Origin of the sequence: Luteimicrobium sp. DT211 (assembly GCF_049844995.1) — a bacterium.
GTDB lineage: Bacteria > Actinomycetota > Actinomycetes > Actinomycetales > Cellulomonadaceae > Luteimicrobium.
The window spans coordinates 1-56844 of the sequence record NZ_JBNCMC010000011.1; the positions used below are offsets into that span (position 1 = coordinate 1).

Below are 56844 nucleotides of genomic sequence, written 5' to 3' on the forward strand. Positions count from 1 at the left end.
TCCATGCCCGGCGACCGGATCAACCCTGTCGCCGTCGAGGCGATGCTCGAGGAGGGCATCGACATCCGCGACGAGCGACCCAAGATCCTGACCACCGATGCCGTCAAGGCGTCCGACGTCGTGATCACGATGGGCTGCGGGGACGCCTGCCCGATCTTCCCCGGCAAGCGTTACGAGGACTGGGAGCTGGACGACCCGGCCGGCCAGGGCATCGAGGCCGTGCGCCCCATCCGGGACGAGATCCGCTCCCGGATCCTGACCCTGCTGGCCGAGCTCGGCGTCACGCCCGTCACCACCGCGTCCTGACCTTCCTTCAGGCACGGCTGGCGGAAGGCCTGGACCGCGCCGGTCCAGGCCGTACGCCGTCAGGTGTGTCAGGCGTCCGCGGGGTCACCGGACCTCCCGTGCGCGACGCCCGTCGCGAAGCCGACGCCGACCGGCGCGCCGAGGCCGAGCTGGACCAGCTGCGGCTCCGCCGGCGTCGTGCTGCAGCACGACCCGCCCTCGGTCCCGAGGGCCAGGTCGCTCGAGCACACCCCGGTCGCGGGCAGGTCGAGCTCGACCTGCTCTGCCGCGGCCCGGTCGCCGGCCAGGGACGCCGCGATCGAACGCACCTGCTCGTACCCGGTCGCGAGCAGGAAGGTCGGCGCGCGGCCGTAGGACTTCATCCCGACCAGGTAGAACCCGTCGTCCGGGTGAGACAGCACGGCCTCGCCGTGCGGCGGCACTGTGCCGCACGAGTGCTGGTTCGGGTCGATCAGCGGCGCGAGGGCGCTCGGCGCCTCGACCACCGGGTCGAGGTCGAGGCGCAGCTCGCGCAGCATCTCCAGGTCGGGGCGGAACCCGGTCGCGTTCACGATCGCGTGGACCTCGACGTCGAACACGTCCTCGCGCGTGGTCCCGAGCACGCGCACGGACTCGGCGCCCGGCACGAGCCGCTCGATCGTCGTCCAGGTCACCAGGGTGAGGCGCCCGGCGTCGACGGCCGACTCGAGGCGCGTCCCGAGGAGGCCGCGCGCCGGGAGCTCGTCGTCCGTCCCGCCGCCGAACAGGCGCCGGGCGGAGCCGCCGCGGATCGCCCACGTGATCCGCGTGCTCGGCTCGGCCTCGGCCAGCTCGACGAGGCTGAGCAGCGTGTTCGCCGCGGAGTGCCCCATCCCGACGACGAGCGTGTGGCGGCCGGCGAAGCGCGCGCGGTCGCTGCCCAGGACGTCGGGCAGGGCGCCGGTCACGAACATGGCCGAGTCCGCCTCGCCCGCCGCAGCCAGGCCGGAAGCGCCCAGCGGGTTCGACGTGCCGAAGGTCCCCGACGCGTCGATCACCGCGCGGGCGCGCACGTCCGCGACCCGGCCAGCGGCGTCGCGGGTCCGCACCACGTAGCCACGGCGCTCGCGGCCGAGCGACCGGGTCTTGTCGGCGCCGTCGCGCGCCACGGCGAGCGCGCGTGTGCTGAGCCGCAGCCGCGGCGCGAGCGCCGGCGTCGCGGCGAGCGGCTCGAGGTACTTCTCGATCAGGTCGGCCCCGGTCGGCAGGGCGTCGGGGTCGGGCGCCGCCCAGCCGGTGGGCTCCAGAAGGCGCCGGGCCGCGTCGTCGACGTCGTAGCGCCACGGTGAGAACAGCCGCACGTGGCCCCACGACGCCACAGCCGCGCCCACCCGGTCGCCCGCCTCCAGGATCAGCGGTTCCAGCCCCCGCTCCAGCAGGCGCGCTGCGGCCGCCAGTCCGACGGGCCCGCCGCCGATCACCACTACCGGAAGCTCGGACCTCGTGACCTCGCCCATCGCGGTTCCTCTCGCCGTCCCATCGAAGGAGTACACATCCATCGAACGATGTCGATGGATCATGCGAGTCAATGTATCGACAGATCTCGATGGGTGGCAAGATGGAGAGCATGGCTCAGGTCGACCTCACGTTCCCAGCGCCCACCGCACCCGCCGTCCGCGTCGGTTGCGACTGCGCACCGGGGTCCGACGGCGTCGGCCCGGAGGCGGCCCGCGCGGTCGCGCAGACGTTCAAGGCGCTCGGCGATCCGACGCGACTCCACCTGCTGGCGATCGTCGGCGCCCACCACGGGGGTGAGGCGTGCGTCTGCGACCTCACCGGGCCTGTCGGCCTCGCGCAGGCGACGGTCAGTCACCACCTGAAGATCCTGGTCGACGCCGGGTTCCTCACCCGCGAGCAGAGGGGCCGCTGGGCGTACTACGCGCTCGTTCCGGGCGCGCTCGCCCACGTCGCCGAGCAGCTCGCGCAGGTGGTCCCGGCCGAGGTCCCCGGCGATCGGCTGGGCGCCGCCCCGGCCTGACCGGACCGGGTCAGCCGACCCGTTCCGGCGTGCCGAGGAACTCCGCGACGATCGGGCCGAGCTGGTCGAACTCGATCAGGAAGCCGTCGTGGCCGTGGTCGGAGTGGATGACGTGCAACGGCTCGGCGTCCGGGATGCCGCGCTGGATCCGCGCGGACTCGGCGGGCAGGAACAGTCGGTCCGAGTCGACCGCCACGACGAGCGCCCGGGCCGTGACCTGACCGAGCGCGGTCTCGACGCCTCCGCGGTCCCGGCCCAGGTCGTGCGTGAGCATCGACTCGGTGAGCCGGACGTAGGTGCCGGCGTCGAACCGGCGGGCGAGCTTGTCGCCGTGGTGGTCGAGGTACGACTGCACGGCGTAGCGGCCGCCGTGGAGCGGGTCCTCGCCGCCCTGCGGCACGCGCCCGAAGCGCTCGTTGAGCTCGGGCGCGCTGCGGTACGTCGTGTGGGCGATCGACCGGGCGATCGACAGCCCGACGTGCGGGCCGTCGCCGTCCTCGGCGTCGTAGTAGTCGCCGCCGCGGAACTTGGGGTCCGCGCGGATCGCGAGCAGCTGGCTGTGTGCCCAGGCGATCTGGTCGGCGGACGACTGCGCCGTCGACGCGATCACGGTGACGGCGTCGACGCCGATGCCCGCCTCGGGTCCCATGAGCGCCCACTCGAGCACGCGCAGCCCGCCCATCGACGCGCCCAGGACGAGGGCCCACGAGCCGATCCCCAGCTCGCGGGTGAGGTCGATCTCGGCCGTGACCTGGTCGCGCACCGTGACGACGGGGAAGCGGGAGCCCCAGGGCCGGCCGTCGGGCGCGTTCGACGCCGGTCCGGTCGAGCCCTGGCAGCCGCCGAGCACGTTGGGTGCGACGACGAACCAGCGGTCGGTGTCGATCGGGCGGCCGGGGCCCACCATCTCCGACCACCAGCCGGCGGTGGGGTGCCCGTCACCGGCCTCGCCCACGACGTGCGAGTCGGCCGTGAGGGCGTGCAGCACGAGGACCGCGTTGTCGCCGGCCTCGTTGAGCTCGCCCCACGTCTCGTAGGCGAGCGTGACGGGCAGGCGCCCGCCCCCCTCCAGGTCCAGCGTCGCCAGGTCGGCGAACTGCCGCCGTCCGACCGGGTCCCCCACGCGCCACGCGCTGGTCACCGGGACCGCGCCGCGCGAGGCGCGCCGGGACGCGGCCGACCGGCCGCGCGCCACGGGTGCGCGCGCGGGATCGAGGGGAGTCAGGTCGGGGGAGGTCACTGCCGTCCAGCCTACGGCCGGACAGTCGGAGGGGGTGCGGGCGTCCACGGATCGAACCCCGGCCTCAGGCCTGCGCGTCCGACGACGCGTTCGCGCCCAGCGCGTCCTTGGCGGCGGTGAACCCGAGCTCGAGGTCCGCGACGATGTCCTCGACGTTCTCGATCCCGACGGCGAGCCGCACCAGCCCGGGCGTGACCCCCGAGAGCGCCTGCTCCTCGGGCGTGAGCTGGCTGTGCGTCGTCGACGCCGGGTGGATCACGAGGGAGCGGACGTCGCCGATGTTCGCGACGTTCGAGTGGAGCTGCAGCGCGGAGACGAACGCCTTGCCGGCGTCGGCACCGCCGTCGAGCTCGAACGCGAGCACCGCGCCCGGACCCTTCGGCGCGTACTTCTGCGCGTTGGCGTGCCAGGGCGAGGACTCGAGCCCGGCGTAGTGAACCCGGACGACGTCGTCGCGGCGCTCGAGCCACTCGGCGACCGTCTGTGCGTTCGCGACGTGCCGCTCGATGCGGAGCGACAGCGTCTCGATGCCCTGCTCGATGAGGAAGGCGTTGAAGGGTGAGATCGCGGTGCCGAGGTCGCGCAGGAGCTGGACGCGCGCCTTGAGGACGAAGGACAGGTTCACGCCGAAGATGCCGCCCACGCCGAGGTCCCGCGCGTAGACGAGGCCGTTGTACGACGGGTCGGGGGTGTTGTAGTTCGGAAAGCGCTCGGGATGCTGGGCGAAGTCGAACGAGCCGCCGTCGACGATCACGCCGCCCACGGCGGTCCCGTGCCCGCCCAGGTACTTCGTGGCCGAGTGCACGACGACGTCCGCGCCCCACTCGAGCGGGCGGATCAGGTACGGCGTGGCGACGGTGTTGTCGACGATCAAGGGGACGCCGGCCTCGTGCGCGACGCCCGCGACGCCCGCGATGTCGAGCACGTCGGTCTTCGGGTTGGGGATCGTCTCGCCGAAGAACAGCTTGGTGTTGGGCCGGACGGCGTCGCGCCACTGCTGCAGGTCGTGCGGGTCCTCGACGAACGTCGTCTCGATGCCCAGCTTGGCGAGCGTGTAGTGGAGCAGGTTGTACGTACCGCCGTACAGGCTCGAGCTGGCGACGACGTGGTCGCCCGCCTCGGCGACGTTGAGGATCGCGAGCGTCTCCGCGGCCTGACCGGACGCGACGAGCAGCGCGCCGACGCCACCCTCGAGGTCGGCGATGCGGTTCTCGACGACCTCCTGCGTGGGGTTGTTGATGCGCGTGTAGATGGGCCCGAGCTCCTGCAGCGCGAAGCGCGCGGCCGCCGTCTCGGCGGACGGGAAGACGTACGACGTCGTCTGGAAGATCGGCAGCGCGCGGGCGCCCGTCGTGGGGTCGGGCTGCTGGCCGGCGTGGATCTGGCGGGTCTCGAAGGACCACTGGGGGGTCTCGGGCGTGGCGGTCATGTCTGCTCCTGCCGGGGTGGGGTGGACGGTGCGGCGGGTGGATGTGGCGATCCGTCGGGGCGATGGCCCTGAGTGCCCCCGTGTGCGGAGCGTCCGGTGGGCGGGACTGCGGAGCGAGGTCCGCGTCGGCCCTGGGCGACGAACGGGTGCTGGAACGGATCACCGGCGCAGCCGGCGAGCGGCTACGTGCGATGCGTTCTCAGCGACACATTCGGCGGGACATGGTGGCGACGCTACGGCGCCGTCTCGCGCCCGTCCACCCCGTCTTGCAGAGTGAGACCACGATGTGAGACGACTGGGGCGTCGCTCGCGCGTGACCGGCCCGCCCGTGCGCGCCGACCCGCCGGGCGACACGCCGCGCACCCTGGGTGGACGCGTGGCGGGCTGCGCCGGGCCGCCGGCGACACGTACCCTCGCCGGGTGGTCGTCGTCACTCCTGCCCCCGCGCCGGGGCTGGACGACCCGCCACGCACGCCCCCGCCGCCGCCCCCGCTCCCGCCGCGCCGGCCCGTCGTGCCGCGCCGCCTCTTCGTCCCGCGCGTGGCCGAGCCGCCACCCCCGCCGGGCAGCGTGACCCTCCCGCCCGTCATGCGCCGGATCGCCGGACTGACGACGACGGAGACGACCGACACGATCGAGGCCAGGGCGGCCGGGGCCACGACCGAGCTCACCACCACGGTGCTGGTGCTCGAGCGGGTCGAGGCCGTGCACGTCGAGGCCGTGGCGCTCGCGGGCGCCGTCTCGCTCACCCCCGCGGCCGGGACCGCAGGCACGGCGCTGCTCCCACCCCCGCCCCCGCCCGCACCGCCAGAGCCGCCGCGCGTCGTCGGACCTGAGGCTCGCCCGCCGGCGCCGCGCGAGCCCGCGCGACCGCACCGCCACCCGCGCCTGCGGCTCGCCCTCCTGCTCGTGCTCGCGACGATCGTGGGCGCCGGCGTCCTCGTCCTGTCCCGTGGCGACGCCGTCACCCCCGCGCCTGCACCCGCTGCGGTGGCGGCGTCGAACGTCGTGTTCGACGGCGCGGACGTGCGCTGGGTGCCCGTCGGGGACCGCGCGACGGGCTACCTCGTCCGGGTGGCGACGGACCCCGCGCTGCGGCACGTCGTGTGGTCGGGGAGCGCGGCCGCGGCGGACCCGCACGTCCACGTCGGCGGCCAGGGCATCACCGAGGACCAGCAGCTCTACGTCGCCGTCACCTCGACGTGGCACGGCCTGGCCGGCTCGACCGCCGCGCCGCTCGCGGTGCACACCCCGCTCCGGCCGCCGTCGCCGGTCACCGACGTCACCACGAAGCCCGACACCGGCGGCGTCACGGTGAGCTGGGGCGCCGCCGCGCGCGCCACCGGGTACCAGGTCGTCGTGGCGAGCGACGCGGGGATGACGAAGGTCCTCCACACGTCCGCCGTCGTGCACGGCACGAAGTACCGCGTCGCCCTGCGCGACGGCGCGCGCTACTACGTGCTGCTCAGGACCGTCCGCGGGCCGGCGCACGCGAGTCAGGACGGCGACGAGCAGGTCGTGCGCGGCCCCGACAGCCGCGTCCGCGGCTTCTCGACGCCGCTCAAGGCGCTCGGTACGCCCGGTGCCCCGACGGTGCGTCCGCTGTCCGCCTCGACCGTCAAGGTGTCGTGGAAGCCGGTGAAGAACGCGACGCGGTACACCGTGACGTTCGCCGCGTCGAAGTCGTCGGCGCAGCGGACGGTCGTGCGGACCACGCACACCAGCGTGACGCTCGACGGCGTCCGGCCCAAGGCGATGCACCTGCGGCAGATCTTCTACGTCCGCGTCGTCGCCGACCGGTGGGGACTCGTGCGGCACGCGTCCAAGCCGCGCATCGCGACGGTGCTCGCCGGGAACGCGCGCACCCCGGTCGCGTTCACCACGACCGTCGCCACCTACAACCTGCTGCGCACCCAGTTCGGCGACGACGCCGGCCGGTCCTGGAAGAAGCGGTTCGCGCTGTCCGGCAAGCAGCTCCGCGGCGTCGGCATCGCGGGGCTGCAGGAGACGGCCTGGGGCAAGGTCGGCGGGACCCGTCCCGTGAGCGTCGTCGCGAAGGCCGCGCACCTCAAGGTCGCGAAGCACCCGCACAGCTCGAAGCCGTGCACCACGAAGAACCAGCCCGTGCTCTACGCGCCGGGGGAGCTCACGGTCGTGCACTGCGGGTACCAGAAGATCTCCGCCAAGGGCACGAAGGGGATCAACGCGCGCTACGCGACGTGGGTCGAGCTGAAGGACCGGCGCAGCCACCAGACGGTGCTCGTCGTCAACGCCCATCTCAGCGCCTACCTGAGCGGTCACTCGTCGGCGTCGGCCGCGGCGGAGCGCGCACGGGCGACCCAGGCCGCAGGGCTCGTGCGGCTCGTCGCGAAGTACCGGCACAGCGGCGAGCCCGTCGTGCTCACGGGCGACTACAACTCCTACCCGGGCCGCGCGTCGACCACGCCCCTCGACGTCCTCGCGGCGCACGGCTTCACGACCGCCGACCTCACCGCGCGCAGCGCCACCGACGGTGGCTACGGGTCGTTCCACGACTTCACGGGCGCGCGCTCGAACGGCAAGCCCATCGACCACGTGCTCATGAACGCGAAGGTCGTCGCGACGTCGTACCGGGTGCACGTGACGAACAGCAAGAAGGCGCCGTCGGACCACTACCAGGTGAGCGCGCGCGTCGAGGTCCACCGGTCGCGCTGATCCCGGTTGCCGGTCGTGGCTGGGGCGGGCGGTTCGGGGGTGTGGCCGCGGTCTTCGCCGTCGTCCCACCTCCGTGGGTGCCCGGTTCCCCGGGGGTCCCGCGGCGCCACGTGTCCCTCGTACTCGGCGCAGGGCGGGGTCGTTCACGTGCCGAGCAAGAAGGTCCGGGGTCGAGCAAGCGGGTGATCGCTGCTTGGTCGGCGGCGAGGGTTCTTGCTCGACGACGGCGCGGCACGGGCGCGCAGGCGAGGTGACGGCGCGGGCGTGGACCCGGGACGACGACGGCGCCGCACCCGGGTGGGTGCGGCGCCGTCGGGCCGGACGTGCGTCCGGCGAGCGCGGTCAGTGGCCGGGCAGGCCCTGCGTCTGCGCGTTGTGCTCGTAGTAGCCGGTGTCCTTGGCGCGCTGGAACGAGCGCACGACCTCGGCCTCGGCCTCGGTGCGGCCCACCCAGTGCGCGCCCTCGACGGACTTGCCGGGCTCGAGGTCCTTGTAGACCTCGAAGAAGTGCTGGATCTCGAGACGGTGGTAGTCCGACACGTCGTCGATGTCCTGGCGCCACGCGGCGCGCTGGTCGCCGGTCGGGACGCACAGGACCTTGTCGTCGCCCCCCGCCTCGTCGCGCATGCGGAACATGCCGAGCGCGCGGCAGCGGATCAGGCAGCCCGGGAACGTCGGCTCCTCGAGCAGCACGAGAGCGTCCAGCGGGTCCCCGTCCTCGCCGAGGGTGCCCTCGATGAAGCCGTAGTCGTCGGGATAGCGCGTCGACGTGAACAGCATGCGGTCGAGCCGGATGCGGCCCGTCGCGTGGTCCACCTCGTACTTGTTGCGCTGACCCTTGGGGATCTCGATCGTGACGTCGAACTCCACTGTTCTCCTCCGTGCCGTGAGAGTCGGGCTCTAGTGTGTCATGCGCACGTACGCCCAACCGGCCTGGGAGGCTTCCCGCACCCGGCCGAAACGGGTCGCAGGCGTGTGCAACGTGTCACAGGCCCGGCTCCGCGCCGGGTCGCACCGAGAGGGGACCGCATGGGACGCGCGCTTCGCGTGACGTCGATCGTCGTCGCGGCGGCGGTCGTGCTCGGCGGCGGGTACGCCGTCGCCGACGCGCACGACGTCGTGCCCGGCGTCCTCACGACATCCCCGGAGCCGACCCCGCCGGCCCCCTTCCCGACGGCGCCCGGGGCCGACGCCCTCGCCGCGCCGAAGCCCGCGGCGAGCCTGGCGCAGGACGCGCCCGCGCCGTCGTCGGCGGCCGTGGCGGCGGCGACGTCGACGCTGGTGCACGGCGGGCAGCTCGGCTCCCACGTGGGGGTCCAGGTCACCGACCGGCTGACCGGCGACGTGCTCGCGGCGTCCGGGGCGGGCAGCACCTACGTGCCGGCGTCCACCCAGAAGCTCCTCACGGGCGTCGCGGCGCTCACCGAGCTCGACCCCGCGTCGACGCTCCCGACGACGGTCGTGCAGGGCCCGGGCAGCACGATCGTGCTCGTCGGCGGCGGCGACCAGCTCCTCGCGGCGGGCAAGGGGTCCGCCTCGAAGGTGGACGGCCGTGCCGGGCTGGGCGACCTCGCCACCCAGGTGGCCGACGCGCTCGAGCTCCAGGGCCGCACCAGCGTGCGGCTGCTGCTCGACGACACCCTCTTCACCGGCCCGTCCGCGAGCCCCACCTGGGACCCCGGCTTCCTCAGCGAGGGGTACGTCGCGCGCATCACGCCGCTCGCCGTGGACGAGGGCCGGATGACCGACGACGAGTACGCGCACCGCTACGCCGACCCGGCCATGAACGCCGCCGACGTCCTCGCCGCCGCGCTCGCCAAGAAGGGCGTGAAGGTCCAGGCGGTCGCGCGCGGTGAGGCGCCCGCGCACGGCGCCGAGCTCGGACGCGTCGAGTCCGCGTCCGTGCGTGACGTCGTCGCCTACGCGCTCGAGATGTCCGACAACACGATCACCGAGGGCCTCGGCCGCCTCGTCGCCGACGCCGGGGGGCTCCCCGCGAGCTTCGACGGCGCCACGAAGGCCGTGCTCGCGTCGGTCTCGCGGCTCGGCGTCGACCTCGCGGGCGCGCGGCTCGCCGACTGCTCCGGGCTCGGCGACGGCTCCCGCCTCAGCCCGCGCCAGCTCGACGAGCTCCTCGCGGTGATCACCTCCGACGACCACCCCGAGCTCACCGGCATCGTCGGGATGCTGCCCATCTCCGGGCTGCGCGGGACGCTGTCCGACCGGTTCCTCGACGGCGACGCCCGCGGGATGGTCCGTGCCAAGACCGGCAGCCTCAACGGCGTCACCTCGCTCGCCGGGACGCTCGTGACGCACGACGGGCGCGAGCTGCTGTTCGTCGTCATGGCCGACAAGACCGGCGCCGCCGGGCAGTGGGGGCCGCGGGCCGCGCTCGACGCGTTCGTGTCGACGATCGCGTCGTGCGGCTGCTCGTAGGTCTCGCGCACACCCCGGGGGCCCAGGCGTCGTCGCTAGGGTGAGTCGATGAGCCCCGACCTGCCGCCCCGAGGCGTGAGCCTCGTCGACTGGAACGCCGCGGCCGCGGTCGCCGGCCGGCTCGCGCGTCCCGGCCCCGTCGCCGCACGCGCCGACCTCGACCTCCTCGTCGCGGGCCTGCGCGACGCGGCTGCCCGCGCCGTCGCCCCGGTCGAGGAGGTCACGGGCCTCGCGCCCGCCGACCGGGCGTCGGCGCTCAGCGACGTCTACGTCGTGGACCGCGTCCGCTGGGCGCGCGCCAACACCGAGGTCATGGACCACATGACGCGCGGCGCGCTCGACGACCTCCTCGACGACGCGCAGCCCGTCGCCGCGCTCGTCGGGGGAGCGCAGGTCGGCGCGACGCTCGCCCTCCTGTCGAGCCGCGTGCTCGGCCAGTTCGACCCGTACAGCCGACCGGGCGGCACGGGCCGGCTGCTCCTCGTCGCCCCGAACGTCCTCGGCGTCGAGCGTCAGCTCGGCGTCGACCCCGCCGACTTCCGCCTGTGGGTGTGCCTGCACGAGCAGACGCACGCGCTGCAGTTCGCGTCGTCCCCGTGGCTCGCCGAGCACCTCGCCGGCCGCGCGCGGGCGCTGATCGCGGACGTCGCGCGCTCGTCCAAGGACTTCTCCGAGGCGCGCGTCCGGGACAAGCTGAGCACGGTCGGCCGGGCCGTCCTCGCGGCCGTGCGGGGTGAGGGTCAGTCGCTGCTCACCGGCATCGTCGACGCCGACCAGAAGGAGCGCCTCGCCGACGTGACCGCCGTCATGGCCCTGCTCGAGGGCCACGCGGACGTCGCGATGGACGCGGTCGGGCCCGCGCTCGTGCCGAGCGTCGCGCACATCCGCGCCCGGTTCGAGGCCCGCCGCGACGCCGGCGGCACCCGCGCCGACCAGGTCCTGCGCCGCCTCCTCGGGATGGACGCCAAGATCGCCCAGTACCGCGACGGCGCCGCGTTCGTCCGCGCCGTCACCGAACGCGTCGGGCAGGACGGGCTCAACGCCGTCTGGACGTCGCCGGACACGCTGCCCACCGCCCGCGAGATCGCCGACCCCCGCGCCTGGGTGCGGCGCGTGCACGGCTGAGGCGGACGCATGGCAGGCCCGACGCCGTCCGAGGCTGCCGCGCGCGTGGCCCTACGCGGGGCGCTGGCCGACCTGCCGCGCGGCGCGCTCGTCCTCGTGGCCTGCTCCGGCGGCGCCGACTCGCTCGCCCTCGCCGCCACCGCCGGGTTCGTCGCGCCGCGGGCCGGTCTCCGCGCCGGCGCGGTCGTCGTCGACCACGGCCTGCAGCCCGGCTCCGACGACGTCGCCGCCTCCGCCGCCGGCGCGTGCCGCGGGCTGGGGCTCGAGCCGGTGGAGGTGCGCGGCGTCGTCGTGAGCCGAGGCGGGGGAGCCGGCGGGCCCGAGGCGGCGGCCCGCGACGCGCGGTACGAGGCGCTCGAGGCGGCGGCACGCGAGCACGGGGCCGCCGCCGTGCTGCTCGCACACACGCTCGACGACCAGGCCGAGACGGTGCTGCTCGGGCTCGCCCGCGGCTCCGGCGCCCGGTCGCTGGCCGGCATGGCGCCCGTCCGGGGCGTGCTGCGCCGGCCCTTCCTGGGCCTGCGGCGGGCCGACACGGAGGCCGTGTGCCGCGCCGTCGGGCTGGCGTGGTGGCACGACCCGACGAACGGGCCCGCGCGTCCGGGCGGGCCCGCGGGTGCGGTGCCGTTCGACGACGCCCCGGGCGCAGGGACGCCGTTGCCGCTGCGCTCACGCGTGCGCACCGAGCTGCTGCCGGAGCTCGAGCGGGTCCTCGGACCCGGTGTCCCCGCCGCGCTCGCGCGCACGGCCGCGCAGCTGCGCGACGACGCCGACGTGCTCGACGCGCTGGCCGCCGACCTCCTCGCCCGCTCCCTCGCCGACGGTGACGCCTTGTTCGCCGACGGTGACGTGGCGTCCCCGCCGGTGGTGGTCGACGTCGGACCGCTCGCGACGGCGCCCGGCGCGCTGCGGACGCGGGCGCTGCGGCTCGCGGCGACCCGCGCCGGCTCGCCCGCGGGCGCGCTGACCGCGGCGCACGTCGCGGCCCTCGACGCGCTCGTCGTCCGGTGGCACGGGCAGGGGCCCGTCCACCTGCCGGGCCCCGTCCTCGGGTCGCGCGAGTGTGGCAGGCTTGTGCTGCGCGCCGCGGGCGCCGCCCCGGACCCGCCTGTCGGGTCGCGGCCGGCGCCTGGTCCCTGACCTGCGGCCGGCACCCCCGAACACCGAGACCCTGAGGAGCTGTCGTGGACCGATCCGACGTCGCGGCCGACCTGTCGAGCGTGCTGCTGTCCGAGGAGCAGCTCCAGACCCGGCTGGACGAGCTGGCGGCCCAGATCGACGAGGACTACCGCGGGCAGGACCTCCTGCTCGTCGGGGTGCTCAAGGGCGCCGTCATGGTGATGGCGGACCTGGCGCGCCGCCTCCACCACAGCGTCGAGATGGACTGGATGGCCGTGTCGTCGTACGGCTCGGGCACCAAGTCGTCGGGCGTGGTGCGGATCCTCAAGGACCTGGACTCCGACCTCACGGGCCGCAACGTGCTCATCGTCGAGGACATCATCGACTCGGGTCTCACCCTGTCGTGGCTCAAGTCGAACCTGCGCAGCCGGGGGCCGAAGTCGGTCGAGATCGCGACCATGCTCCGCAAGCCCGAGGCGGCCAAGGTCGACGTCGACGTGCGCTACGTCGGCTTCGACATCGCGACGGAGTTCGTCGTCGGCTACGGGCTCGACTATGCCGAGAAGTACCGCAACCTGCCGTTCGTCGGCACGCTGGCCCCGCACGTGTACGGGGGGTGAGCGAACGGTGCGCGTCCCGCACCCGGCGCGTGACCGTGCCGGGCAGGTCCGGGGCGCGCGTCGCCGGCGCTCTGTGCCCTGGGCGAACAGCCCCGGGTCCACTCAGCGCGAACGTGTAGTTTCGCTGCAGACGAGTGCGAGCGGAGGGACGGGGGCACAGCCCCGGCACCTATGAACATGAAGCGAATCTTCAGCGGCCCGATCATCTGGGTGGTCGTGGCCCTGATCGTGCTCTGGGCGGCGTTCAGCGTCCTGGCGCGGCCTAAGGTCGAGCGGATCGACACGTACCAGGGCATCGAGCTGCTCAACGAGGGCAAGGTCGACAAGGCCCTGATCGTCGACGGCGACCAGCGCGTCCAGCTCGACCTCAAGTCCGACTTCGAGGCCGACGGCAAGAACTACGGCAAGAGCGTGCAGTTCTACTACGTGGAGCCGCAGGGCACGCAGATCGTGGACGACGTCGTCAAGGCCGACCCGCCCAAGGGCTACGACTCGCAGATCGCGCAGGCCTCGTTCTGGTCGTCGCTGCTCTCGCTCGTGATCCCGTTCGTGATCATCGGCCTGATCTTCTGGTTCCTGATGTCCCGCATGCAGGGCGGCGGGTCGCGCGTCATGGGCTTCGGGAAGTCCCGGGCCAAGCTCATCACCAAGGACATGCCGCAGGTCACGTTCGCCGACGTCGCGGGCGAGGACGAGGCGGTCGAGGAGCTCCAGGAGATCAAGGAGTTCCTCGCGGACCCGGCCAAGTTCCAGGCCGTGGGCGCGAAGATCCCCAAGGGCGTCCTGCTGTACGGGCCTCCCGGGACCGGTAAGACGCTGCTCGCGCGCGCCGTCGCCGGCGAGGCGGGCGTGCCCTTCTACTCGATCTCCGGCTCGGACTTCGTCGAGATGTTCGTCGGCGTCGGCGCGAGCCGCGTCCGCGACCTGTTCGACCAGGCCAAGCAGAACGCCCCCGCGATCATCTTCGTCGACGAGATCGACGCCGTGGGGCGCCACCGCGGCGCCGGCATGGGCGGCGGCCACGACGAGCGCGAGCAGACGCTGAACCAGCTCCTCGTCGAGATGGACGGCTTCGACGTCAAGACGAACGTCATCCTCATCGCCGCGACCAACCGGCCCGACATCCTCGACCCCGCGCTGCTGCGCCCGGGCCGCTTCGACCGCCAGGTCGCCGTCGAGGCTCCGGACCTCAAGGGCCGCGAGGCGATCCTCCGCGTGCACGCTCAGGGCAAGCCGATGGTCCCCGAGATCGACCTCGCCGTCGTCGCCCGGCGCACGCCCGGCTTCACGGGCGCCGACCTCGCGAACGTGCTCAACGAGGCCGCGCTGCTCACCGCCCGCTCCGGCGCCCAGCTCATCGACGACCGCGCGCTCGACGAGGCCATCGACCGCGTCGTCGCGGGGCCGCAGAAGCGCACGCGCGTGATGAACATCAAGGAGCAGAAGATCACGGCGTACCACGAGGGCGGCCACGCTCTCGTCGCGGCCGCGATGCGCTACACGGACCCGGTCACGAAGGTCACGATCCTTCCGCGTGGTCGCGCGCTCGGCTACACGATGGTCATGCCGATGGAGGACAAGTACTCCACGACGCGCAACGAGCTGCTCGACCAGCTCGCCTACGCGATGGGCGGCCGCGTCGCGGAGGAGATCGTGTTCCACGACCCGACCACGGGCGCGAGCAACGACATCGAGAAGGCGACCGCGATCGCGCGCAAGATGGTCACCGAGTACGGCATGAGCGAGCGCGTCGGCGCGATCAAGCTCGGCCAGGCCCAGGGCGAGCCGTTCCTCGGCCGCGACATGGGCCACCAGCGCGACTACTCCGAGGAGGTCGCCGGGGTCATCGACGAGGAGGTGCGCAAGCTCGTCGAGCAGGCGCACGACGAGGCGTGGTCGGTGCTCGTCGAGTACCGCGGCGTCCTCGACGACCTCGTGCTGCGCCTCCTCGACAAGGAGACCCTCAACCAGAACGAGCTCGGCGAGGTCTTCTCGCCGGTCGTCAAGAGGTCCCCGCGCGAGGTCTGGCTGTCGAGCGAGCAGCGCGCCGTGTCGCCCGACGGGCCGGTGCTGACCGACGCCGAGAAGAAGGCGCTCGGGAACGGCCACGTGATCCCCGAGGACGAGGCCGCGGGCGCCCAGCGCGAGCACCCGGCCCAGCCGGTCGGCGAGGTCCCCGAGGGCCAGCGCGTCGGCGACACCGCGGGCTTCGTGCCGCCGGCCCCGCCGACGGTGCAGCCCGGCTCGGGTGACCCGTCGCACCCCACGGAGGGCTGAGGGTGACGCACGACGGCGCGTTCGACGTCGCGCGCGCGGAGGCCGCCGTGCGCGAGCTGCTGCTCGCGGTGGGCGAGGACCCGGAGCGCGACGGTCTCCAGGACACGCCGGCGCGGGTCGCCCGCGCGTACCGCGAGATCTTCTCCGGCCTGCGCCAGGACCCCGCGGACGTGCTCGCCACGACCTTCGACATCGGCCACGAGGAGATGGTCCTCGTCAAGGACATCGAGGTGTACTCGACCTGCGAGCACCACCTCGTGCCCTTCCACGGGGTCGCGCACGTCGGGTACATCCCGCGCGACGGACGGGTCACCGGGCTGAGCAAGCTCGCCCGGCTCGTCGACGTCTACGCGAAGCGCCCCCAGGTCCAGGAGCGCCTCACGTCGCAGGTCGCCGACGCGCTCGTGACGCACCTGGAGCCGCTCGGCGCGATCGTCGTCTTCGAGTGCGAGCACCTGTGCATGTCGATGCGCGGGGTCCGCAAGCCCGGCGCGCGCACCGTCACCTCCGCGGTGCGGGGGCAGATGCGCGACGGCGCGACCCGCGCCGAGGCGATGAGCCTCATCCTGGGGCGCTAGTGCTCCACCCGGGCACCGCGCGTCTCCCGCTGCCGGCGTCGCTGACGGCGCTGGACCGCACGCTCGTGCTCGGCGTCGTCAACGTGACTCCCGACTCGTTCTCGGACGGCGGGGAGTGGTTCGAGCCCGACGCCGCGGTCGCCCACGGCCGCGAGCTCCTCGCGGACGGCGCGGACCTGCTCGACGTGGGGGGCGAGTCGACCCGTCCCGGCGCCGTGCGCGTCGACGAGGCGGAGGAGCTCCGGCGCGTCCTGCCCGTGATCGAGGCGCTGTCGGGTGCGGGCGCGACGGTGAGCGTCGACACGACCCGCGCGCGCGTCGCCGCCCGCGCGCTCGAGGCCGGGGCGCGGATCGTCAACGACGTCTCGGGCGGGCTCGCCGACCCCGACATGCCGCGCGTCGTCGCCGGCTCGGGAGCCGTCTACGTCGCGATGCACTGGCGCGGCCACGCCGACGTCATGGACGCGAACGCCCGCTACGACGACGTCGTCCGCGAGGTCCGTGACGAGCTCGCGGCGCGGCTCGACGCGCTGGTCACGGCGGGTGTCGACCCGCGCCAGGTGGTGCTCGACCCGGGCCTGGGATTCGCGAAGCCGGGCGTCGACAACTGGCCGCTCCTCGCGCACCTCGACGCGCTCCAGGAGCTGGGCCGCCCCGTCCTCGTCGGTGCGAGCCGCAAGCGGTTCCTCGGCCACCTGCTGGCCCGCCCGGGCGTGGACCCGGTGCCCCCGACGGAGCGCGACGCCGCCACCGCCGCGATCACGACGCTGTGCGCCGCGCAGGGCGCGTGGGCGGTCCGCGTCCACGACGTGGGGCCGTCCGCGGACGCGGTGCGAGTGGTCGAGCGATGGCAGGACGTGAGAGCATCCCGTGCGGCGTCCTCCGGATCACGCGGGGGAGCGCTGCCAGGGGCACAGCAGGAAGGACGACCATCGTGACGCTGCCAGGGAACGGACCCGTGCACGACGACGAGGGCGAGGTGCTCGACCAGATCCGGCTCGTCGGCCTGCGGGCCACCGGGCACCACGGGGTCTTCGAGCACGAGCGCGTCCACGGGCAGGAGTTCGTGGCGGACGTCGTCGTCCACCTGGACACCCGCGCCGCGGCCGTCGGCGACGCCCTCGCCCGCACCGTCCACTACGGCGAGCTGGCCGAGCGGGTGACGGCGGTGCTGAGCTCCTCGCCCGCCGACCTCATCGAGACGGTCGCGGAGCGCATCGCGGCGGTCGTCCTGGCGGAGCCCGCGGCCGTCGCCGTGGACGTGACCCTCCACAAGCCCCAGGCACCCATCACGGTGCCGTTCGACGACGTCGCGGTCGCCGTCCGGCGTTCGCGGACCCGCCCGCCGGTCGTGCCGGTTCCGCTCGAGCCGTTCGCCGCCGCCGTGCCGGAGGTACCTGCGGCGCCCGAGGCCGCGCTGCCGCCGGCGATCCCGCCGGGCGACGTCGCCGTGGCGGCCGCGGGCGTCGCGCCGGACGCGACGTCGGAGTCGATCGTGATCGTCCCGCCGGTCGCCCTGCCGGACGTCCCCGTCCCCGATGCCCACCCGCTCGCCGCGGGCGCGTTCGCGGCGGCCCCGTTCGAGCCGACGACGGCGGAGGCGGAGCCCGCGGGCGCCGGCGAGCAGGACGAGCCGGAGCCCGGGCCCGACGACGAGGACCATGCCGACCTCACGGTGGCCCTGCGCGACCACGACCGCATGGACGAGATCCCCGCGTCGCCCGTCGACGTCGTGCTCGCGCTCGGCTCGAACGTCGGCGACCCGCAGCAGACGCTCCGCGACGCGATCAGCGCGCTCGACGCGATCGGGGGCATCGAGGTCGTCGACGTCTCGCCGCTGGCGCGCACCGCCCCCGTGGGCGGCGTGGAGCAGGACGACTTCCTCAACGCCGTCGTCGTCGCGCGCACCGCGATGTCGGCGCGCGAGCTGCTGCACGCCTGCCAGGACATCGAGCACAGCTTCGGCCGCGTCCGCGAGGAGCGCTGGGGTCCCCGGACGCTCGACGTCGACATCGTCGTCTACGGCACGCTCACCGACGTCGCCGAGGACCTCGAGCTGCCGCACCCTCGGGCGCACGAGCGCGCGTTCGTCCTCGAGCCGTGGTCGCAGGTCCAGCCCGACGCCGTCCTGCCCGGCCTCGGCGGCGGTCCGGTCGCGCAGCTCGCGGCCACCGCGCCGGACCGTGCGGGGATCCGCTGGCTCGCGCTCGACTGGCTCGGCGACCACGAGCGCGACCACGCGCAGGCACCGGCCCCCGAGCAGCACCCCGAGTCCACCGTCGCGACCGGGACGGGACCTGCGCCCGTCGCCCCGGAGCGGCTCGCGCCGTTCCCTGAGCCGGCACCGCCCGCACCCGCAGCGCCCGCGTCGGCGGGGGCGCCCGTCGGCCTGCCCGACGCCGGTCCCGCGCCCCTCGCGGGGAACCCCGCGCCGGCGCACCCCGGCACAGGCGCGCAGCCCGTCGAGCAGCACGGGTCGCCGGCGGGTGCGCCCGCACCCGTCGTGCCCCCGCAGTCGGCGCCGCCCGCCGAGTCGTTCGACGCGCTGCTGTCCGGAGCGACGCCGGGGCAGGCGTCGCCCGCCGACGCTCCGCCGCTGCCTCTGGTCCCGGCCCGGCCCACCGACGACCAGCGCACGGACGACCGGCCGGCACCCGACGGACCCGCGGCCTTCGCCGTCGGCGGCCCCGCGCCTGCGGAACCGGAGGGTGTCGCCGACCCGCTCGCACCGTCGGCCCCCACCGTGGCCCCCACGGCGACGCCCCCGGCCGAGCTGCCCGATCCGAGCCGCGACGACACCGGGCACCGGACCGGTGACGGCCCCTCGGACGCCGCTACGGCGGCGTTCGACGACGTGCTCGCCCCGAGCCCGGAGCGCGACCGCTTCCCCCTCGGCGGGGACACGCTGGTGCGTCCCGCCGGAGACCCGTTCGTCGCGCCGTCGGCGGACCCCTTCACCGGGCCGTCGGGAACGGGGACGTCCACGTTCCCGTCCTCGCACGCGGAGGTCGGGCAGCCCGAGGCGGCCCGCTTCGCCCGCACGTCGACCGGCGTCGTAGGTCGCGTCGTCCCCCCGACGTCCGTGCCCGCGCCAGGGCCGGCCCGGGGCGGGCAGCAGCCGACCGTGTCGGGCGACCTGTGGCCCCCCGCCCCGGGCGCCGGCGAGCCGGCGACGGTGGCGCCCGCACCTGCGCCGGGCCTGCCGTCTCGCCCCCAGGCGGCCGTCCCGCCCTCGTCCACGGCGCCCCTCCCGTCCTCGGCTCACGAGCCCGCGGGCGGCCTGCTCACCGGCGTGCCGCTCTCGTTCCCGCCCGTCAGCGGCGGGACACGCGCCGTCGAGCCCGCCCACCCGCCGGTCGAGGCGCCCCGGCAGCAGGGCGCGGCGCCCGCGCACGGCGGGGCTCCCGCGACGCCCCCCGAGCCCGGGCCGCTCGCGTCCGCGCCGCTCCAGCTGCGGGCACCCGAGCTCGGGGCGCCCGCCGACGCCGCCCGCCCGGCCGCGCCGCTGTTCCCCCCGACGACCGAGGAGCCGCCGACGCGATGAGGCGCACCCCGATCCGGTGGCTCGTCGAGCTCGCGGTCGCCGCGGCGCTCGTCGGGTGGCTCGTGCTCTGGCTCCTGGAGTCGCGCGGCACGTACCTCTCGGACGTGCCCTGGGTCGTGGACGTCGCGCTGCTCCTGCTGGCAGGGGCCGTGTTCTGGGCCGGCTGGACGGTGCGGGCGTACCAGCGCGGCCGTCGTCCGGACCTGGACGCCCTGCGCGCGGCCCGCACCTACGTGCTGGGCAAGGCCGCAGCCGTCACGGGCGCGCTGCTCGTGGGGTGGTACCTGGCGCAGGTGCTCGTCGTCCTGGGCGACCTCGACGTCGACGCGCGCCGGACCCATGGTCTGGCGGCGTTGTGGGCGGTCGGCGCGTCCGCGGCGCTGTGCGTCGTCGGGGTGCTCGTGGAGCGGTTCTGCCAGCTGCCGCCGTCCGACGACGAGGGCAAGGAGCGCGAGGGCCGCACGCCGCCCGGGTCGCCGGAGATGGACGCGCGAGCCTGAGCGTGTGCGGCCGGGATGGGAGGATGGCCCCGTGACCGACGACCACGCGGACGTCCGCGCCTCAGCCGCCCCCACGGGTATCGACCCGTTCGACCCGCCGGGGCTCGAGTGGTCGCGCGTGTCCGGGAAGCTCGTCACCGCGCGTCTCCTGGTCGCGCTCAGCACGGTGGGCCTGCTCGCCGTGGCCGGTGCGGTCGTCGCGCTCTTGACCGGCGCCGCGTGGGTGTGGGCGTTCCCGGCCTTCTTCGTGCTCCTCGCGCTGTGGCTCCTGTGGCTCGTGCCGCGCCAGGTGCACGCGATCGGCTACGCCGAGCGGGCGGACGACCTCCTGATCCGCAAGGGCATCATGTTCCGCACGCTCGTCGTCGTGCCGTACGGCCGGCTGCAGTACCTGGACGTGGAGCGGGGCCCGCTCACGCGCGCGCTCGGCCTCGCGTCCCTGCAGCTCCACACCGCGTCCGCCGGCACCGACGCCAGCATCGACGGGCTGCCCGCGGAGGTCGCGGAGCGTCTGCGCGACCAGCTCGCCGCGCGCGGCGAGGCGCGGCTGGCCGGGCTGTGACCGGCGGCACGATCGGTTCTGCGCCCGCGGGCCCGCCCAGCGACGTGGGCGCCCCGCCGGCCCTCGAGTGGCGGCGGGTCCACCCGGTGACCCCGCTCGTCAAGGGCTGGCTCGTCCTCGTCGTCGTGGTGGTCGGGCTCCTGCGCTCGACGGCGGAGCAGGGCGGGGGCGACGGCGCCCGGTTCGCGCTGCGTCACCTCGCCTGGGTGGTGCTCGGCGTGGCCGTGATCGTGGTGGTCGCGGGAACCTGGTCGTGGCTCGCGTGGCGCGTGACCGCCTACGCGATCGACCCCGACGCCGTCCACATGCGCTCGGGCGTCCTCGTCAAGCAGCACCGCAAGGCCCGGCTCGACCGGATCCAGGCGATCGAGGTCCGGCAGCCTCTCGCCGCGCGGATCTTCGGGCTCGCCGAGGTCAAGGTCGAGGTGGCGGGCGGCGACGGCTCGGGCGTCTCGATCGGGTACCTCACGGAGCGGACCGCGCAGGAGCTGCGGGCGGACCTGCTCGCGCGTGCCGCGGGCGTCGGGGCGCCGTCGTCGGGCGGGGCGGGACCGGCGGTCGCCGCCGGGACGGGCGGGGCTCCCGCTCCGGCACCTCAGGCCGCCCCCGCGCTCGGCACCCCGGGCGCCGACACGTCGGCCCCGGTCGCACCGACGCCCGTCGCGCCGGCGGCGGCCGTGCACGCGCTCGAGGCGCCCGAGCAGCCGCTGTTCGAGGTGCCGTCCGGCCGGCTCGTCGCCTCGACCGCGCTGTCGGTCGAGGCGTGGGTGTTCGTGCTGCTCGTCGCCGCCGCGGCCGTCGCCGCGATCGCCGCCCGCACCCCGGCCGTCCTGTTCAGCTTCCTACCGGTCGTGATCGGCTTCGGCTCCGCGCTGTTCGGCCGCTTCAACCGGTCGTTCGCGTTCCGGGCCGCGACGTCGCCCGACGGCATCCGGCTGCGCCACGGGCTCACCGAGACCCGCGCGCAGACGATCCCGCCGGGCCGCGTCCAGGCCGTCGAGCTGGTGCAGCCGTTCCTGTGGCGGCGGCTCGGCTGGTGGCGCGTCCACGTCAACGTCGCGGGCTACGGCCGGGACGCCAACGCGAAGGCGCCGACCACGGTGCTGCTGCCGGTGGGCTCGCGCGCGGAGGCCACCACGGCGCTGTGGCTCGTGCTGCCCGACCTCGGGACGCCCGACCCGCTCGCGCTGCTCGGCGAGGCCCTCGACGGCGCCGGGCCGAGCGACGCCTTCACCGTGGCGCCGCGGCGGTCGCGCTGGCTCGACCCGGTCGGGTGGCGGCGCAACGGCTACGCCGTGACCGCGCGGGCCGTGCTCGCACGCAGCGGGCGCGTGCGCCGGCGGCTCGTCGTGGTTCCGCACGAGCGCACCCAGTCGCTCGGGCTCGAGCAGGGGCCGCTCCAGCGCCGCCTCGGGCTCGCCTCGTTCGTCCTCCACTCGACGCCCGGCTCCGTGCACCCCGAGGTGCCGCACCTCGACGCGCACGACGCGCGGGTGCTCCTCGACGAGCAGTCGGTCCGTGCCCGAGAGGCCCGCTCCCACGACCTCTCCGAGCGCTGGCTCCGGCGGCCGGAGCAGCAGGCATGACCGCGGGCGGCGCGCCGGCGCGCCTCGGGGTGGGCGTCGTCGGGGCGGGCCGCGTGGGCGCCGTGCTGGGCAGCGCGCTGCGCTCCGTCGGGCACGCCGTCGTGGGCGCGAGCGGCGTCTCGGAGGCCAGCCGCGAGCGCATCGACGTGATGCTGCCGGGCGTCCCCGTGCTCGACGTGCCCGAGGTCGTGCGCCGCGCCGAGCTGGTGCTGCTGACGGTGCCCGACGACGAGCTCGCGCCCCTCGTCCGCGGCCTGGCCGACGTGGGCGCGTGGCAGCAGGGCCAGCTCGTCGTCCACACGGCGGGGAGCCAGGGCGTGCGGGTCCTCGAGCCGGCGCGTGCGGCCGGGGCCATCCCGCTCGCCATCCACCCCGCGATGACGTTCACCGGCACGTCGCTCGACCTGTCGCGCCTCGAGGGCACGACGTTCGCGGTCACCGCGGCAGCCCCCGTGCTGCCGATCGCGCAGGCGCTCGTCGTCGAGCTGGGCGGTGAGCCCGCGGTCGTCGCCGAGGACGCCCGCCCGCTCTACCACGCGGCGCTCGCGCACGGCTCGAACCATCTCGTCGTGCTCGTGGCGCAGGCCGCGCAGGCGCTCGCCGCCGCCGGCGTCGAACGGCCGGGCCGTGCGCTCGGGCCGTTGCTCGGCGCCGCGCTCGACGGCGCCCTGCGCTACGCCGACGTCGACGGCGCCGTCGGGGTGGGGCTGAACGCGCCGGGCGCCGCGGCGATCGGCGCGCTCACCGGCCCCGTCTCGCGGGGCGACGTCGGCACCGTCCGCGCCCACCTCGAGGTCCTCGACGCGCAGGCCGCGGGCGCGCCCGACCTCCCGCCGTCGTACCGCGTGCTCGCGCGCGGCGCCACGGCCCGTGCGCTCGCCGCGGGGCGCATCGACGAACGCCAGGCGGCCGAGCTGCTCGACGCGCTCGCCGGCAGCGAGCCCGCCGCGGGCCCGCCCGACGCCCCACCCGGATCGGAGACCGACGCATGACCAGCCCGCTCGTCGTCCAGACCGTCGCCGACCTCGACGACGCCCTCGCGCCCTTCGACGCCGCCCGCGGACCGGGGGGCGGCCCCGCCCGGCCCCGCCGCGCCGTCGTCATGACGATGGGGGCGCTCCACGAGGGGCACCTGACGCTCGTCCGGCGGGCGCGCGAGGTGGTCGGCGCGTCCGGCCAGGTCGTCGTGACGGACTTCGTGAACCCGCTGCAGTTCGGCCCCGGCGAGGACTTCGACCGCTACCCGCGCGACGTCGACGGCGACGTGAGGTTGCTCACGCCCGAGGGCGTCGACGTCGTGTTCGCCCCGAGCCTGGAGGAGATGTACCCCGACGGCGACGCGCTCGTCCGCGTCAGCGCCGGGCAGCTCGGCACGATCCTCGAGGGCGCGGCCCGGCCCGGGCACTTCGACGGCATGCTCACGGTCGTCCTCAAGCTCCTCCACCTGGTCCGACCCGACGTCGCCGTCTTCGGCGAGAAGGACGCGCAGCAGCTCCTCCTGGTCCGCCGCATGGTGCGGGACCTGGACGTCCGCACCGAGATCGTCGGGGTGCCGATCGTCCGTGAGCCCGACGGCCTCGCCCGGTCCTCCCGGAACGCGTACCTCACCGACGACGAGCGCGCGCGGGCGCTCTCGCTGAGCGCGGCGCTCCGGGCGTCGGCCGCCGCAGCCGCCGCGGGGGGCACGCCGACCGAGGTCGTCACCGCCGCTGCGGGCGTCCTCAACGACGCGGAGGGCGTCGTCGTCGATTACCTCGCGCTCGTCGACCCGGTTACCGTGGAGGACCTGACGCTCGCCGGAAGCGATGCGTCGGGCCCGGCGTTGTTGCTGGTGGCGGCACGTGTCGGCTCGACCAGGTTGATCGACAACACCACGGTCCGGCTCGCCTAGCACGCGTGCGCCCCGGGTGCCCCGCCGGCACCCGGTCCACTTCTCTCCCGGAGGCAACCGCCGTGACCCGACGCCCGCACGAGCGTGCGACCACGCTCCGGCGTCCGATGATGATCGCCAAGATCCACCGGGCGACCGTGACCCAGGCGGACCTGCACTACGTGGGTTCCCTCACCGTCGACTCCGACCTGCTCGACGCCGCCGACCTCCTGCCCGGCCAGCAGGTCGACGTCGTCGACGTCGCCAACGGCCACCGGCTCACCACGTACGTGATCCCGGGCGAGCGGGGCAGCGGCGAGATGTGCATCAACGGCGCCGCCGCGCACCTCATCAAGCCCGGCGACCTCGTCATCGTCATCGCCTACGGCACCCTCGCCGACGACGAGGCCCGCACCTTCGTGCCGAACGTCGTCTTCGTGGACGAGCGCAACCGGATCGTGGAGGTCGGCGACGACCCCGGCCAGGTGCCCGGCGGGTACGGGCTCGAGCCGAGCGGGGTGCCGTTCGAGGAGGTCCAGGGCGCCGCGGGCGTCCTCGGCACCCGCTCCCAGGGCGCGCCCCTCGCCGGCGACGACGCACTGGCCGCCTGGTAGTGGCGCGCCTCCACCGGCGGCTCCGGGCGCCGGAGCCGGGCTGGACGGCGTCCGCGGACGTCGTCGTCGTCGGCAGCGGCATCGCCGGGCTCACCGCGGCGCTCGAGCTCCGCGCGCGTGTGCCGCGCGTCATCCTGGTGACCAAGGGCGCGCTGTCGTCGGGCTCGACGGTGTGGGCGCAGGGCGGCATCGCCGCGGCGCTCGACCCGGCCGACTCGCCCGCCGCCCACCTCGCCGACACGCTCGCCGCGGGTGGCGGGCTCTGCCACCCGGACGCCGTCGAGGTCCTCGTCACCGAGGGTCCGGACCGCGTCAGGGAGCTCGTCGCGCGCGGCGCCGTGTTCGACACCGACGGGGACGGCGGCATCGCCCTCGGCCGCGAGGGCGGCCACCACGCCGACCGGATCGCCCACGCGGGCGGCGACGCGACCGGCGCGGAGATCTCCCGCGCGCTCGTCGCGCAGCTCGACGCCGTCCGGAACGACCCGGGCATCGAGGTGATCGAGAACGCGCTCGTCCTCGACGTGCTCACAGCAGCTCCCGGGCCCGACGGCGTCGCCCCGGCCTGCGGGGTCACCCTCCACGTCCGCGGCGCCGGCTCGCGCGACGGGGTCGGCGCCGTCCTCGCGCCCGCCGTCGTGCTCGCGACCGGGGGCATCGGCCAGGTCTTCCGCTCGTCCACGAACCCGCCCGCCGCGACCGGCGACGGGATCGCCGCCGCCCTGCGCGCGGGCGCGAGCGTCGGCGACCTCGAGTTCGTGCAGTTCCATCCCACCGTGCTGTGGCTCGGGTCCGGCGCCAAGGGGCAGCTGCCCCTGATCTCCGAGGCCGTCCGCGGCGAGGGCGCCGTGCTGCTCGACGAGCTCGGCGCCCGGTTCATGCCCGCCGTCCACCCGATGGCGGAGCTCGCGCCGCGCGACGTCGTCGCGCACGCGATCGTCAGGCAGATGGCCGCCACCGGCTCCGACCACGTCCTGCTCGACGCGCGGGGGCTCGGACGCGACCGGGGGCCGGATTTCCTGGCTCGGCGCTTCCCGACCATCACCGCACGCCTCGTCGAGGCCGGCATCGACTGGACCGAGGAGCCGGTCCCCGTCGCGCCCGCGCAGCACTACCACTCGGGCGGGGTCGTCACCGACCTGGACGGACGCTCCGACGTGCCGGGCCTCTACGCCGTGGGCGAGGTCGCGTGCACCGGGGTCCACGGCGCCAACAGGCTCGCGTCGAACTCGCTCCTCGAGGGGCTCGTCTTCGCCGCCCGCGCCGCGCGCGACGCCGCGAGCCGCCTGGCCGCCGGCGAGCTGGTCCAGCGCGACCCCGTCGAGCGTGCCGGCGCGCCCGGCCTCGTGCCCGCCGCGGCCCGCTCGCGCGTCCAGGCGATCGCCACCGCCGGGCCCGGCGTCCTGCGTGACGAGCGCGGGCTGCTGGGTGCCCGCACCCACCTCGCCGCCGTCCTCGACGCGGCCGACGAGGGTGACGTCGTCGCCGAGCCGCAGACCGCCGAGTGGGAGACCACCAACGTGCACCAGGTCGCGTCGGCGCTCACCGAGGCGGCGCTGCGCCGGACCGAGAGCCGCGGCGGGCACTTCCGGTCCGACTTCCCGGTGACCGACCCCGCGTGGGCTCGGCGCGTCGTCGTGCGGCTGGGGGCGGACGGCGAGCTCGTCGTCTCCTGATCGCGTCTCGTGGTCCGGTTCGCGGCGAGCGGGGGGTGTGCGCACGTCTCCCGGCCGAGCGGCTACGGTGAGGCCGTGATCGACACCTCGACGCAGCCCAGCATCAGTTCGCCCGCCTTCGACGACGCCCTCGACCCCGCGTGGGTGGCCGGCGTCGTGCGGACGGCTCTGGACGAGGACCTCGGCCGCGAGCCCGGGCGCGACGTGACCACCCAGGCCACGGTCGACCCGGCAGCCACCGGCACGGCCGACCTCGTGGCGCGCGCCGCCGGCGTGGTCGCGGGGCTCGTGGTGGTCCCCGAGGTGCTCGCCCAGGTGGCCGGGCGGCTCGGGCTGCCCGCGCCCGCGGTGGCGTTCGTCGCCCGCGACGGCGAGCGGGTCGAGCGCGGTCGGGTGCTCGCGTCGATCACCGGCCCGACCCAGGTGCTGCTCGTCGCCGAGCGAACGCTCCTCAACCTGGCGAGCCGGGCCAGCGGCGTCGCGACGCACACCCGCCGGTGGGCCGACGCGCTCGAGGGCACGGGCGCGCTCGTCCTCGACACCCGCAAGACGACGCCGGGCCTGCGGGCGCTCGAGAAGTACGCGGTCCGCGCGGGCGGCGGCACCAACAAGCGCATGGGGCTGTTCGACGTGGCCATGGTCAAGGACAACCACGTCGTCGCGGCGGGGTCGGTCGCGGCCGCGGTCGCGGCGGTCCGCGAGCGGTTCCCGGACGTCGCGGTCCAGGTCGAGGCGGACACCGCGGAGCAGGCGGTCGAGGCCGTCGACGCCGGCGCCGACTTCCTGCTCCTCGACAACATGCCCACGCCGGTCCTCGCCACCACCGTGGGCGCGGTCCGCGCCCGGCAGGGGACCCCGGCGTCGGGCGTCCCGGGTGCCACCGTGCCGGCGCACGTCGAGCTCGAGGCGACCGGGAACCTGACCCTCGACCGCGCGGCCGAGGTCGCGGGCACCGGCGTCGACTACCTCTCGGTGGGCGCGCTCACGCACTCCTCGCCGATCCTCGACCTCGCGCTCGACCTGCGGGCGGGCTGAGAGCACGTCCGAAAGGTCCGCCCGGCGGGTCTCTTCAGGCGCCGCCCGTAGAATCACGGGGTGACCTCCCCCGACCCCGCGCGTCCCGCAGTGCCCACGAACCCGACCGCCGCGACCTCGCCCGAGGCCGCCGCGGACGACCTGCCCGAGCAGCTGCGCATCCGTCGCGCCAAGCGCGACCGGCTCCTCGACGAGGGCACGCAGGCCTACCCGGTCGCGGTGCCGCGCACCCACACCATCGCCCAGGTGGTTGCGGGCTACGGCCACCTCGAGGCCGGCCAGGAGACCGACGACGTCGTGGGGGTCGCCGGCCGCGTCGTGTTCCTGCGGAACACCGGCAAGCTGTGCTTCGTCACCCTGCAGGACGGCGAGGGGAACCGGCTGCAGGGCATGCTCAGCCAGGCCGTCGTCGGTGAGGAGTCGCTGGCGCGGTTCAAGGGCGACGTCGATCTCGGCGACCACCTGTTCCTGCACGGCCGCGTGATCAGCTCGCGGCGCGGCGAGCTCTCCGTCTTCGCCGACGAATGGACGATCGCCGCAAAGGCGCTCCGCCCGTTGCCGGTGCTGCACAAGGACCTGTCCGAGGAATCGCGCGTGCGGCAGCGGTACGTCGACCTGATCGCGCGCCCGGCCGCGCGGGACATGGTGCGTTTCCGTGCCGCCGTGGTGCGTTCGCTGCGTGAGAATTTTCACCGCCGCGACTTTCTCGAGATCGAGACGCCGATGCTGCAGACGGTGGCGTCGGGTGCGAGTGCCCGGCCCTTCCAGACGCACATGAACGCGTACGACATCGATCTGTTCCTGAGGATCGCGCCGGAGATCTTCTTGAAGAAGGCCGTCGTGGGCGGCGTGGAACGCGTCTTCGAGATCAACCGGAACTTCCGGAACGAGGGCGCTGACTCGACCCACTCCCCGGAGTTCGCGATGCTCGAGGCGTACGAGTCCTACGGCGACTACGACACGATGGCGGCGCTGACGCAGAACCTCGTGCAGACCGCTGCGCAGGACGCGCTCGGCACGACGACGGTCACCCTGCCGGACGGCTCCGAGTACGAGCTCGGCGGCGAGTGGACGAGCCTGACGATGTACGGGTCGCTCTCCGAGGCGCTGGGGGAGGAGGTCACGCCGGAGACGTCGGTCGAGCACCTCACGAAGCTCGCCGAGCGCCTCGAGGTGGTGCACGACCCGAAGCGAGCGAGCCACGGCAAGCTCGTCGAGGTGCTGTGGGAGCACCTCGTCGGCGACCACCTGGTGGCGCCGACGTTCGTCCGCGACTTCCCGGTCGAGACGTCCCCGCTCACGCGTGACCACCGCACGATCCGCGGTGTCGTGGAGAAGTGGGACCTGTACGTGCGCGGCTTCGAGCTCGCGACCGCCTACTCCGAGCTCGTGGACCCGGTGATCCAGCGCGAGCGGTTCGAGGCGCAGGCGCTGCTGGCCGCGTCCGGCGACGACGAGGCCATGCGGCTCGACGAGGACTTCCTGACCGCGATGGAGTACGCGATGCCGCCGTCGGGCGGGATGGGAATGGGCATCGACCGGCTCCTCATGGCGCTGACGGGCCAGGGTATTCGGGAGACGATCCTCTTCCCGTTGGTCAAGCCGGCGCAGTGAGAACGATGAGCGAACTGCCGGGTCGAAAGGTGGCGTGACGGCGATGGTCGGTGTTCTGGAGGCGGTCGTCCCGTCGATCGCGGTGGGTTTGATCTTCTGGCTCGCGATGCGTTTCGTGGTGCGCGCGGACCGGAACGAGCGGACCGCTATGGCGGCGCTCGAGGCGCAGGAGGACCGGGAACGCGCGGCGAATTCCGCAGCCCCCGGGCGCGGTGGTTCGGACCCGACGGAGAATGTCTAGCGCATTCTCCGCCGCCGCCGACGCGTGGTATGGCGTGTCTGCTTTGACGGTGCCTGTTCTCGGTGGCATCCTCGTGATGTCCTTCGATGCAGTATTCCGACAATGCAGGAATTGTGAGGTGCCCCTGTGGCTCAGAAGGTTCAGGTCCTCCTCGTCGACGATCTCGACGGTGGTGCGGCCGAGCAGACGGTGACGTTCGCGTTGGACGGGGTCTCGTACGAGATCGACCTCAACGACAAGCACGCCGCCGAGCTGCGTGAGGCGTTCGCCACGTGGATCGGCCACGCGCGCAAGGTGACCGGCCGCGCGGCGACGCGACCGGGACGCCGTCCGGCGCGCGGCGGGGGCTCGGAGGCGACCCAGGTGCGTGAGTGGGCCCGCGCCAACGGCCTCACGGTCTCCGACCGGGGCCGCATCCCGGCCGACGTCAAGGCCAAGTACGACGCGGCGCACTGAGCGACCGCACGCCGTACGACGAGGGCCCGGCACCGGTGGTGCCGGGCCCTCGTCGCGCGTGACTACGCTCGTCGCATGACCTTTCCCCCCGCCGAGCCCGCTTCCTCCGACGTCCGCCGGCTCTGGCTCGGCACGTACCCGGTCCCGGGGACGGCGTCGGGCACCGGGGAGGGCGTGTGGCGCGTGGACCTCGACGTCGCGGCGGGGCGGTTCGACGGCGCGCGGCAGGTCGTGGTGACGCCGTCGCCGTCGTTCGTGGCGCTGTCGCCGGACGAGCGGACGCTGTACGTGGTCGGGGAGGAGAGCTCGGGCACCCTGTCGGCGTTCGGTGTCGACGGTGACCGGCTGGAGCCGCTCGGCACGGTCCCGAGCGGGGGAGCTGACCCCTGCCACGTCGTGGCGGCCCCGGCGGCGGTCTGGGTCGCGAACTACTCGAGCGGCACCTTCACGACCGTCCCGCTCGACGGCTCGGGGGCCTTCGCGGGTGAGCCCACGGTGCACGCGGGCGAGGGGAGCGGCCCCGACGCCGACCGTCAGGAGGGCCCCCACGCGCACTTCGTGGTCGCGACGCCGGACGGCACAGCCGTGTGGGTCGTCGACCTCGGCGCGGACGTGGTCCGGCGCTACCGGGTGACGGGCGACGGCGCGGGCACGGCGCCGGCGGGCACGGCCGTCACGCTCCCGCCGGGGACCGGCCCGCGGCACCTCGTCTTCGGCGCGGCGGGCACCGCGGGGGAGGGCTTCGCGTTCGTCGTCGGCGAGCTCGACGACCAGGTGCACGTGCTCGCCCTGCGCACCGACGACGACGGACTGCTCGCCGCCGCGCCCGTCGCCGCGGTACCGGCGTGCGTCACCCCTGGCCCGGAGGGTGTGGGGTCGTTCCCGTCGCACGTGGCGCTGAGCTCCGACGGCTCGCGGCTGTACACCGCGGTGCGCGGCCCGGACGTCGTCTCCGTCTTCGACGTGGTCCGGGACCCGGGCGGCGTGCGGCTCGTCCACCGCGCCGACGCCCCGCTCGCCGGCGTGTGGCCGCGGCACTTCGCGGTGCTCGACGCCGCCGGCGGCGACGTGCTCGTGGTCGCCGGCCAGGACTCGTCGACGCTCGAGGCGCTGCGGGTCAGGGCCGACGGAGCCACCGAGCCGCTGGCCTTGCTGACGCTCCCGAGCCCGGCGTGCGTCGTCGAGCGGCGGATACTGGAGGGGTGACCGACCCCCGACCGCTGCACGTCGCCATGCTCAGCGTCCACACGTCCCCGCTGGACCAGCCCGGGACGGGCGACGCGGGCGGCATGAACGTGTACGTGACGGGGCTCGCCCGGGCGCTGGCGCGCGAGGGTGCGACGGTCGAGATCTTCACGCGGCGCACGTCGGGGGCCCAGCCCGACCTCGTGCGGCTCGCCGACGGCGTGTGCGTGCGGCACGTGACGGCGGGGCCGTTCGAGGGGCTCGACAAGAACGACCTGCCGGGGCAGCTCTGCGCGTTCACGGCGGGCGTGCTGCGCACGGAGGCGTGGCGCGAGGCCGGCTGGTACGACGTCGTGCACGCGCACTACTGGCTCTCGGGGCAGGCGGGCTGGCTCGCCGCGGACCGCTGGGACGTGCCGCTCGTCTCGACCATGCACACGCTGGCGCGCGTGAAGAACGCGGCGCTCGCGCCGGGCGACACCCCCGAGCCGGCGGGGCGGGGCATCGGCGAGGAACAGGTCGTGGACGCGTCCGACGCGCTCGTCGCCAGCACGGCCCAGGAGGCGCGCGAGCTGACCGCCCTGTACGGCGCGGACCCGGCGCACGTGCACGTCGTCGAGCCGGGCGTCGACCTCGAGGTCTTCCGGCCCGCGCCCGTCGCTACGGAAGGGCTGGGCCGGGCCGCCGCGGCGGCGGTCGTCGACGCCGACCGCCGGGCACGCCGCGCCGCGCTCGGGCTCCCGCCCGACCGCCCCCTGGTGCTGTTCGCCGGGCGCGTTCAGCTGCTCAAGGCGCCCGACGTGCTGGTCCGCGCGCTGGGCGTCCTGAGCGACCACGACCGGCTCGTGCCGACGCTCGTGGTGCTCGGGGGAGCGAGCGGTCGCCCGACGGCGGTGCGCGAGCTCCAGGCTCTCGCAGCGCAGCTCGGCGTCGAGGACCGGCTCGTCGTCCGGCCGCCCGTGCCCGCGGACGACCTCGTGTCGTACCTGCGCGCCGCCGACGTCGTGGCGGTGCCCTCGCACTCCGAGTCGTTCGGCCTGGTGGCCGCCGAGGCGCAGGCGGCCGGCACGCCCGTGGTCGCGGCCGCCGTCGGCGGGCTCCCGACCGTGCTCGACCACGGCGCCACGGGGATCCTCGTGGGCGACCACTCGCCCTGGACCTGGGCCGACGCGCTCGGCGACCTGCTGGACGACCCGGAACGTCGGGCCGCCCTGCGCGAGGCGGCGCTGGCGGCGAGCCCGCGGTTCGGCTGGGACCGGGCCGCGAAGGAGATGCTCGCCGTCTACGCCGACGCGCGGGCGGTCAGGCGCGCTCGAGCACGAGCACGGGGATGACCCGGTCGGTGCGCGTCTGATAGTCCGCGTAGTCCGGGTAGGCGGCGACGGCGCGCTCCCACCACACGTCGCGCTCGGCGCCGTGGGCCTCGTGCGCGACGTAGTCGTGCCGCTCGGGGCCGTCCTGCAGCTCGACCTCGGGGTGCGCGACGACGTTGTGGTACCACTGCGGGTGCTCGGGCGCGCCGCCCAGCGAGGCGACGACGGCGTACGCGCCGTCGTGCTCGACGCGCATGAGCCCGTGCTTGCGGACCTTGCCCGAGCGCGCGCCCTTGCTCGTGAGGATCACCACGGGCATCCCGCGCATCGTCGTGCCCTTCGTGCCGCCCGACGACTCGTACAGGGCGACCTGGTCGGCGGTGTGGGCGGACGGGCTGGGGACGTACTCTCCGGTCACTGGCATGTCCACGGAACGTCGCCGCGGCACGCGGGCATTCCGGGTGCGGCAAAATGGGGAGCATGACCTACACCCTCGTGCTGCTCCGCCACGGCGAGAGCGAGTGGAACGCCAAGAACCTGTTCACCGGCTGGGTGGACGTCGCCCTCTCCGAGAAGGGCACCGCCGAGGCGAAGCGCGGCGGCACCCTCCTGACCGAGGCCGGCGTGCTCCCGGACGTCGTCCACACGTCGCTGCTGCGCCGCGCGATCACGACGGCGAACCTCGCGCTCGACGCCGCCGACCGGCACTGGATCCCCGTGAAGCGGAGCTGGCGCCTCAACGAGCGCCACTACGGCGCGCTCCAGGGCAAGGACAAGAAGCAGACGCTCGAGCAGTTCGGCGAGGAGCAGTTCATGCTCTGGCGCCGCTCGTACGACGTGCCGCCGCCCGCGATCGAGGTCGGTTCCGAGTACTCGCAGGACGCCGACCCGCGCTACGCGGACGCCCCGCAGGTGCTCACCGAGTGCCTCAAGGACGTCCTCGAGCGGGCGCTGCCGTACTGGGAGGGCGAGATCGTCCCCGACCTCAAGGCCGGCAAGACGGTGCTCGTCGCCGCGCACGGCAACTCGCTGCGCGCGCTCGTGAAGCACCTCGACGGGATCTCGGACGAGGACATCGCGGGCCTGAACATCCCGACCGGCATCCCGCTGCTCTACGAGCTGGACGAGGACCTCGTGCCCGTCACCAAGGGCGGGACGTACCTCGACCCCGACGCTGCGAAGGACGCGATCGCGGCCGTCGCCAACCAGGGTCGTTGAGCCTCGACCGCTGAGACGCAGCGAAGGCCCGCACCCCTGGGGGGTGCGGGCCTTCGTGCTGCTCAGGGTCTCTCGCGAGGTACCCGTCCGCGCGGGGTTCTTCGCGGGATCAGGCGAGCTCTGCGGGCTCGCCCGTCACCAGGTAGGCGATGCGGCGGGCGACGGAGACGGCGTGGTCGCCGAAGCGCTCGTAGTAGCGGGACGCGAGCGTGACGTCGATGGTCTCCTGGACCGACCCGATCCAGTCGGCGGACAGCAGCGCCCCGAACGTCTGCTCGTGCAGGACGTCCAGGAGGTCGTCGTCGCGCTCGACGGTCGTGGCCAGCGCGAGGTCGCGCGTCTCGAGGAGCGCGGTCGTCCGCCGCGCCACCCGGGTGGCGGCGTCGTGCATCTGGGTGAACGTGTCGCTGACGGTGGGGGGCAGGGCGTGGGCGGGGTAGCTGCGGCGGGCCAGCTGGGCGAGGTGGCGCGCGAGGTCGCCCATGCGCTCCAGGCTCGAGCTGATGCGGAGCGCGGTCACGACCACCCGCAGGTCCGTGGCGACCGGCGCCTGCTGCGCGAGGAGGCGGACGCACTGCTCGTCGAGCTCGCGCTCGCGCTCGTCGATCTCGCGGTCGGAGGCGATGACCTCCTGCGCGAGGGCGAGGTCGGCGGTCAGCACGGCACGGCCCGCGTCCGCGATGGCACGCTCGACCAGTCCGCTCATGGCGGTGAGGTCGTCGCCCACCTGGCGCAGCTCCGCCTCGAAGATCTCTCTCATGCGCGCCACGGTCCCACGCGCGAGCACCCGCCGTCCGGACTCCCGGTGAACGGTACGCCGACGGTCGGTGAACAGTTCGCGGCGGGTGACCGCGTGGTGGCCGTCGCGTCCGGCCCGGCGCGGGACGTCCGTACGCTGGTGGCGTGGACTTCTTCAACGGGGGCTGGAACACGCTCGCGGCAGGGCTCGTCGGCCTGCTGGTGGGCGTGTCCTCCGTGCTCGCGTACTGGCTGAGCGAGCGCCAGCGCTCACGGTCCCGGTCCCGCACGACGGGCGCCGGCACGGACGGCGTCGCGTCCGGAGACGGGCTCGACGAGGGCCTGGTCCGCGTGCTCGCGGTCCTCCGGTCGGCGGCCGTCGTGCTGGACGACGAGGACCGCGTCGTCCGCGCCAGCCCGCCGGCGTACGCGCTGGGGGTCGTGCGGGCGTCGGAGGTCGCGCACGCGGCGATCCGTGACCTCGTGGCCGCGGTGCGTCGCGACGGTGTGATCCGCGACGAGGAGCTCGAGCTGCCGCGCGGGCCGGTCGGCCGGGGGACCGTCGTCCTGCAGGTGCGCGTCGCGCAGGTGACGCCGCACCTCCTGCTCGTGCTGGCCGAGGACCGGACGGAGGCCCGTCGCACCGAGGCGATCCGCCGCGACTTCGTCGTCAACGTGTCCCACGAGCTCAAGACGCCGGTGGGCGCCCTCGCGCTGCTCGCCGAGACCGTGCAGGACGCCGCGGACGACCCGGAGGCGGTCCGGCGGTTCGCCGGGCGGATCGTGACCGAGTCGGAGCGGCTGTCCGCGCTCGTGCACGAGATCATCGAGCTGTCGCGGCTGCAGGCGGCCAGCGCGGCCCAGCAGGTCACCGTGGTGCCGGCTCGCGCCGTCGTCGACGAGGCCGCGGCCCGCGCACGCACCAACGCGCAGTCCAAGGGGATCCGGATCGCGGTCGGCGGCGATCTCGACGCCCGCCTCTACGGCGACCACGCCCTCCTCGTGACCGCGGTGCGGAACCTCCTCGACAACGCCGTCGCGTACTCGGGCGACCACTCGCAGGTCGCGGTGGGCGTGCGGCAGGTCGACGACCTCGTCGAGATCGCCGTCGTCGACGAGGGCATCGGCATCGCCCCCGCGGACCAGGAGCGCGTGTTCGAGCGGTTCTTCCGTGTGGACCCGGCGCGTTCGCGCGCGACCGGCGGGACCGGCCTCGGCCTGAGCATCGTCAAGCACGTCGCGGCCGACCACGGCGGCGACGTCACCGTATGGTCGGAGCCCGGGCACGGCGCGACGTTCACCCTGCGCATCCCTGCAGCCCCCGATGACGTACCCCGGGCGAGGCCCGGCACGACCGACGACCGAACCGAGGAAGAGGAGGTGGATGCGTGACACGCATCCTCGTGGTGGAGGACGAGGAGTCCTACCGCGACCCGCTGACCTACCAGCTCGAGCGTGAGGGCTTCGACGTGGCTGCCGCCGCGACCGGCCCCGACGCGCTGACGACGTACGACGCGCTGGTGCCCGAGGGCGGCGTCGACCTCGTGCTGCTCGACCTCATGCTCCCTGGTCTCGACGGCACCGAGGTGTGCCGCGAGCTGCGCCGCCGCGGCGACGTCCCGGTCATCATGCTGACCGCGAAGGACACCGAGATCGACAAGGTCGTCGGCCTGGAGCTCGGCGCGGACGACTACGTCACCAAGCCGTACTCGTTCCGGGAGCTCCTCGCGCGCATGCGGGCCGTGCTGCGCCGCCGCTCCGCCGCCCAGGCGGGCACCGGGGCCGGCGAGAGCGACAGCGACGGCGAGGCCGACGACGACGTGCTCGCCGCCGGGCCGGTGCGCATGGACGTGGACCGGCACACCGTGACCGTCGACGGCGAGGCCGTGTCGTTCCCCCTCAAGGAGTTCGAGCTCCTCGAGCTGCTGCTGCGGAATGCCGGACGCGTCCTGACGCGCGGCCAGCTCATCGACCGCGTGTGGGGAGCCGACTACGTCGGCGACACCAAGACCCTCGACGTCCACGTCAAGCGGGTGCGCGCCAAGGTCGAGCCCGACCCCGGCAACCCGAAGCACCTGCTGACGGTCCGGGGGCTGGGCTACCGGTTCGTCGACGACGAGGTCTGAGGCCGCGTCGTCGACGTCGCCCCCGAGACGATCAGCTCGAGCTCCTGCGCCGCAGGGGTGTCCGTGTGCAGGGTCGCGGGACCGGTCGGGAAGGCGGCGGGGATCCGGATCGTCGTGGTGAACGCACCGTCCTGGTCGGGGTGGACGGTGGCGAGCCGGGTCTCGTGCGAACCCGACACGAGCGTCAGCCGCACGGTGCGGTAGGCCGGCGGGTCGCGCTTCTGACCCGTGTCGTAGCAGTCGGTCACGAAGTACCTTCCGCTGACGGCGACCGTCTGGCCCGGCTGCACGACCTTCGCCTCGGTCGGCGGGGTGAGGTGGGCGCGCTCGTCCGGCGTTCCGTCGACGGCGATCATCGGTCCCACGCAGGAGGCGCTGCTACCGCCCTGGAGCCCGCGGAAGCTCGGCGCCGCGAGCACGGCGAAGGCGACGAGGACGACTGCTGCGGCGCTCAGCGCAGCCAGCGCGACGAGCCGGCGCCGCCGGCCGGCGCGGCGTCGCCGCAGCTCGTGCGGCCCGGGCGAGGCCGCCCGGGCGGGTTCTGCCGGCCCGGTGACCGTCGTGGGGGCGGGCCCGTCGACGTGGGCGCGCCAGGCGGCGCCCGTCGCGCGGAGCCGGTCGTCAGTCGTGGGCATAGCTGCCTCCGAGGGTGCGTTCGAGCGCGGCTCGGGCGTCGTGCAGCGTGGACTTCACGGTGCCCTCGGCGCACCCCAGGAGCGTCGCGACGTCGCTGACCGGAAGGTCGACGTAGTAGTGCAGGACGACCGCCGCCCGCTGCCGCGGCGCGAGCCGGGCGACCGCACGGCCGAGGTCCGTGGACTCCGGGCCGGCGCCGGGCGCGGTCAGCGCGTCGGAGTGGAGCTCGTCCCAGACGGGGCCGGGCCGTCGCCAGCGCTGCCGTGCCCGGTCGGCCACGATCGCGAGCAGCCACGGGCGGACGGCCCCGCGCGCGGGGTCGAACGTGCGCCGCTTGAGCCAGGCGCGTTCCGCGGCGTCCTGGACGACGTCGTCGGCGTCACCGGGTCCGACGAGCACGTAGGCCAGGCGCCGCATCGCGGGGCGCTGCTCCACGAGCGCCGCGGCGACGTCGTCGTCGGTACGGGCCGCGCTTCTCACGCAGGTCCTCCTGTCGGTGCGGGCGTGGGTGTTCCGTCATGAGTTGTACGGCCTGCACCGCTCGCCGGGTTGGGTCCGTGCCCAGTGTTCACCCCTCGTTCATCCTGGCTGCGCCGCGCGGTCATCCGTCGTCCCTACCGTCTGGGTTGTCGCCGGCGTTCGCCGTCGACGCATCACCGTGGAACAGGATGGAACGACACGTGAACCTCAGCCGACTCACCCGCGTGGGCTCAGCCGTTGCGATCGGCGCGCTCGCCCTCAGCCTTGCCGCGTGCGGTTCCGACGACGCCACGGGGAACGGCTCCGGCACCAGCACCGACGGCGCGAGCGCCGGGGGCAGCCTGAGCGGGGAGCTCAACGGTGCGGGCTCGTCCGCCCAGGGCAGCGCGATGGACGCCTGGCGCTCCGGCTTCCAGTCCGCCAACACCGGCGTGACCGTGAACTACGACCCGATCGGCTCGGGCGACGGCCGCAAGCAGTTCCTGAGCGGGGCGGTCCAGTACGCCGGCTCGGACGCCTACCTCAAGGACGACGAGATCGCGCAGGCGAAGACCACCTGCCAGAACGGCGACGTCGTCGAGCTGCCCGTCTACATCAGCCCGATCGCGATCGCCTTCAACCTCAAGGGCGTCGACTCGCTGAACCTCGACGGCCCGACGGTCGGCAAGATCTTCAACGGCAAGATCACCAAGTGGAACGACGCCGCGATCGCGAAGCTGAACCCGGGCGTCAAGCTCCCGAGCACGGCGATCACGCCGGTGCACCGGTCGGACGACTCGGGCACGACGCAGAACTTCACCGAGTGGGTCAAGGCGAACGCGGGCGCCGCGTGGCCGTACGACGCCGCGCAGACCTTCCCGGTCAAGGGTGGCCAGTCCGCGCAGGGCACCTCGGGCGTCGTCCAGACGATCAAGGGTGGCGAGGGGACCGTCGGCTACATCGACTCCTCGCAGGTCGGTGACCTCGGCTCCGCCAAGATCAAGGTCGGCGACTCGTTCGTGGCGCACTCGGCCGACGCGGCCGCCGCCGCGGTGAGCCAGTCGAAGGTCGTCTCGGGCCGCGCGACGTCGGACATCGCGATCGACATCGACCGCACGCTGACCGACTCGTCGACGTACCCGCTGGTGCTCGTCTCGTACGACATCGCGTGCACGACCTACAAGGACGCCAACACGGCCGCACTGGTCAAGGGCTTCCTCAGCTACGCGATCAGCGACGCCGGCCAGCAGGCCGCGGCCTCGGCCGCCGGTTCCGCGCCGCTCTCGTCGGACCTGACCACCAAGGCTCAGGCCGCGGTCGACGCGATCAAGGCCGGCTGACCGGTCAGGACGACGTGGTGACCGGTGCCGGTGGGCGGGGCGTGATGCGCTCCTCCCGCCGGCACCGCCTCGCCCCCCACGGGGCACGGCGCGGACCACGATGACGAAGGAGACGGTGTGACCACCACGACCGCCGACGCCCGGGACACCAGCCCGGCGCCGTCGAACGGGCCCGACCGGCCGCGGCCGCCGCGCCGCCGCACGCGCGCGGCCGACCGCGGTCTCAACCGGGCGTTCCGCTATCTGGCGACGAGCGCGGGGACGATCATCCTGATCGCGCTCGCGGCGGTCGCGGGCTTCCTGCTCTGGCAGGCCTGGCCGGCGCTGACGTCGAGCGGCTCGGAGATCGCGTCGAAGGTGAGCTTCTTCCAGGGACAGGGCTCCCTGGCGTCGTACCTCGGCCCGCTGATCTTCGGGACGCTCCTGTCGGCGGCGGTCGCGCTGGCGGTGGCGACGCCGCTCGCCATCGGGATCGCGCTCTTCACCTCGCACTACGCGCCGCGTCGGCTGGCGTCGGCCCTGGGCTGGGTGATCGACCTGCTCGCGGCGATCCCGTCGGTCGTCTACGGCCTGTGGGGCGCGCTCGTCCTCGCCCCCGCGATCCAGCCCGTGTGGCAGTGGGTCTCGAACGTGCTCGGCTGGATCCCGCTGTTCAAGGGGCCGGCGGCCGACCCGGCCCGCGTCCTGATGACCGTCTCGCTCGTGCTCGCGGTGATGATCCTGCCGATCATCACCGCCGTGTCGCGCGAGGTCTTCCTCCAGACGCCGAAGCTCCACGAGGAGGCGGCGCTCGCGCTCGGCGCGACCCGGTGGGAGATGATCCGCACCGCCGTCCTGCCGTTCGGCCGCTCGGGCGTCGTCTCCGCGGCGATGCTGGGCCTGGGCCGCGCGCTCGGCGAGACCATGGCCGTGGTCATGATCCTGTCGCCGGGGCTCACGTACTCGTTCGCACTGCTCCTCGCGGGCAAGCAGCAGACCATCGCCGCGAACATCGCGCTCAACTACCCCGAGGCGAACTCGCTCGGTATGAGCACCCTGATGGCCACGGGCCTCGCGCTGTTCGTCATCACGATGGTCGTCAACATGGCGTCGCGCTGGGTCGTCGGCCGTCGCAAGGAATTCTCGGGAGCGAACTGAGATGGCCGTGATCCCCTCCACCCTCGACGGCGCCTCGCGGCCCCCGCGCGGCGACGACGTCCGTGCGCTGCTGCGCACGTCGGACGCGCGCCGCCGGCGCAAGGACCGGCTCATGACGGTGCTCGTGAGCACCGCGTTCGTGGTCGCCCTCGTGCCGCTCGTCTGGCTGCTGTGGACCGTGGTCGGCCGTGGCATCGGCCGGCTCGACCCCTACTTCCTGATGCACTCGATGCGCGGCGTGTTCGGCGGCATGGACGCGGGCGGCATCTACCACGCGATCGTCGGCACCGTCTGGGTGACCGTCGGTGCTGCCGTGATCTCCGTGCCGATCGGCATCCTGACCGCGATCTTCCTGGTGGAGTACGGCGCCGGTGGCCGGCTGGCCCGGGCGGTGACGTTCTTCGTGGACGTCATGACGGGCATCCCGTCGATCGTCGCCGGCCTGTTCGCGTACGCGCTGTTCTCGCTGTTCCTCGGCCCGGGCGCGCACTTCGGCGCGATGGGTGCCGTCGCGCTGAGCGTGCTGATGATCCCGGTCGTCGTGCGGTCGACCGAGGAGATGCTCAAGCTCGTCCCGAACGAGCTCCGCGAGGCCGCGTACGCGCTGGGCATCCCGAAGTGGCTGACCATCGTCAAGGTCGTGCTCCGCACGGCGGTCGCGGGCATCACGACGGGCGTCATGCTCGCCGTGTCCCGCGTCGTCGGCGAGACCGCGCCGCTGCTCCTCACGGTGGGCGTGATCGACTCGATCAACTTCAACCCCTTCGAGGGCCGCATGATGACGCTGCCGGTCTACGTGTACCGGCAGTTCACGTCGGGCACGGTGCCGTGCAACAACCCCAACGTCACCTGCATCCCGACGATCAACTACGACCGGGCCTGGGCGGCCGCGCTGACGCTGATCCTCATCGTCATGCTCCTCAACCTGCTCGCGCGGCTCGTGTCCCGGCTCTTCGCCCCGAAGCTGCGGTCATGAGCGCGCACGACGGCGGCGCTCGCCCGGCATCGACGCCGGTGCGCCCGCCGGCCGAGACCCCGAAGCCCGACACCCCGAAGCACGACTCACCGAAGAAGGACGACCCCGCGATGGCACAGCGCATCGACGTCAAGGACCTCAACATCTACTACGGCGACTTCCTGGCCGTCGAGGGCGTCACGATGACGATCGAGCCCCGCTCGGTCACGGCGTTCATCGGCCCGTCCGGCTGCGGCAAGTCGACGTTCCTGCGCACGCTCAACCGCATGCACGAGGTCATTCCGGGCGCGTCCGTCCACGGCAGCGTCGAGATGGAGGGCGTCGACCTCTACGGCGCGGACATCGACCCGGTCGCGGTGCGCCGCCAGATCGGCATGGTGTTCCAGCGCCCCAACCCGTTCCCGACCATGTCGATCGCGGAGAACGTGCTCGCAGGCGTCCGGCTCCTGAACAAGAAGATCTCCAAGTCCGACGCCGCGGACCTCGTCGAGCAGTCGCTGACGAGCGCGAACCTGTGGAACGAGGTCAAGGACCGGCTCCAGAAGCCGGGCGCCGGGCTCTCGGGCGGTCAGCAGCAGCGTCTCTGCATCGCCCGCGCCATCGCGGTCCGACCGCAGGTGCTCCTCATGGACGAGCCCTGCTCGGCCCTTGACCCGATCTCGACGCTCGCGATCGAGGACCTGGTGACGGAGCTGAAGAAGGACTACACGATCGTCATCGTCACGCACAACATGCAGCAGGCCGCCCGCGTGAGCGACCGGACGGGGTTCTTCAACATCGCGGGTACCGGCAGCCCCGGCAAGCTCATCGAGATGGACGACACGGGGACCATGTTCTCGACGCCCAAGGAGAAGTCCACCGAGGACTACATCTCCGGCCGCTTCGGGTGAGCCGTCCGCGTCGGCCGTGATGCCCTGTTCGCCGACGGTGACGCCGCGTTCGCCGACGGTGACGTAGGCGGTCGTGGTTCCGTCCGCGGGTGGGTTCGGACAGGCGGTTCGGACTGCGTCGCCTTCAGGCCCCGGGGGGCCTTCTGGCTCCTTGACGTCCTTCACCACCTGCCCGAACCCGCCCGCTCGGGTCGCAAGCTCGCCACCGTAGCCGGGCTGCGCCGTCGTCGTCGAGCATGCGGACAGCCACCACCCGAGCCGCCGACCATGCGATAAGCCACCACCCGGGTCACCGACCATGCGAGCACGCACATGTTCGACGCTGAGAAGGGGTCTGCGCGCATGGTCGGCGCGGAGGACGACGGCCGAGCGCGTGCGCGCCACACTGCCGGACCGCCCGCCCCAGCCGAAGACCGCAGGCGCTACCTCAGACAGTCGAGGCGTCGGCCGGATCGGTGGAGGAGACCGCGGGCGACGGCGTCGGGCGCAGGCGGTCCACGTAGGACCGGCTGACCTTCTGGGGGAGCAGCAGGACGCACTGGACCAGTCGGTCGCCGTCCATGTTCCAGCCGTCCTCGGTGGGGACGTAGTCCGTGTAGTCGAGCGACGTGGCGTCCTCGTACGCGAGGCCGGTGAGGGCGGTGAACTGCGTGTCGCAGTAGTCGTCGGCCTGGTCGCCGACGGCGTCGTCGCCGGGGAACTCGCCGGCGGGCAGCATCGTCTCGGCGTAGATCTCGGCGTCGTGCGGGTCGGAGCACGGGGTCACGGGCACGGAGTCGACCTCGGTGGACGCCGTGGCGGTCGAGTCGAAGTCGCCTCGCTCCGCGAGCAGGCAGTCGCCCACGTGCAACGAGTAGACGTCGGCCTCGCCCGCGGCGGTGATCTGTCCCTGTGGGTGGTCGCGCGAGGCGTCAGGCGGGCCGGAGACGATCCCGCATCCCGCGGTCGCCGCGGCCAGGGCGAGCGCGACGAGACCGAGCGCGAGCCTGCGTGCTCGCGCCGGCGACGTCGTCATCAGGAGGCCAGGAAGGCGTGCGGCGCAGGGGGCGAACCGGTGCGGCTCAGCCCTGGGCCGACGCGGTCGGGACGAGCGTCGTGTACTCCGGGAGCGTCCCGTCGAGCACGGGCACCTTCACGGTCTCGGTGGCGTCGCCGACCGTGATCTCCACGGGGAGGACGGCGCCCGGGGCCGCGTTCGTGGTGTCGAACACGACGTCGTGAGCGTCGTCGCCCGAGCCGAGCTTCGTGGTGGACGAGGGGTCCACGGAGACCGTCGAGGACGACGCGCCGTCGGGCATGACGGTCACGGTCGCGCCGTCGGAGCCGCCGTTGTAGAAGGAGCCCAGCAGGCGACCGGGGTCGCCCTTGCCGTCCGACAGGACGAGCAGGTTGATGCCCTTGACGTCGCCCACGACGACGTCGATGCCGTCGGACGGCTGGTAGGGCTTGTCGGTCTGCGTGGGGGCGCAGGCGGAGAGCGCGGCCGCGCTCGCGAGGGCCACCGGGACCGCGAGGAACTTGCTCATGCGGGCGGTGCTGCGGTTCACGTGCGGTCTCCAGGGACTTGTCGGGTCGGGGCCGCCCCCAGACTATCGTTCCGCGCGCGATGCTCGCGCGTTCCGGGGCGTGCCGTGGGCCACGTCGTCGGGCCTGGTGGCGGCGGGTCCGCGGGGCTTCGCGGGCTTCTCGCCCAGCGGGAGGCGGAGGGTCGCGTGGTAAGATGGCCCTCCGCGAAAGGGGACATCTGAAGATGACTTTCACTGTAGGGGAGACGGTTGTCTACCCGCACCACGGCGCAGCCCTCATCGAGGAGATCAAGACGCGGACCATCCGTGGGGAGGACAAGCTCTACCTCAAGCTCCGGGTCGCCCAGGGCGATCTGACCATCGAGGTCCCCGCAGAGAACGTCGACCTCGTCGGAGTGCGTGACGTCGTCGGCCAAGAGGGTCTCGACCGGGTGTTCGAGGTTCTGCGCGCGCCCTACACCGAGGAGCCGACCAACTGGTCCCGCCGGTACAAGGCCAACCTCGAGAAGCTGGCATCGGGCGACGTCATCAAGGTCGCCGAGGTCGTGCGTGACCTGTCGCGCCGGGACGCCGACCGCGGCCTCTCGGCCGGTGAGAAGCGCATGCTCGCCAAGGCACGGCAGATCCTCGTCTCGGAGCTCGCGCTCGCCGAGCACACCGAGGAGGAGAAGGCCGAGGCGATCCTCGACGAGGTGCTCGCCAGCTGAGCGGGTCCACGTCCGGGTCCGCCCCGGAACACGAACAAGCATCACGCGAAGGCCGGTCCGCGATGCGCGGGCCGGCCTTCGCGGCCGTCCTGACGGCGGCCGGCTCCGGCACCCGCCTCGGCGCGGACGTCCCCAAGGCGCTCGTGCCGCTCGACGGCGCGCCGCTCGTGGTGCACGCCGCGTCCCGGCTCGTGGACGCGGGCGCGACCGTGGTCGTGATCACGGCGCCGGCCGGCCACGTCGACCACGTGCGCGCCGCGCTGGACGGCACCCGCGGGCTCGGCGCGCCCCGGGTGGTCGTGGTCCCCGGCGGACCCACCCGCCAGGCGAGCGTGGCCGCCGGCCTGGCCGGGCTGCCGTCCGCCGCCGGCCCGATCGTCCTCGTGCACGACGCCGCGCGCGCCCTCGCGCCCACGGCGCTCCTCGTTCGGGTCGCGCAGACGGTGCGGGAGGGTCACGATGCCGTTGTGCCCGTCCTGCCCGTGACCGACACGGTCGTCCGGTTCGTCCCGTCCGCCGACGGTGGTCCCGCCCGTTCGGGGGGAACCGTCGACCGCCGGGGCCTTCGTGCCGTCCAGACCCCGCAGGGCTTCCGGCGCCACGTCCTCGAACGCGCCCACGCCGCCGGGGCCGGCGTCGCGGCGGACGAGGCGACTGCGGCGAGCGACGACGCGAGCCTCGTGGCGGCGCTCGGCGTGGACGTCGCGCTGGTCGACGGCGACGCTCGCGCCCTCAAGATCACCACGGCCCACGACCTCGCCGTCGCGACGCTGCTCCTGACGGAGGGCGCATGACCGCCGAGCGGGCCGGGCTTCCCCGGACCGGCATCGGCACCGACGTGCACGCCTTCGACACCGACCCGGCCCGCGAGCTGTGGGTCGGGGGGCTGCACTGGCCGGGGGAGGTCGGGCTGGCGGGGCACTCCGACGGCGACGTCGCCGCGCACGCCGCCGCCGATGCGCTCTTCTCCGCCGCCGGCCTCGGCGACCTCGGCTCCAACTTCGGCACCAGCGCGCCGCAGTGGGCCGGCGCGCGCGGCACGGTGCTGCTCGCGGAGGCGGCCCGACGGGTCCGCGCCGCCGGCTTCGAGATCGGCAACGTGGCGGTCCAGGTGATCGGCAACCGCCCGCGCCTGGGCCCGCGCCGGGCCGAGGCGGAGGAGGCGCTGAGCGAGGCCGCGGGCGCCGTCGTGACCGTCACGGCGACCACCACGGACGGGCTCGGCCTCACCGGCCGGGGCGAGGGCCTCGCGGGACTCGCGACCGCGCTCGTCGTGCGCGTCGGGCCGGGTGACGCATGAACGAGCGGCTGAGCCACGAGCAGCGCCGCGAACAGCTCGTCGAGGCGGCGCTGGCCGTCGCCCTCCGCGAGGGCGTCGAGGCGGTGACGATCCGGACGGTCGCCCGGGAGGCGGGCGTGCGGCCGGGCGTCATCCACTACGTCTTCACGGACAAGCACGAGCTGCTGGCGGCGCTCAGCCGGCGCGTGGCGGCCATCGCCACGTCGTTCCTCGACGACGCGATCGCGGCCGGCGGCGACATCACCACGACGCTCCACGCGCTCGCCGACGGCATGTGGAAGGGCCTCGAGGCCCGCTCCCACCATCAGCTCCTCACGATCGAGATCGCGACCCTCGGCGCACGCGACGAACGGATGCGCGCCATCGTGCTCGACCAGCTCAAGGAGCAGTGGGCGGCGTCGGAGGCCTACCTGACCGCCGCCGCGCATCAGGCGGAGGTCCGGTACTCGATGGACGTGCCGCTGCTCGCGCGCATGGTGTCGGCGGAGATCGACGGCATCCAGATCGCGTGGATGGTCGAGCACGACGATGCCGCGGCCATCGCGTCCTTCCACGCCGTCGCGGACGTGATCCTCGGCACCGTCCGCCCGCTCGGCGCCCGCTGACGTCACGGACGTCCACCTGGCGGACGGCGGGAATGGCCGCGGCGCGCGTCGGATTGGATCGGGCATGACGCAGACGACGACGGCACCCACCCTTCCCGACGACGCGAAGGCGCTCCTCGACGCCCCCGAGCACGCGGTGATCGCCACCATCGACCCGGACGGCCGTCCCCAGCTCTCGGTCGTGTGGGTCGCGCGCGACGGCGACGACGTGCTCGTCTCGACGGTGCGGGGCCGACGCAAGGCCGAGAACCTGGAGCGCGACCCGCGGGCCACCGTCCTCGTGTACGCACGCGACGAGCCGCACCGCTACCTCGAGATCCGGGGCGACGTCACGCTCGTCGACGACGGTCCGGACTCCGAGCTCATCCACCGCCTCGTGCGCGCCTACACCGGCGCCGAGCGGTACACCGGGGACGACGGCACCTCGAACCAGCGGGTGGTCGTGCGGCTCACGCCGCGCCGCGTCGTCTGGCGCGTCTGACCGCATTCTGCCCGGTCGGGGGCGTCCCGGTACCCTTGCCGGGTGACCCTTCGCCTGTTCGACACCGCCACGCGCGACGTGCGGGACTTCGTGCCCGCCGTGCCCGGTGAGGTCGGCATCTACGTGTGCGGGGCCACCGTCCAGAGCGAGCCCCACATCGGGCACCTGCGCACCCAGGTCGCGTTCGACGTCCTGGTCCGCTGGCTGCGCCGTTCCGGGCTCGCGGTCACGCTCGTGCGGAACGTGACGGACATCGACGACAAGATCCTCGCCAAGGCCGCCGCCGCGGGCCAGCGCTGGTGGGAGCGCGCCGCGATCCACGAGCGCGAGTTCACCGCCGCCTACGACGCGGTCGGCGTCCTCCCGCCCACGTACGAGCCGCGCGCGACCGGCCACGTGGTCGACATGGTCGAGCTGATGGCGCGCCTCGTGGAGCGCGGGCACGCGTACGTCGCGGCGGAGGGGGACGTCTACTTCGACGTCCGGTCGTGGCCCGACTACGGATCGCTCACCAACCAGCGGCTCGAGGACCTGACGATCGCGCCCGAGGACCTGGGCGCGGAGGAGCCGTCGACGGCGGGTCTCAAGCGCGACCCGCACGACTTCGCCCTCTGGAAGGCGCCGAAGGACGGCGAGCCGCCGACCGCCGCCTGGCCCACGCCCTTCGGCCGCGGCCGCCCCGGCTGGCACCTCGAGTGCTCCGCGATGGCGCAGCGGTACCTGGGCGACACGTTCGACATCCACGGCGGCGGGCTCGACCTCCGGTTCCCGCACCACGAGAACGAGCAGGCGCAGTCGCGCGCCGCCGGGTACGGCTTCGCGCGGTACTGGCTGCACAGCGCGTGGGTGACGCAGGGCGGCACCAAGATGAGCAAGTCGCTTGGGAACGGGCTGCTCGTCCGCGAGGTCCTCGCGAAGGCGCCCGCCTCGGCGCTGCGCTACGCCCTCACCGCCGTCCAGTACCGCTCGATGCTCGAGTGGACGCCCGACACCCTCGCCGAGGCCGAGGCCACGTGGGACCGCTTCGCCGGGTTCGTCGCTCGCGCGTCGGAACGGGTCGGGCCGGTCGACGACGCCGAGGTCCGGTCCGCCGCCCTTCCCGAGGCGTTCGTGTCCGCGATGGACGACGACCTCAACGTCCCCGCGGCGCTGGCCGTCGTCCACGAGCACCTGCGCCTCGGCAACACCGCGCTCGCCGCGGCGTCCTCGTCGGGCCCCGACAGCGCCGAGGGTGACACCGCGCGCCGCGACACGAGGGCCGAGCTCGTCGCCGTCCGTGCGATGCTCGACGCGCTCGGCCTCGACCCCGGCGACCCCCACTGGGCCACGACCGGCGACTCGCGGTACGCGCAGGCGCTCGGCGCCGTCGTGCAAGCCGAGCTCGACGCCCGCGCGGAGGCACGCGCAGCGCGGGACTTCGCGACCGCGGACGCGATCCGCGGCCGCCTCGCGGCGTCGGGCATCCTCGTCGAGGACCAGCCGACCGGCGCGCGCTGGAGCCTCGCGGCTCCCGCGTCGCAGGGCGACTGACCGCCTCCGCACCACCACCAGACATCCGCAGCACCACCGACGGCAGGACTTCTCATGGCAGGCAACTCGAAGCGTCGCGGCGCCGTCCGCAAGCCCGGATCCAAGAAGGGCGCGACGGTCGGGTCCGGTGGCCAGCGACGCAAGGCCCTCGAGGGCCGCGGCCCCACGCCCAAGGCCGAGGACCGCACCTACCACGTCGCCCACAAGCGCAAGGCCGAGGCTGAGAAGAAGGCCGCGACCGGGCGCGGCGGCGACCGTTCGCGCGCCGGCCGTGGGTCGACCGGCGGCCGGGGACCCGGGCGCGGCGCGACCACCGAGGTCGTCGCCGGCCGGAACTCGGTCCTCGAGGCGCTGCGCGCCGGCGTGCCGGCGACCACGCTCTACATCGCGTCGCGGCTCGAGGCCGACGACCGCACGCGCGAGATCCTGCAGATCGCGACCGGCCGCGGGTACAACCTCCTCGAGGTGGGGAAGCCCGAGCTCGACCGCCTCACCGACGGCTCCGTCCACCAGGGCGTCGCCGTCCAGGTCCCGCCGTACGAGTACGCGGACCTCGACGACCTCCTCGACGCGGCCGAGCGCAGCGACACCGCGCCGCTGTTCGTCGCGCTCGACGGCGTCACCGACCCGCGCAACCTCGGGGCGGTCATGCGGTCCGCGGGGGCGTTCGGGGGGCACGGCGTGATCGTGCCGGAGCGCCGCGCCGCAGGCGTCACCGCCTCCGCGTGGAAGACGTCCGCCGGAGCTGCCGCCCGTGTGCCCGTCGCGCGCGTCACCAACCTCGCCCGAGCGCTCGGCGAGCTCAAGCAAGCCGGCTGCTTCGTCGTCGGGCTCGACGGCGAGGGGCCCACGGCGATCGGCGACGTCGCGTTCGCGACGGACCCGCTGGTCGTCGTCGTCGGCAGCGAGGGCAAGGGGCTGTCGCGGCTCGTCCGGGAGGCGTGCGACGTCGTCGCGTCGATCCCGATCACCTCGGCCGTCGAGTCGCTCAACGCGTCCGTCGCCGGCGGCATCGCGCTCTACGAGATCGCCCGCCTCCGCTCCGCCGCGACCGAGTAGGGCGCCCCGGCTACTTCGCGAGGTACACGGGGCGGCCCGTCTACCTCGCGGGTCAGGCGTCCTCGCCCAGCAGCGCCTTCTCGTCCCGCCGGTGCCGCAGCACGTTGTCCACGTAGGACTGCACGACCTCCGGCATCGGGACGTCCCGCTGCTGCTGCTCGGACAGGAACCACCGGTGGTCGAGCATCTCGTGGAACAGCTGGGCGGGCTCGAGCTTGCCCCGCAGCTCGCGAGGAACGCCGCGCACGCTGGGCTCGAACACCTCGGTGAGCCAGTCGTGCGCGACGAACGTCTCGTCGTCGTTCTGCCGTTCGGTCGCGGCGACGTAGGCGTCGAGGTCGTTGAGCAGCCGGCGGGCCTGGTTCTCCTGGACGTCGAGGCCGGTGAGCCGCATGAGGCGGCGGGAGTGGTGGCCGGCGTCGACGACCTTCGGCTGGATGCGGACGGTGGTGCCGTCGATGTCCGTCGTCATGGCGAGCTCGTCGACGTCGAAGCCGAGGTCGTTGAGCCGGTCGATGCGTGCGGCGACCCGCCAGCGGTCGGCCGCGTCGAAGCTCTCGGCGGTGGTCAGGGAGGCCCAGAGCTCCTGGTACCGCTCGACGAGCAGGTCGCCGATCGCGACCTCGTCGACGTCCTCGTCGAGCAGCTCGCCCGCGGCGAGGTCCATGAGCTCGCCGATGATGTTGGTGCGGGCCAGGTCGACGTCGTACGTGCGCTGGCCGTCCGTGAGCTGCCGGTGGAGGTCGCCGGTCTCGGCGTCCACCAGGTAGGCGGCGAAGGCCTCGGCGTCGCGCCGGAACAGCGTGTTCGAGAGCGAGACGTCGCCCCAGTAGAAGCCGACGACGTGCAGCCGCACGAGCAGGACGGCGAGCGCGTCGATGAGCCGCGTGAGCGTGTCGGGGCGCAGTGCCTGGCTGAAGAGCGCCCGGTAGGGCAGGGAGTACTGCAGGTGCTCGGTCACGAGGACGGCCTCGAGACGCTCGCCGTCGGGGTCGAGGCGGCCGGTCACGACGCCGACGGGCTCGACGCTCGGCACCTCGAGGCGCTTGAGCTGCCGCAGGAGCGCGTACTCCCGGTACGCGACGGTCTCGCCGATCTCCTTGAGCGCGATGACGCGCCCTGACATCCGGACGAACCGGACGGTGTGTCGGGAGATGCCGCGGGGGAGCGCGGCGATCCGGTCCGCGGGCCAGTCCTCGAGCGGGACGTCCCACGGCAGGTCGAGGAGCGCCGGGTCCGGGGCGGACGCCGTGATCTGCAGGTTGTGGCTCATGGTTCCGTCATCCTCCCAGGCGCGGCGCCGTCGGGCCCGCTGATGGTGCGGCGCAGACGCACCGCGGGGCGGGCCCGGAGATCCGGACCCGCCCCGCGGCGTGCGACGTACGTCGTCAGGACAGGCGCAGGCCCGTCGCCGCGGAGAAGACGTGCTCCTCGCCGGGACGGATCGTGACGTAGACGCGCTCGCCCTTCATGGGGACGTTGCGCGGGTCGACACGCACGATGACCTGGTTGTCGCCGGCGCCCGAGGTGATCACGGTCTCGCCCTGCTGCGCGGCCGGCCCGCGGAGCGTGCCGTAGACGAACGCGTCGGAGCCGAGCTCCTCGACGATGTTCACCTCGACCGGGAAGGCGGACGCGCTGGACTCGGAGGTGACGTCCAGCGACTCCGGGCGGAAGCCGAGCGTCACCCGGTTGTTGTCCTCGGAGGTCAGCTTGCCCGCGATGTCACGGGGCAGCGCGAGGCGGGCGGGCCCGACCTCGATGTTGCCGCCGTTGACGTCGAACGTGCCGATGTTCATGGCCGGCGAGCCGATGAAGCCGGCGACGAACACGTTCTGAGGCGTGTCGTACATCTCGCGCGGGGTGCCGACCTGCTGCAGGAGGCCGTCCTTGAGGACCGCGATGCGGTCGCCCATGGTGAGCGCCTCGGTCTGGTCGTGCGTGACGTAGACCGTGGTGACGCCGAGGCGGCGCTGCAGCGACGCGATCTGCGTGCGGGTCTGGACGCGGAGCTTGGCGTCGAGGTTCGACAGCGGCTCGTCCATGAGGAAGACCTGCGGCTGGCGGACGATCGCACGGCCCATGGCGACGCGCTGACGCTGGCCACCGGAGAGCGCCTTCGGCTTGCGGTCGAGGTACTCGGTGAGGTCGAGGATCTTGGCGGCCTCTTCGACGCGCTGGCGGATCTCGGCCTTCGGGGTGCCCGCGATCTTGAGCGCGAAGCCCATGTTGTCGGCCACCGTCATGTGCGGGTACAGCGCGTAGTTCTGGAAGACCATCGCGATGTCGCGGTCCTTCGGCTGGACGTCCGTGACGTCGCGGTCGCCGATGAAGATGCGGCCCTGGTTGACGTCCTCGAGTCCCGCGAGCATGCGCAGGGACGTCGACTTGCCGCAGCCCGAGGGGCCGACGAGGACGAGGAACTCGCCGTCCTCGATGTGGAGGTTGAGCTGGTCCACAGCGGGACGCTCGGTGCCCGGGTAGACCCGGGTCGCGTGGTCGTACGTGACCGTAGCCATCGTTGCTACTTCCCTTCACCGGCAGGTACGTGCCGGACGATCCGTCGTGACGGGATGGTGGGACGACGAACGTCGTCCCGGGAGCATGCTATCCGACCGCGAGGGGTGCTCCGGTGACGCCGGTCACACGGCGGACGCACCCTGGTCAGGCGCGCGGGCGACCCTCCATGGCGCGCGCGAGATGCTCCAGCAGCCGGCCCACGGACGTCGTGCTCGCGACCCGGAACTCCGCGATGGTCTCGCCCGGCCCGACCTTCACCGACACGTCGTCGGACGTGAGGACCGCGAAGGCGTGCTCGTCCGTCACGTCGTCGCCGACGTACAGGACCGCGCGCGCGTCGAGCTCGGTGCGCAGCGCGTCGACCGCCTTGCCCTTGCTGGTCTCGACGACCTGCAGCTCGACGACGTCCTTGCCCTCCAGCGCCCCCACCCCGAGGCGCTCCGCGAGGCCGCGCGCGGCCTCGGTGGCCTGGGTGGCGCCGTCGTGCGTGGACCGCCGCGTGTGCAGGACCGACGCCGTGGGCTTCTTCTCCACCCACACGCCCGTGTGGCGGTCGGCGATCTCCTCGAGCCCGTCCGTGATGCGCTGCAGCAGCGACGTCTGCCCCTCGGTCAGGGCCAGGTCGTGGCGCTTGATGCCGTCCGCGGTGACCTCGCCCTGCTCGGCGCCGTGCGAGCCGACGAGCAGCGTGCCCGACGGCGCGTGGCTGAGCGACGCGAGCGTGTCCAGGTCGCGGCCGGAGACGAGCGCGAGCCGCACCTGCGAGCTCGGGCGCCGCGCGAGGCGGGCGAGAGCGCGCGCCGACCGCGGGGTGGTGCGCGACGACGACGGGTCGTCGACCAGCGGCGCGAGAACGCCGTCGAAGTCCGTCGCGACGATCACCAGGCCGCCGGCCGCGGCGAGCCGGTCGAGGGCGTCCATGAGCTCGGCGCCGGGGCCCTGGCTGTCGTCGTCCTGCAGCTCGGGGGCGACGGGGGACACGGGCATCTCCTCCAGGGTGCGCAGGAACGTGCTGGACCACTTCGCGACGTCGTCGGCCATGACCTTGCGGCGCAGGCGCCGCATGCGGCGACGCTGCTCCTTGGTGTCCATGCGGGCGGCCTGCTCGATGACCGCCTTGAGCTCGTCGATGTCGTGCGGGTTGACGAGGAGCGCGCCGGACAGCTCGTCCGCGGCGCCCGTGAACTCGGACAGCACGAGCGCGCCCTGCTGGTCGGAGCGCGCCGCGATGTACTCCTTGGCGACGAGGTTCATGCCGTCCCGCAGCGACGTCACGAGCATGACGTCGGCCGCGAGGTAGAGCGCCGCCATCTCCTCGGGCGGGTAGGAGTGGTGCAGGTAGTGGATCGCGGCGTGGCCGAGCTCACCGAACTCGCCGTTGATCCGGCCGACGGCGGTCTCGACCTGCTCGCGCAGCTCCTGGTAGGCGTCGACGTTCTCGCGGCTCGGGCTGGCGACCTGCACGAGCGTCGCCTCCTCGACCGTGAGCCGACCGTCGTCGAGCAGCTCGCCGTAGGCCTTGATCCGGTGCCGGATGCCCTTGGTGTAGTCGAGCCGGTCGACGCCCAGCATCACGACATCGGGGTCGCCGAGCTCGTTCCGGATCTCCGCCGCCCTGGCCCGGGTGGAGTCCTGCCGGGCGAGCTCGTCGAACCGGTGCGAGTCGATCGAGATCGGGAACGCCGACGCGCGGATCTCGCGGAGCGGCCGGCCGTCGGCGTCCTCGAACGTGATCTGCTGGCCGCGCGTCGAGTGCCGCGTCAGACGCCGCACGATCCGCAGGAAGTTCGCGGCGTCCCCGTTGCGCTGGAACCCGATGAGGTCAGCGCCGAGGAGCCCCTCGACCACCTGCCGGCGCCACGGGAGCTGGCTGAAGATCTCGTACGGGGGGAACGGGATGTGGTCGAAGAACCCGATGCGCACGTCGGGGCGCAGCTCACGCAGCATCGCGGGCACGAGCTGGAGCTGGTAGTCCTGCACCCAGACCGTGCCGCCCGTGCCGACCTGCGAGGCGGCGGCCTCCGCGAACCGGCGGTTCACGCGGCGGTACGCGTCCCACCACTGCCGGTGGAACGCCGGCTGCGAGATCACGTCGTGGTAGAGCGGCCAGAGGGTGTCGTTCGAGAAGCCCTCGTAGTACTGCTCGATCTCGTCCTCGTTGAGGGTCACGGGCACGAGGGTCATGCCGTCCGCCTCGAACGGGTCCGCGTACACGTCGGCGGCGCCGCCCCAGCCGACCCAGGCGCCGTCCGCGCTCTGCATGACCGGCTCGAGCGCCGTCACCAGCCCGCCGGGCGAGCGGCGCCAGCTGAGGCTGCCGTCCTCGTCCGTCGTGAAGTCCACCGGGAGGCGGTTCGCGACCACCACCAGCTCGTTGCCGTCCGTGCTCTGTCGGCTCTTCTCTCGACTCACGTCGTGCCAGCTCCTGTCCGTCCGGTCCCTTTACCCTATCCGGGCCCGACGGCGCACGCCGGGGGCGGTGCGCGGGCGCGCGGTCGTCGTCGGGCGTCCCACCGGCGGCGACGTCCCACGCGGACCGCGGCCGCGCCGCTACGGTGAACCCATGTGGGCTGCGGCGACACCCGGCGACGAGGTGGGTGGATACCGGATCGTCGCGCGCCTCGGCCAGGGTGCGACCGGGGCGGTGTACCGCGCGGAGGACGGCGGCGGGAACCCCGTCGCGATCAAGGTCCTGCACGCCGGCCCCGACACCGACGAGTCCGCCCGCGCCAGGCTCGCGCGCGAGGCGGCGACCCTGCGCCGCCTCGACCACCCCGCCGTCGCGGCCGTCCTCGACGTCGAGCTCGAGGGCGAGTCGCCCTTCATCGTGACGGAGCTCGTCGACGGGACCAGCCTCGAGGACGACGTCGCCCGCCACGGCGCGTACGACGCCGACCGGCTGGCCGCGCTCGCGGGGAGCCTGGCCGACGCGCTCGAGTCGGTGCACGGGGCCGGCGTCGTGCACCGCGACCTCAAGCCCAGCAACATCATGGTGACGGCGCGCGGGCCCGTGCTCATCGACTTCGGCATCGCGCACGGGTTCGAGGACGCCCGCATGACGACCGAGGGCCTCGTCATGGGGACGCCCGGGTACCTCGCCCCCGAGATGCTCACGGGCGCGAGCCCGTCCGTCGCGACGGACTGGTGGGGCTGGGCGGCGTCGCTCGCGTTCGCCGCGACCGCGCGCGCGCCCTTCGGGGTGACGCCCGTCGACGCCGTCCTCGCCCGCGCCCAAGCCGGGTCCGCCGACCTGCGCGGGCTCGGGCCGCTGCGCACGGACGCGATCGCCGGGGCGCTCCGGCCCGACCCGGCCGAGCGCTGGGAGCCCGCGGACGTCGTCGGGAGCCTGCGCAAGGCCGCCGACGTCGGCGACGACCCGGCCGCCGTGTCGCCCGCCGACCTCGCCGCAACCGTCGCGCTCGGCGCCCCCGACCAGTGGCCCACCCAGGTCGTGACCCGCGACCCGCGCACCGCTCCTGTCAACGACGGCCGGACGCGCGCCATCGCCGCGGACGTCCCGCCCCCGCCCCCGCCGCCCACGGACGATGCCGCGCCGGTGTACGGCGTCGGGGGCGAGCGCGCCCTCGGGGCCGACGACGCCGACACCGACTGGCTCCGGCCCGTGCTGGAGGAGGTCTACGAGGCCCCGTCCGGGTACGTGCGGCCCAGCCACGCCGCCCGCTCCGCGCTCCTGTTCACGCTCGCCCTGCCGCTCGTCGCCGCGGCCGCCACCTGGCCGGGGCTCGCCTTCGTGGCGCTCGCCGTGCTCGTCGTCCTCGCCCGGTACGTCGGCTACGCCGCCAACTCTCTGCACGGCCGCCGCGAACGCCGCGGGGTCGGGCGCTCCGACCCCGCACGCGTCGCCGTCAGCGCTCCCTGGCACGTCGTGCGCGCCGCCGTCGGCTCGCTCCCCTCCCTGGTCATCGCGGGGTGCGCCGGACTGGTGCTCGTCGTCGGGTCGTGGTGGGTGCTCGACCGGCAGGTCCTGGTCGCCGACACCGACCACCCCGACCAGAACGCGCCCTGGCTGTACGGGCTCGTCCTTGCCGGGACCATGGCCGTCGCCGTCCTGCTCGCCTGGTTCGGGCCCGCGACCGCCACCACCCGCGAGGGCGCGCGCGCCGGGCTGCGGCACCTCGTCCCCGGGCGGCGGGCCGCGCTCGTCGTCGGGGTGCTGGCGCTCGCCGCCGCCGTGTGGTTGGTGTGGATCGCGTGGGACGCGCACGCGATCGGGTGGTGGCCGTTCCCCGGGGCGCCTGACTTCTCCTGAGGTGCTTCGGGCGTCCAGCTGTCGGTCGGTCGTGGGTCCGGGGGTGTGCGCGCGACCTACCATCCGCCTCCCTCGTTCCTCGGTCGGCTCCCGCCAGCCCCGCCACGGTCGCGCGCACACCCCCGGACCCACGACCTCGCGCGCCGTCTCACCACCGTGCCGGTGCCGCACTGCCCGCAGGTTGGGTTCCCCGCGATCGTCGCCCCTCGCCTCGCCGAGCGCGGCGTTCACGACCGGGACCGCCGCCGAACACGGGGGCGTGCACCGATTCCTGCGTGATCTGGTGCGCAAGCCCGTGGTCGAGGCACGGTGGGCCCGGCAGTGCGGGCGGGGAGCATCCGCATGCTCGACGGCGCCGGTTGCGGCAGGGCGGGCGTGTTCAGCCCACGTTCAGGCCGGCGCGTTTGGATACGCTGTGCCCCTACGGAGCGAGGCACCGGTACGTGCCGCGCGCGAACGAGAACAGGACACGGGATGCCCGACGACTCGAACCTGACCAAGGCGCAGCGCCGCGACGCCGCGCGCGCCGAGGCCCTGAAGCTGCGTCAGGAGCAGGAACGCCGCGAGAAGCGGAACCGCTTCATCACGATCGGCGTCCTCGTCGTGCTCGTGGTCGTGGTCGTTCTCGCCGTGGTCTTCATCAACCAGGCCAACAAGCCGAAGTCGCTCGCGGATCTCAAGGCGCCCTCGACCGCCGAGTCCGTCAAGGACGGCGGCGGCATCCCCGTCGACAAGGACGGCGTGGCCGGCAAGACGAATGCCGGTGCCGTCACGCTGGATCTGTACTACGACTACATGTGCCCCCGGTGCGGCGAGTTTGAGAAGGTCAACAAGGACGACCTCGACTCGCTGCGCGAGGACGGGACCATCACGTTCGTCATGCACCCCGTCGCGATCCTCAACTCGTCTTCGCAGGGCACGAACTACTCGACGAGGTCCGGCAGCGCGTTCGCGACGGTCGCCGACCAGGAGCCCGACAAGGTCATCCAGTTCCACGAGGCGCTCTACGCGAACCAGCCGAGCGAGGGCAGCACGGGCCTGACCGACGACCAGCTCAAGGCCTACGCAGTCCAGGCCGGGGTGTCGCAGAAGGTCGCCGACCAGTTCAGTCAGCACACCTTCGGCGACTGGGTCGACGCCTGGACGAGCAACGCCGGCAAGGACAAGAACCTCATCAACGCGCAGAGTGGTGGCTTCGGCACCCCCACGATCCTCATCAACGGCAAGCAGTGGACCGGCAACTGGTCCCAGGCGGGCGCGCTGAAGTCCGCGATCGAGGCGGCGAAGTCCGGCTCGACGAGCTGACGGAC

The 56844-nt window shown here is 74.1% G+C and carries 52 protein-coding genes and 1 pseudogene; 40 read left to right on the plus strand and 13 right to left on the minus strand.

Going from position 1 to position 56844, the window contains the following annotated elements; all coding sequences use genetic code 11:
• Window positions 1–306: pseudogene (locus tag ACLQ14_RS17410) on the plus strand (phosphotyrosine protein phosphatase); the annotation flags it as partial.
• 68 nt (window positions 307–374) lie between these two features.
• Here ACLQ14_RS17410 and ACLQ14_RS17415 read toward each other — a convergent pair.
• The gene (locus ACLQ14_RS17415) at window positions 375–1781 is read right to left on the minus strand and encodes an FAD-dependent oxidoreductase (RefSeq protein WP_425815335.1); all 1407 of its coding nucleotides are present in this window, start codon (window positions 1779–1781) and stop codon (window positions 375–377) included.
• 110 nt (window positions 1782–1891) lie between these two features.
• Here ACLQ14_RS17415 and ACLQ14_RS17420 point away from each other — a divergent pair, with 110 nt between their 5' ends.
• Window positions 1892–2302: an ArsR/SmtB family transcription factor gene (locus ACLQ14_RS17420; protein WP_425815337.1), complete on the plus strand. Its 411-nt coding sequence runs from the start codon at window positions 1892–1894 to the stop codon at window positions 2300–2302.
• A gap of 10 nt (window positions 2303–2312) precedes the next feature.
• Here ACLQ14_RS17420 and metX read toward each other — a convergent pair whose 3' ends face one another.
• Both metX and ACLQ14_RS17430 read right to left on the minus strand, forming a co-directional pair.
• Window positions 2313–3542 (minus strand): homoserine O-acetyltransferase MetX, encoded by a 1230-nt coding sequence (gene metX / locus ACLQ14_RS17425; protein ID WP_425815339.1) that lies wholly within the window; start codon window positions 3540–3542, stop codon window positions 2313–2315.
• 64 nt (window positions 3543–3606) lie between these two features.
• A complete protein-coding gene (locus tag ACLQ14_RS17430) occupies window positions 3607–4971 on the minus strand; it encodes a bifunctional o-acetylhomoserine/o-acetylserine sulfhydrylase (protein ID WP_425815341.1) in 1365 nt (454 codons plus the stop codon).
• A 420-nt stretch (window positions 4972–5391) separates the two neighbouring features.
• Between ACLQ14_RS17430 and ACLQ14_RS17435 the strand changes: the two genes are divergently transcribed.
• Window positions 5392–7665, plus strand: coding sequence for an endonuclease/exonuclease/phosphatase family protein (locus ACLQ14_RS17435; protein ID WP_425815343.1), 2274 nt, complete (start codon window positions 5392–5394; stop codon window positions 7663–7665).
• Window positions 7666–8007: 342 nt separating this feature from the next.
• Here ACLQ14_RS17435 and ACLQ14_RS17440 read toward each other — a convergent pair whose 3' ends face one another.
• Window positions 8008–8535: an inorganic diphosphatase gene (locus tag ACLQ14_RS17440; protein WP_425815345.1), complete on the minus strand. Its 528-nt coding sequence runs from the start codon at window positions 8533–8535 to the stop codon at window positions 8008–8010.
• A 159-nt stretch (window positions 8536–8694) separates the two neighbouring features.
• On the opposite strand from ACLQ14_RS17440, the gene dacB reads away from it, so the two are divergent.
• The 21 genes from dacB to mshA all read left to right on the plus strand — a co-directional run bounded on the left by dacB (window position 8695) and on the right by mshA (window position 32037).
• Window positions 8695–10101 (plus strand): D-alanyl-D-alanine carboxypeptidase/D-alanyl-D-alanine endopeptidase, encoded by a 1407-nt coding sequence (gene dacB / locus ACLQ14_RS17445; RefSeq protein ID WP_425815347.1) that lies wholly within the window; start codon window positions 8695–8697, stop codon window positions 10099–10101.
• A 48-nt stretch (window positions 10102–10149) separates the two neighbouring features.
• Window positions 10150–11226, plus strand: a complete 1077-nt coding sequence (locus ACLQ14_RS17450; protein WP_425815349.1) for a zinc-dependent metalloprotease — start codon at window positions 10150–10152, stop codon at window positions 11224–11226.
• 9 nt (window positions 11227–11235) lie between these two features.
• The gene (tilS, locus tag ACLQ14_RS17455; protein WP_425815351.1) at window positions 11236–12366 is read left to right on the plus strand and encodes a tRNA lysidine(34) synthetase TilS; all 1131 of its coding nucleotides are present in this window, start codon (window positions 11236–11238) and stop codon (window positions 12364–12366) included.
• Window positions 12367–12410: 44 nt separating this feature from the next.
• Entirely contained in the window at window positions 12411–12965 is a 555-nt protein-coding gene (gene hpt, locus ACLQ14_RS17460; RefSeq protein WP_425815353.1) for a hypoxanthine phosphoribosyltransferase, read from the plus strand.
• A gap of 171 nt (window positions 12966–13136) precedes the next feature.
• Complete coding sequence (gene ftsH, locus ACLQ14_RS17465) at window positions 13137–15242, plus strand: ATP-dependent zinc metalloprotease FtsH (protein WP_425815355.1); 2106 nt, start codon at window positions 13137–13139, stop codon at window positions 15240–15242.
• 2 nt (window positions 15243–15244) lie between these two features.
• The gene (folE, locus tag ACLQ14_RS17470; RefSeq protein ID WP_425815357.1) at window positions 15245–15820 is read left to right on the plus strand and encodes a GTP cyclohydrolase I FolE; all 576 of its coding nucleotides are present in this window, start codon (window positions 15245–15247) and stop codon (window positions 15818–15820) included.
• Window positions 15820–16758 (plus strand): dihydropteroate synthase, encoded by a 939-nt coding sequence (gene folP, locus ACLQ14_RS17475; RefSeq protein WP_425815359.1) that lies wholly within the window; start codon window positions 15820–15822, stop codon window positions 16756–16758. Before folE ends, folP begins: the two co-directional genes overlap by 1 nt.
• On the plus strand, window positions 16755–19364 hold the full coding sequence (folK, locus tag ACLQ14_RS17480; protein WP_425815361.1) for a 2-amino-4-hydroxy-6-hydroxymethyldihydropteridine diphosphokinase: 2610 nt from the start codon (window positions 16755–16757) through the stop codon (window positions 19362–19364). The genes folP and folK overlap by 4 nt, the downstream gene beginning before the upstream one ends.
• Window positions 19361–19864, plus strand: coding sequence for a DUF3180 domain-containing protein (locus ACLQ14_RS17485; protein ID WP_425815363.1), 504 nt, complete (start codon window positions 19361–19363; stop codon window positions 19862–19864). Before folK ends, ACLQ14_RS17485 begins: the two co-directional genes overlap by 4 nt.
• 31 nt (window positions 19865–19895) lie before the next feature.
• On the plus strand, window positions 19896–20426 hold the full coding sequence (locus ACLQ14_RS17490) for a PH domain-containing protein (RefSeq protein WP_425815365.1): 531 nt from the start codon (window positions 19896–19898) through the stop codon (window positions 20424–20426).
• An 86-nt stretch (window positions 20427–20512) separates the two neighbouring features.
• Window positions 20513–22012, plus strand: a complete 1500-nt coding sequence (locus tag ACLQ14_RS17495; RefSeq protein WP_425815367.1) for a PH domain-containing protein — start codon at window positions 20513–20515, stop codon at window positions 22010–22012.
• Complete coding sequence (locus tag ACLQ14_RS17500; RefSeq protein WP_425815369.1) at window positions 22009–23004, plus strand: Rossmann-like and DUF2520 domain-containing protein; 996 nt, start codon at window positions 22009–22011, stop codon at window positions 23002–23004. Before ACLQ14_RS17495 ends, ACLQ14_RS17500 begins: the two co-directional genes overlap by 4 nt.
• On the plus strand, window positions 23001–23903 hold the full coding sequence (gene panC / locus ACLQ14_RS17505; RefSeq protein WP_425815371.1) for a pantoate--beta-alanine ligase: 903 nt from the start codon (window positions 23001–23003) through the stop codon (window positions 23901–23903). Before ACLQ14_RS17500 ends, panC begins: the two co-directional genes overlap by 4 nt.
• Window positions 23904–24010: 107 nt before the next feature.
• Window positions 24011–24496, plus strand: coding sequence for an aspartate 1-decarboxylase (panD, locus tag ACLQ14_RS17510; RefSeq protein WP_425815481.1), 486 nt, complete (start codon window positions 24011–24013; stop codon window positions 24494–24496).
• Entirely contained in the window at window positions 24490–26172 is a 1683-nt protein-coding gene (locus ACLQ14_RS17515) for an L-aspartate oxidase (RefSeq protein WP_425815483.1), read from the plus strand. The genes panD and ACLQ14_RS17515 overlap by 7 nt, the downstream gene beginning before the upstream one ends.
• Before the next feature lie 75 nt (window positions 26173–26247).
• Window positions 26248–27207 carry a carboxylating nicotinate-nucleotide diphosphorylase gene (nadC, locus tag ACLQ14_RS17520; RefSeq protein WP_425815373.1) on the plus strand — a complete coding sequence of 320 codons (960 nt, stop codon included), beginning with the start codon at window positions 26248–26250 and terminating at the stop codon, window positions 27205–27207.
• A 90-nt stretch (window positions 27208–27297) separates the two neighbouring features.
• Window positions 27298–28821: a lysine--tRNA ligase gene (gene lysS, locus ACLQ14_RS17525; protein WP_425815485.1), complete on the plus strand. Its 1524-nt coding sequence runs from the start codon at window positions 27298–27300 to the stop codon at window positions 28819–28821.
• Between the two features lie 43 nt (window positions 28822–28864).
• On the plus strand, window positions 28865–29062 hold the full coding sequence (locus ACLQ14_RS17530; RefSeq protein ID WP_425815487.1) for a hypothetical protein: 198 nt from the start codon (window positions 28865–28867) through the stop codon (window positions 29060–29062).
• A 126-nt stretch (window positions 29063–29188) separates the two neighbouring features.
• Window positions 29189–29518: a histone-like nucleoid-structuring protein Lsr2 gene (locus ACLQ14_RS17535; RefSeq protein ID WP_425815375.1), complete on the plus strand. Its 330-nt coding sequence runs from the start codon at window positions 29189–29191 to the stop codon at window positions 29516–29518.
• Between the two features lie 75 nt (window positions 29519–29593).
• The gene (locus ACLQ14_RS17540; RefSeq protein ID WP_425815377.1) at window positions 29594–30724 is read left to right on the plus strand and encodes a lactonase family protein; all 1131 of its coding nucleotides are present in this window, start codon (window positions 29594–29596) and stop codon (window positions 30722–30724) included.
• Window positions 30721–32037 carry a D-inositol-3-phosphate glycosyltransferase gene (gene mshA / locus ACLQ14_RS17545; protein WP_425815379.1) on the plus strand — a complete coding sequence of 439 codons (1317 nt, stop codon included), beginning with the start codon at window positions 30721–30723 and terminating at the stop codon, window positions 32035–32037. Before ACLQ14_RS17540 ends, mshA begins: the two co-directional genes overlap by 4 nt.
• On the opposite strand, the gene ACLQ14_RS17550 is transcribed toward mshA, so the two are convergent.
• Window positions 32006–32440: a nitroreductase family deazaflavin-dependent oxidoreductase gene (locus ACLQ14_RS17550; protein ID WP_425815381.1), complete on the minus strand. Its 435-nt coding sequence runs from the start codon at window positions 32438–32440 to the stop codon at window positions 32006–32008. The two genes, mshA and ACLQ14_RS17550, sit on opposite strands and share 32 nt — an antisense overlap.
• 56 nt (window positions 32441–32496) lie before the next feature.
• Here ACLQ14_RS17550 and ACLQ14_RS17555 point away from each other — a divergent pair, with 56 nt between their 5' ends.
• Complete coding sequence (locus ACLQ14_RS17555) at window positions 32497–33234, plus strand: phosphoglyceromutase (protein ID WP_425815383.1); 738 nt, start codon at window positions 32497–32499, stop codon at window positions 33232–33234.
• Window positions 33235–33343: 109 nt separating this feature from the next.
• Here ACLQ14_RS17555 and phoU read toward each other — a convergent pair whose 3' ends face one another.
• Window positions 33344–33994 (minus strand): phosphate signaling complex protein PhoU, encoded by a 651-nt coding sequence (gene phoU / locus ACLQ14_RS17560; RefSeq protein ID WP_425815385.1) that lies wholly within the window; start codon window positions 33992–33994, stop codon window positions 33344–33346.
• 143 nt (window positions 33995–34137) lie between these two features.
• On the opposite strand from phoU, the gene ACLQ14_RS17565 reads away from it, so the two are divergent.
• Both ACLQ14_RS17565 and ACLQ14_RS17570 read left to right on the plus strand, forming a co-directional pair.
• A complete protein-coding gene (locus tag ACLQ14_RS17565; protein ID WP_425815387.1) occupies window positions 34138–35364 on the plus strand; it encodes a sensor histidine kinase in 1227 nt (408 codons plus the stop codon).
• A complete protein-coding gene (locus ACLQ14_RS17570) occupies window positions 35361–36098 on the plus strand; it encodes a response regulator (protein WP_425815389.1) in 738 nt (245 codons plus the stop codon). The genes ACLQ14_RS17565 and ACLQ14_RS17570 overlap by 4 nt, the downstream gene beginning before the upstream one ends.
• Here ACLQ14_RS17570 and ACLQ14_RS17575 read toward each other — a convergent pair.
• On the minus strand, window positions 36071–36733 hold the full coding sequence (locus tag ACLQ14_RS17575) for a hypothetical protein (protein WP_425815391.1): 663 nt from the start codon (window positions 36731–36733) through the stop codon (window positions 36071–36073). The genes ACLQ14_RS17570 and ACLQ14_RS17575 overlap by 28 nt on opposite strands.
• A complete protein-coding gene (locus ACLQ14_RS17580) occupies window positions 36720–37214 on the minus strand; it encodes an RNA polymerase sigma factor (RefSeq protein ID WP_425815393.1) in 495 nt (164 codons plus the stop codon). Before ACLQ14_RS17580 ends, ACLQ14_RS17575 begins: the two co-directional genes overlap by 14 nt.
• Before the next feature lie 224 nt (window positions 37215–37438).
• Here ACLQ14_RS17580 and pstS point away from each other — a divergent pair, with 224 nt between their 5' ends.
• From pstS to pstB, 4 genes are all read left to right on the plus strand, one after another.
• On the plus strand, window positions 37439–38533 hold the full coding sequence (gene pstS / locus ACLQ14_RS17585; protein WP_425815395.1) for a phosphate ABC transporter substrate-binding protein PstS: 1095 nt from the start codon (window positions 37439–37441) through the stop codon (window positions 38531–38533).
• 117 nt (window positions 38534–38650) lie between these two features.
• Window positions 38651–39670 carry a phosphate ABC transporter permease subunit PstC gene (gene pstC, locus ACLQ14_RS17590; RefSeq protein WP_425815397.1) on the plus strand — a complete coding sequence of 340 codons (1020 nt, stop codon included), beginning with the start codon at window positions 38651–38653 and terminating at the stop codon, window positions 39668–39670.
• Between the two features lie 7 nt (window positions 39671–39677).
• Window positions 39678–40646, plus strand: a complete 969-nt coding sequence (gene pstA, locus ACLQ14_RS17595; RefSeq protein WP_425815399.1) for a phosphate ABC transporter permease PstA — start codon at window positions 39678–39680, stop codon at window positions 40644–40646.
• A gap of 110 nt (window positions 40647–40756) precedes the next feature.
• Complete coding sequence (gene pstB / locus ACLQ14_RS17600; protein ID WP_425815489.1) at window positions 40757–41536, plus strand: phosphate ABC transporter ATP-binding protein PstB; 780 nt, start codon at window positions 40757–40759, stop codon at window positions 41534–41536.
• A gap of 427 nt (window positions 41537–41963) precedes the next feature.
• Here pstB and ACLQ14_RS17605 read toward each other — a convergent pair whose 3' ends face one another.
• A complete protein-coding gene (locus tag ACLQ14_RS17605; RefSeq protein ID WP_425815401.1) occupies window positions 41964–42551 on the minus strand; it encodes a septum formation family protein in 588 nt (195 codons plus the stop codon).
• A 46-nt stretch (window positions 42552–42597) separates the two neighbouring features.
• Window positions 42598–43083 carry a hypothetical protein gene (locus tag ACLQ14_RS17610; RefSeq protein WP_425815403.1) on the minus strand — a complete coding sequence of 162 codons (486 nt, stop codon included), beginning with the start codon at window positions 43081–43083 and terminating at the stop codon, window positions 42598–42600.
• Window positions 43084–43286: 203 nt separating this feature from the next.
• Here ACLQ14_RS17610 and ACLQ14_RS17615 point away from each other — a divergent pair, with 203 nt between their 5' ends.
• From ACLQ14_RS17615 to rlmB, 7 genes are all read left to right on the plus strand, one after another.
• Window positions 43287–43769, plus strand: coding sequence for a CarD family transcriptional regulator (locus ACLQ14_RS17615; protein WP_386799414.1), 483 nt, complete (start codon window positions 43287–43289; stop codon window positions 43767–43769).
• A 62-nt stretch (window positions 43770–43831) separates the two neighbouring features.
• Window positions 43832–44563: a 2-C-methyl-D-erythritol 4-phosphate cytidylyltransferase gene (ispD, locus tag ACLQ14_RS17620; protein WP_425815405.1), complete on the plus strand. Its 732-nt coding sequence runs from the start codon at window positions 43832–43834 to the stop codon at window positions 44561–44563.
• Window positions 44560–45069, plus strand: a complete 510-nt coding sequence (gene ispF / locus ACLQ14_RS17625) for a 2-C-methyl-D-erythritol 2,4-cyclodiphosphate synthase (RefSeq protein ID WP_425815407.1) — start codon at window positions 44560–44562, stop codon at window positions 45067–45069. The genes ispD and ispF overlap by 4 nt, the downstream gene beginning before the upstream one ends.
• On the plus strand, window positions 45066–45674 hold the full coding sequence (locus tag ACLQ14_RS17630; RefSeq protein WP_425815409.1) for a TetR/AcrR family transcriptional regulator: 609 nt from the start codon (window positions 45066–45068) through the stop codon (window positions 45672–45674). The genes ispF and ACLQ14_RS17630 overlap by 4 nt, the downstream gene beginning before the upstream one ends.
• A 64-nt stretch (window positions 45675–45738) precedes the next feature.
• Entirely contained in the window at window positions 45739–46155 is a 417-nt protein-coding gene (locus tag ACLQ14_RS17635) for a PPOX class F420-dependent oxidoreductase (RefSeq protein ID WP_425815411.1), read from the plus strand.
• 42 nt (window positions 46156–46197) lie between these two features.
• A complete protein-coding gene (gene cysS / locus ACLQ14_RS17640; RefSeq protein ID WP_425815413.1) occupies window positions 46198–47685 on the plus strand; it encodes a cysteine--tRNA ligase in 1488 nt (495 codons plus the stop codon).
• A gap of 54 nt (window positions 47686–47739) precedes the next feature.
• Window positions 47740–48744: a 23S rRNA (guanosine(2251)-2'-O)-methyltransferase RlmB gene (gene rlmB, locus ACLQ14_RS17645; protein WP_425815415.1), complete on the plus strand. Its 1005-nt coding sequence runs from the start codon at window positions 47740–47742 to the stop codon at window positions 48742–48744.
• A 52-nt stretch (window positions 48745–48796) separates the two neighbouring features.
• Here the strand turns inward: rlmB and ACLQ14_RS17650 are convergent, their stop codons facing one another.
• The 3 genes from ACLQ14_RS17650 to ACLQ14_RS17660 all read right to left on the minus strand — a co-directional run bounded on the left by ACLQ14_RS17650 (window position 48797) and on the right by ACLQ14_RS17660 (window position 53676).
• The gene (locus ACLQ14_RS17650; protein ID WP_425815417.1) at window positions 48797–50017 is read right to left on the minus strand and encodes a DUF4032 domain-containing protein; all 1221 of its coding nucleotides are present in this window, start codon (window positions 50015–50017) and stop codon (window positions 48797–48799) included.
• Between the two features lie 115 nt (window positions 50018–50132).
• Window positions 50133–51263, minus strand: coding sequence for an ABC transporter ATP-binding protein (locus ACLQ14_RS17655; protein ID WP_425815419.1), 1131 nt, complete (start codon window positions 51261–51263; stop codon window positions 50133–50135).
• Window positions 51264–51408: 145 nt separating this feature from the next.
• The gene (locus ACLQ14_RS17660) at window positions 51409–53676 is read right to left on the minus strand and encodes a bifunctional alpha,alpha-trehalose-phosphate synthase (UDP-forming)/trehalose-phosphatase (protein WP_425815421.1); all 2268 of its coding nucleotides are present in this window, start codon (window positions 53674–53676) and stop codon (window positions 51409–51411) included.
• Window positions 53677–53827: 151 nt separating this feature from the next.
• Here ACLQ14_RS17660 and ACLQ14_RS17665 point away from each other — a divergent pair, with 151 nt between their 5' ends.
• Together ACLQ14_RS17665 and ACLQ14_RS17670 are read left to right on the plus strand one after the other, a co-directional pair.
• Complete coding sequence (locus ACLQ14_RS17665; protein WP_425815423.1) at window positions 53828–55534, plus strand: serine/threonine-protein kinase; 1707 nt, start codon at window positions 53828–53830, stop codon at window positions 55532–55534.
• A gap of 474 nt (window positions 55535–56008) precedes the next feature.
• A complete protein-coding gene (locus ACLQ14_RS17670; protein ID WP_425815425.1) occupies window positions 56009–56839 on the plus strand; it encodes a DsbA family protein in 831 nt (276 codons plus the stop codon).
• The last annotated feature ends 5 nt before the right edge of the window (window positions 56840–56844 follow it).

Bases quoted from the DNA above. Each gene is read 5' to 3' on its own strand.
- ACLQ14_RS17415 (WP_425815335.1), bottom strand. From the start codon at position 1,781: ATGGGCGAGGTCACGAGGTCCGAGCTTCCGGTAGTGGTGATCGGCGGC.
- ACLQ14_RS17420 (WP_425815337.1), top strand. From the start codon at position 1,892: ATGGCTCAGGTCGACCTCACGTTCCCAGCGCCCACCGCACCCGCCGTC.
- ACLQ14_RS17430 (WP_425815341.1), bottom strand. From the start codon at position 4,971: ATGACCGCCACGCCCGAGACCCCCCAGTGGTCCTTCGAGACCCGCCAG.
- dacB (WP_425815347.1), top strand. From the start codon at position 8,695: ATGGGACGCGCGCTTCGCGTGACGTCGATCGTCGTCGCGGCGGCGGTC.
- ACLQ14_RS17450 (WP_425815349.1), top strand. From the start codon at position 10,150: ATGAGCCCCGACCTGCCGCCCCGAGGCGTGAGCCTCGTCGACTGGAAC.
- tilS (WP_425815351.1), top strand. From the start codon at position 11,236: ATGGCAGGCCCGACGCCGTCCGAGGCTGCCGCGCGCGTGGCCCTACGC.
- ftsH (WP_425815355.1), top strand. From the start codon at position 13,137: ATGAACATGAAGCGAATCTTCAGCGGCCCGATCATCTGGGTGGTCGTG.
- ACLQ14_RS17485 (WP_425815363.1), top strand. From the start codon at position 19,361: ATGAGGCGCACCCCGATCCGGTGGCTCGTCGAGCTCGCGGTCGCCGCG.
- ACLQ14_RS17500 (WP_425815369.1), top strand. From the start codon at position 22,009: ATGACCGCGGGCGGCGCGCCGGCGCGCCTCGGGGTGGGCGTCGTCGGG.
- panC (WP_425815371.1), top strand. From the start codon at position 23,001: ATGACCAGCCCGCTCGTCGTCCAGACCGTCGCCGACCTCGACGACGCC.
- panD (WP_425815481.1), top strand. From the start codon at position 24,011: ATGATGATCGCCAAGATCCACCGGGCGACCGTGACCCAGGCGGACCTG.
- ACLQ14_RS17530 (WP_425815487.1), top strand. From the start codon at position 28,865: ATGGTCGGTGTTCTGGAGGCGGTCGTCCCGTCGATCGCGGTGGGTTTG.
- ACLQ14_RS17540 (WP_425815377.1), top strand. From the start codon at position 29,594: ATGACCTTTCCCCCCGCCGAGCCCGCTTCCTCCGACGTCCGCCGGCTC.
- ACLQ14_RS17550 (WP_425815381.1), bottom strand. From the start codon at position 32,440: ATGCCAGTGACCGGAGAGTACGTCCCCAGCCCGTCCGCCCACACCGCC.
- ACLQ14_RS17555 (WP_425815383.1), top strand. From the start codon at position 32,497: ATGACCTACACCCTCGTGCTGCTCCGCCACGGCGAGAGCGAGTGGAAC.
- phoU (WP_425815385.1), bottom strand. From the start codon at position 33,994: ATGAGAGAGATCTTCGAGGCGGAGCTGCGCCAGGTGGGCGACGACCTC.
- ACLQ14_RS17575 (WP_425815391.1), bottom strand. From the start codon at position 36,733: ATGCCCACGACTGACGACCGGCTCCGCGCGACGGGCGCCGCCTGGCGC.
- pstB (WP_425815489.1), top strand. From the start codon at position 40,757: ATGGCACAGCGCATCGACGTCAAGGACCTCAACATCTACTACGGCGAC.
- ACLQ14_RS17605 (WP_425815401.1), bottom strand. From the start codon at position 42,551: ATGACGACGTCGCCGGCGCGAGCACGCAGGCTCGCGCTCGGTCTCGTC.
- ACLQ14_RS17615 (WP_386799414.1), top strand. From the start codon at position 43,287: ATGACTTTCACTGTAGGGGAGACGGTTGTCTACCCGCACCACGGCGCA.
- ispD (WP_425815405.1), top strand. From the start codon at position 43,832: ATGCGCGGGCCGGCCTTCGCGGCCGTCCTGACGGCGGCCGGCTCCGGC.
- ispF (WP_425815407.1), top strand. From the start codon at position 44,560: ATGACCGCCGAGCGGGCCGGGCTTCCCCGGACCGGCATCGGCACCGAC.
- ACLQ14_RS17630 (WP_425815409.1), top strand. From the start codon at position 45,066: ATGAACGAGCGGCTGAGCCACGAGCAGCGCCGCGAACAGCTCGTCGAG.
- ACLQ14_RS17635 (WP_425815411.1), top strand. From the start codon at position 45,739: ATGACGCAGACGACGACGGCACCCACCCTTCCCGACGACGCGAAGGCG.
- rlmB (WP_425815415.1), top strand. From the start codon at position 47,740: ATGGCAGGCAACTCGAAGCGTCGCGGCGCCGTCCGCAAGCCCGGATCC.
- ACLQ14_RS17650 (WP_425815417.1), bottom strand. From the start codon at position 50,017: ATGAGCCACAACCTGCAGATCACGGCGTCCGCCCCGGACCCGGCGCTC.
- ACLQ14_RS17655 (WP_425815419.1), bottom strand. From the start codon at position 51,263: ATGGCTACGGTCACGTACGACCACGCGACCCGGGTCTACCCGGGCACC.
- ACLQ14_RS17665 (WP_425815423.1), top strand. From the start codon at position 53,828: ATGTGGGCTGCGGCGACACCCGGCGACGAGGTGGGTGGATACCGGATC.
- ACLQ14_RS17670 (WP_425815425.1), top strand. From the start codon at position 56,009: ATGCCCGACGACTCGAACCTGACCAAGGCGCAGCGCCGCGACGCCGCG.